The 57,380-nt window shown below is 61.9% G+C and carries 51 protein-coding genes (2 of these 51 cut by a window edge); 17 read left to right on the plus strand and 34 right to left on the minus strand.

Features of this window, described 5'->3' with window-relative positions; translation table 11 throughout:
- The 3 genes from J3P79_RS03085 to J3P79_RS03095 form a co-directional block, all read left to right on the plus strand.
- A protein-coding gene (locus J3P79_RS03085; protein WP_434608070.1) for an ABC transporter ATP-binding protein crosses the window boundary here: on the plus strand, positions 1-811 show its 3' portion. Its footprint begins 62 nt before the window's first position; the window shows 811 of its 873 coding nt (coding positions 63-873); its start codon lies beyond the left edge, outside the window; its stop codon occupies positions 809-811.
- A complete protein-coding gene (locus tag J3P79_RS03090; RefSeq protein WP_186638545.1) occupies positions 808-1,524 on the plus strand; it encodes an ABC transporter ATP-binding protein in 717 nt (238 codons plus the stop codon). Before J3P79_RS03085 ends, J3P79_RS03090 begins: the two co-directional genes overlap by 4 nt.
- A gap of 772 nt (positions 1,525-2,296) precedes the next feature.
- Complete coding sequence (locus tag J3P79_RS03095) at positions 2,297-3,061, plus strand: SDR family oxidoreductase (RefSeq protein ID WP_434608072.1); 765 nt, start codon at positions 2,297-2,299, stop codon at positions 3,059-3,061.
- A gap of 67 nt (positions 3,062-3,128) precedes the next feature.
- Here the strand turns inward: J3P79_RS03095 and J3P79_RS03100 are convergent, their stop codons facing one another.
- From J3P79_RS03100 to J3P79_RS03130, 7 genes are all read right to left on the minus strand, one after another.
- On the minus strand, positions 3,129-4,262 hold the full coding sequence (locus tag J3P79_RS03100) for an AGE family epimerase/isomerase (protein WP_434608073.1): 1,134 nt from the start codon (positions 4,260-4,262) through the stop codon (positions 3,129-3,131).
- A 133-nt stretch (positions 4,263-4,395) separates the two neighbouring features.
- Positions 4,396-4,968 (minus strand): HupE/UreJ family protein, encoded by a 573-nt coding sequence (locus tag J3P79_RS03105; RefSeq protein ID WP_434608074.1) that lies wholly within the window; start codon positions 4,966-4,968, stop codon positions 4,396-4,398.
- 30 nt (positions 4,969-4,998) lie between these two features.
- Positions 4,999-5,613 (minus strand): urease accessory protein UreG, encoded by a 615-nt coding sequence (gene ureG, locus J3P79_RS03110; protein WP_434608076.1) that lies wholly within the window; start codon positions 5,611-5,613, stop codon positions 4,999-5,001.
- Positions 5,614-5,622: 9 nt separating this feature from the next.
- Positions 5,623-6,297 (minus strand): urease accessory protein UreF, encoded by a 675-nt coding sequence (locus J3P79_RS03115; RefSeq protein WP_434608078.1) that lies wholly within the window; start codon positions 6,295-6,297, stop codon positions 5,623-5,625.
- Positions 6,294-6,794 (minus strand): urease accessory protein UreE, encoded by a 501-nt coding sequence (ureE, locus tag J3P79_RS03120; protein ID WP_434608080.1) that lies wholly within the window; start codon positions 6,792-6,794, stop codon positions 6,294-6,296. The genes J3P79_RS03115 and ureE overlap by 4 nt, the downstream gene beginning before the upstream one ends.
- A gap of 176 nt (positions 6,795-6,970) precedes the next feature.
- A complete protein-coding gene (locus J3P79_RS03125) occupies positions 6,971-7,603 on the minus strand; it encodes a TetR family transcriptional regulator (RefSeq protein ID WP_039592574.1) in 633 nt (210 codons plus the stop codon).
- Positions 7,604-7,757: 154 nt separating this feature from the next.
- Positions 7,758-8,138: a hypothetical protein gene (locus J3P79_RS03130; RefSeq protein ID WP_434608081.1), complete on the minus strand. Its 381-nt coding sequence runs from the start codon at positions 8,136-8,138 to the stop codon at positions 7,758-7,760.
- Positions 8,139-8,527: 389 nt separating this feature from the next.
- Between J3P79_RS03130 and J3P79_RS03135 the strand changes: the two genes are divergently transcribed.
- On the plus strand, positions 8,528-10,603 hold the full coding sequence (locus J3P79_RS03135; protein WP_434608082.1) for an AsmA family protein: 2,076 nt from the start codon (positions 8,528-8,530) through the stop codon (positions 10,601-10,603).
- Between the two features lie 130 nt (positions 10,604-10,733).
- Here the strand turns inward: J3P79_RS03135 and J3P79_RS03140 are convergent, their stop codons facing one another.
- Positions 10,734-11,264 carry a ferritin-like domain-containing protein gene (locus J3P79_RS03140; protein WP_030140123.1) on the minus strand — a complete coding sequence of 177 codons (531 nt, stop codon included), beginning with the start codon at positions 11,262-11,264 and terminating at the stop codon, positions 10,734-10,736.
- A 56-nt stretch (positions 11,265-11,320) separates the two neighbouring features.
- Positions 11,321-12,262 (minus strand): LysR substrate-binding domain-containing protein, encoded by a 942-nt coding sequence (locus J3P79_RS03145; RefSeq protein ID WP_434608086.1) that lies wholly within the window; start codon positions 12,260-12,262, stop codon positions 11,321-11,323.
- Between the two features lie 127 nt (positions 12,263-12,389).
- Between J3P79_RS03145 and J3P79_RS03150 the strand changes: the two genes are divergently transcribed.
- The 5 genes from J3P79_RS03150 (at position 12,390) to J3P79_RS03170 (ending at position 16,015) form a co-directional block, all read left to right on the plus strand.
- On the plus strand, positions 12,390-13,028 hold the full coding sequence (locus tag J3P79_RS03150) for an FMN-dependent NADH-azoreductase (RefSeq protein WP_434608088.1): 639 nt from the start codon (positions 12,390-12,392) through the stop codon (positions 13,026-13,028).
- Between the two features lie 101 nt (positions 13,029-13,129).
- Positions 13,130-14,020, plus strand: a complete 891-nt coding sequence (locus J3P79_RS03155) for an alpha/beta fold hydrolase (RefSeq protein WP_434608090.1) — start codon at positions 13,130-13,132, stop codon at positions 14,018-14,020.
- A 133-nt stretch (positions 14,021-14,153) separates the two neighbouring features.
- Entirely contained in the window at positions 14,154-14,426 is a 273-nt protein-coding gene (locus J3P79_RS03160; RefSeq protein WP_434608091.1) for a PsiF family protein, read from the plus strand.
- 111 nt (positions 14,427-14,537) lie between these two features.
- Positions 14,538-15,551, plus strand: a complete 1,014-nt coding sequence (locus tag J3P79_RS03165; RefSeq protein WP_434608093.1) for an AI-2E family transporter — start codon at positions 14,538-14,540, stop codon at positions 15,549-15,551.
- 107 nt (positions 15,552-15,658) lie between these two features.
- Complete coding sequence (locus J3P79_RS03170) at positions 15,659-16,015, plus strand: hypothetical protein (protein WP_434608094.1); 357 nt, start codon at positions 15,659-15,661, stop codon at positions 16,013-16,015.
- Between the two features lie 62 nt (positions 16,016-16,077).
- Here J3P79_RS03170 and J3P79_RS03175 read toward each other — a convergent pair whose 3' ends face one another.
- Positions 16,078-17,352 carry an Hsp70 family protein gene (locus tag J3P79_RS03175; RefSeq protein WP_434608096.1) on the minus strand — a complete coding sequence of 425 codons (1,275 nt, stop codon included), beginning with the start codon at positions 17,350-17,352 and terminating at the stop codon, positions 16,078-16,080.
- A gap of 297 nt (positions 17,353-17,649) precedes the next feature.
- Here J3P79_RS03175 and J3P79_RS03180 point away from each other — a divergent pair, with 297 nt between their 5' ends.
- The 3 genes from J3P79_RS03180 to J3P79_RS03190 all read left to right on the plus strand — a co-directional run bounded on the left by J3P79_RS03180 (position 17,650) and on the right by J3P79_RS03190 (position 24,165).
- Positions 17,650-18,588 (plus strand): DnaJ C-terminal domain-containing protein, encoded by a 939-nt coding sequence (locus J3P79_RS03180; protein ID WP_434608097.1) that lies wholly within the window; start codon positions 17,650-17,652, stop codon positions 18,586-18,588.
- A gap of 125 nt (positions 18,589-18,713) precedes the next feature.
- Positions 18,714-19,013 carry a chaperone modulator CbpM gene (locus J3P79_RS03185; protein ID WP_434608099.1) on the plus strand — a complete coding sequence of 100 codons (300 nt, stop codon included), beginning with the start codon at positions 18,714-18,716 and terminating at the stop codon, positions 19,011-19,013.
- 112 nt (positions 19,014-19,125) lie between these two features.
- Positions 19,126-24,165 carry an NEL-type E3 ubiquitin ligase domain-containing protein gene (locus tag J3P79_RS03190; protein WP_434608102.1) on the plus strand — a complete coding sequence of 1,680 codons (5,040 nt, stop codon included), beginning with the start codon at positions 19,126-19,128 and terminating at the stop codon, positions 24,163-24,165.
- Positions 24,166-24,247: 82 nt separating this feature from the next.
- On the opposite strand, the gene ureC is transcribed toward J3P79_RS03190, so the two are convergent.
- From ureC to cbiE, 24 genes are all read right to left on the minus strand, one after another.
- Entirely contained in the window at positions 24,248-25,948 is a 1,701-nt protein-coding gene (ureC, locus tag J3P79_RS03195) for an urease subunit alpha (protein WP_434608105.1), read from the minus strand.
- 124 nt (positions 25,949-26,072) lie between these two features.
- Positions 26,073-26,381: an urease subunit beta gene (locus J3P79_RS03200; protein WP_434608108.1), complete on the minus strand. Its 309-nt coding sequence runs from the start codon at positions 26,379-26,381 to the stop codon at positions 26,073-26,075.
- A complete protein-coding gene (locus tag J3P79_RS03205) occupies positions 26,378-26,911 on the minus strand; it encodes a GNAT family N-acetyltransferase (protein ID WP_039593491.1) in 534 nt (177 codons plus the stop codon). Before J3P79_RS03205 ends, J3P79_RS03200 begins: the two co-directional genes overlap by 4 nt.
- A gap of 5 nt (positions 26,912-26,916) precedes the next feature.
- Positions 26,917-27,450 (minus strand): GNAT family N-acetyltransferase, encoded by a 534-nt coding sequence (locus J3P79_RS03210; protein ID WP_434608110.1) that lies wholly within the window; start codon positions 27,448-27,450, stop codon positions 26,917-26,919.
- Between the two features lie 9 nt (positions 27,451-27,459).
- Positions 27,460-27,762 carry an urease subunit gamma gene (locus J3P79_RS03215; RefSeq protein ID WP_434608112.1) on the minus strand — a complete coding sequence of 101 codons (303 nt, stop codon included), beginning with the start codon at positions 27,760-27,762 and terminating at the stop codon, positions 27,460-27,462.
- A 154-nt stretch (positions 27,763-27,916) separates the two neighbouring features.
- Positions 27,917-28,759 carry an urease accessory protein UreD gene (locus J3P79_RS03220; protein WP_434608114.1) on the minus strand — a complete coding sequence of 281 codons (843 nt, stop codon included), beginning with the start codon at positions 28,757-28,759 and terminating at the stop codon, positions 27,917-27,919.
- A gap of 30 nt (positions 28,760-28,789) precedes the next feature.
- Positions 28,790-29,488 (minus strand): urea ABC transporter ATP-binding subunit UrtE, encoded by a 699-nt coding sequence (gene urtE, locus J3P79_RS03225; RefSeq protein ID WP_434608115.1) that lies wholly within the window; start codon positions 29,486-29,488, stop codon positions 28,790-28,792.
- A 135-nt stretch (positions 29,489-29,623) separates the two neighbouring features.
- A complete protein-coding gene (urtD, locus tag J3P79_RS03230) occupies positions 29,624-30,484 on the minus strand; it encodes an urea ABC transporter ATP-binding protein UrtD (RefSeq protein ID WP_434608118.1) in 861 nt (286 codons plus the stop codon).
- On the minus strand, positions 30,481-31,560 hold the full coding sequence (urtC, locus tag J3P79_RS03235) for an urea ABC transporter permease subunit UrtC (RefSeq protein ID WP_434608121.1): 1,080 nt from the start codon (positions 31,558-31,560) through the stop codon (positions 30,481-30,483). The genes urtD and urtC overlap by 4 nt, the downstream gene beginning before the upstream one ends.
- Entirely contained in the window at positions 31,560-33,062 is a 1,503-nt protein-coding gene (gene urtB, locus J3P79_RS03240; RefSeq protein ID WP_434608123.1) for an urea ABC transporter permease subunit UrtB, read from the minus strand. Before urtB ends, urtC begins: the two co-directional genes overlap by 1 nt.
- Positions 33,063-33,223: 161 nt before the next feature.
- Positions 33,224-34,489, minus strand: a complete 1,266-nt coding sequence (gene urtA / locus J3P79_RS03245) for an urea ABC transporter substrate-binding protein (RefSeq protein ID WP_039593498.1) — start codon at positions 34,487-34,489, stop codon at positions 33,224-33,226.
- 382 nt (positions 34,490-34,871) lie between these two features.
- The gene (locus J3P79_RS03250) at positions 34,872-35,882 is read right to left on the minus strand and encodes a FecCD family ABC transporter permease (protein WP_434608127.1); all 1,011 of its coding nucleotides are present in this window, start codon (positions 35,880-35,882) and stop codon (positions 34,872-34,874) included.
- Entirely contained in the window at positions 35,879-36,826 is a 948-nt protein-coding gene (locus J3P79_RS03255; protein ID WP_434608129.1) for an ABC transporter substrate-binding protein, read from the minus strand. Before J3P79_RS03255 ends, J3P79_RS03250 begins: the two co-directional genes overlap by 4 nt.
- Positions 36,823-37,611, minus strand: coding sequence for an ABC transporter ATP-binding protein (locus J3P79_RS03260; RefSeq protein WP_434608131.1), 789 nt, complete (start codon positions 37,609-37,611; stop codon positions 36,823-36,825). Before J3P79_RS03260 ends, J3P79_RS03255 begins: the two co-directional genes overlap by 4 nt.
- Positions 37,612-37,809: 198 nt before the next feature.
- Positions 37,810-39,189 (minus strand): PepSY-associated TM helix domain-containing protein, encoded by a 1,380-nt coding sequence (locus J3P79_RS03265; protein ID WP_434608133.1) that lies wholly within the window; start codon positions 39,187-39,189, stop codon positions 37,810-37,812.
- Positions 39,190-39,281: 92 nt separating this feature from the next.
- Positions 39,282-41,408, minus strand: a complete 2,127-nt coding sequence (locus J3P79_RS03270) for a TonB-dependent copper receptor (protein WP_434608135.1) — start codon at positions 41,406-41,408, stop codon at positions 39,282-39,284.
- Positions 41,409-41,490: 82 nt separating this feature from the next.
- The gene (locus J3P79_RS03275) at positions 41,491-41,919 is read right to left on the minus strand and encodes a DUF2946 domain-containing protein (RefSeq protein WP_434608136.1); all 429 of its coding nucleotides are present in this window, start codon (positions 41,917-41,919) and stop codon (positions 41,491-41,493) included.
- Positions 41,920-41,933: 14 nt separating this feature from the next.
- Positions 41,934-42,413: a copper chaperone PCu(A)C gene (locus tag J3P79_RS03280; protein ID WP_434608138.1), complete on the minus strand. Its 480-nt coding sequence runs from the start codon at positions 42,411-42,413 to the stop codon at positions 41,934-41,936.
- 45 nt (positions 42,414-42,458) lie between these two features.
- Positions 42,459-42,857: a DUF2946 domain-containing protein gene (locus J3P79_RS03285; RefSeq protein WP_434608139.1), complete on the minus strand. Its 399-nt coding sequence runs from the start codon at positions 42,855-42,857 to the stop codon at positions 42,459-42,461.
- A gap of 293 nt (positions 42,858-43,150) precedes the next feature.
- Positions 43,151-43,426, minus strand: a complete 276-nt coding sequence (locus J3P79_RS03290; protein WP_434608141.1) for a DNA-binding protein — start codon at positions 43,424-43,426, stop codon at positions 43,151-43,153.
- Positions 43,427-43,513: 87 nt separating this feature from the next.
- Positions 43,514-43,873 (minus strand): DUF6124 family protein, encoded by a 360-nt coding sequence (locus J3P79_RS03295; RefSeq protein ID WP_434608144.1) that lies wholly within the window; start codon positions 43,871-43,873, stop codon positions 43,514-43,516.
- A 359-nt stretch (positions 43,874-44,232) separates the two neighbouring features.
- Positions 44,233-44,955 (minus strand): cobalt-precorrin-6A reductase, encoded by a 723-nt coding sequence (locus J3P79_RS03300; protein ID WP_434608145.1) that lies wholly within the window; start codon positions 44,953-44,955, stop codon positions 44,233-44,235.
- Entirely contained in the window at positions 44,952-46,049 is a 1,098-nt protein-coding gene (locus J3P79_RS03305; RefSeq protein WP_434608147.1) for a cobalt-precorrin-5B (C(1))-methyltransferase, read from the minus strand. The genes J3P79_RS03300 and J3P79_RS03305 overlap by 4 nt, the downstream gene beginning before the upstream one ends.
- Entirely contained in the window at positions 46,042-47,253 is a 1,212-nt protein-coding gene (cbiE, locus tag J3P79_RS03310) for a precorrin-6y C5,15-methyltransferase (decarboxylating) subunit CbiE (protein ID WP_434608149.1), read from the minus strand. The genes J3P79_RS03305 and cbiE overlap by 8 nt, the downstream gene beginning before the upstream one ends.
- Positions 47,254-47,592: 339 nt before the next feature.
- On the opposite strand from cbiE, the gene cobG reads away from it, so the two are divergent.
- From cobG to J3P79_RS03335, 5 genes are all read left to right on the plus strand, one after another.
- Positions 47,593-48,912, plus strand: coding sequence for a precorrin-3B synthase (gene cobG, locus J3P79_RS03315; RefSeq protein ID WP_434608151.1), 1,320 nt, complete (start codon positions 47,593-47,595; stop codon positions 48,910-48,912).
- On the plus strand, positions 48,905-49,531 hold the full coding sequence (locus J3P79_RS03320) for a precorrin-8X methylmutase (protein WP_039593510.1): 627 nt from the start codon (positions 48,905-48,907) through the stop codon (positions 49,529-49,531). Before cobG ends, J3P79_RS03320 begins: the two co-directional genes overlap by 8 nt.
- Positions 49,531-50,262 carry a precorrin-2 C(20)-methyltransferase gene (locus J3P79_RS03325; protein WP_434611332.1) on the plus strand — a complete coding sequence of 244 codons (732 nt, stop codon included), beginning with the start codon at positions 49,531-49,533 and terminating at the stop codon, positions 50,260-50,262. The genes J3P79_RS03320 and J3P79_RS03325 overlap by 1 nt, the downstream gene beginning before the upstream one ends.
- A complete protein-coding gene (cobJ, locus tag J3P79_RS03330; protein WP_434608153.1) occupies positions 50,259-51,959 on the plus strand; it encodes a precorrin-3B C(17)-methyltransferase in 1,701 nt (566 codons plus the stop codon). The genes J3P79_RS03325 and cobJ overlap by 4 nt, the downstream gene beginning before the upstream one ends.
- Before the next feature lie 384 nt (positions 51,960-52,343).
- Positions 52,344-57,380, plus strand: partial view of a TcdA/TcdB pore-forming domain-containing protein gene (locus J3P79_RS03335; protein ID WP_434608155.1) — the 5' portion only. The gene runs 1,992 nt beyond the window's last position; 5,037 of the gene's 7,029 nt are visible here — the first part of the coding sequence; its start codon is at positions 52,344-52,346; its stop codon lies off the right edge, out of view.

A 57,380-nucleotide genomic window follows, 5' to 3' on the forward strand; every position in this document is an offset into this window, starting at 1 on the left:
CAGCGATGTCAGCCTGGAGGTCAAGCGCAACTCGATTTTCGCGTTGATCGGCCCCAACGGTGCGGGCAAGACCACGGTGTTCAACTGCCTGACCGGTTTCTACAAGGCATCGGGCGGCAAGATCGAACTCAACGTGCGTGGCGAGCAGACCAATGTCATCAAGTTGTTGGGCGAAGCATTCCGCCCGACTGATTTTGTCTCGCCGAAATCCTTCGCCAGCCGGCTGTACTACAAGATGTTCGGCGGCACCCACCTGGTGAACCGAGCCGGTCTGGCGCGTACCTTCCAGAACATTCGCCTGTTCAAGGAAATGTCGGTGCTGGAAAACCTGCTGGTGGCCCAGCACATGTGGGTCAACCGCAGCCTGGTGGCCGGCATCCTGAACACCAAGGGCTACCGCAAGGCTGAAAGCGACGCCCTCGACCACGCTTTCTACTGGCTTGAAGTGGTGGACCTGGTGGATTGCGCCAACCGCTTGGCCGGCGAGCTTTCCTACGGCCAGCAACGACGCCTGGAAATCGCCCGGGCCATGTGCACGCGCCCGCAGATCATCTGCCTCGACGAACCGGCCGCCGGCCTCAACCCCCAGGAAACCGAAGCGCTGAGCGCGATGATCCGGCTGCTGCGCGACGAGCATGATCTGACCGTGGTGCTGATCGAACACGACATGGGCATGGTAATGAGCATTTCCGACCACATCGTGGTGCTGGACCACGGCAACGTGATCGCCGAGGGCGGCCCCGAGGCGATTCGCAACGATCCGAAGGTGATCGCGGCTTACCTGGGTGCCGATGAAGAGGAATTGGTATGAGTGGACCTATCCTCGAACTGAAGGAATTGGACGTGTTCTACGGACCGATCCAGGCCCTGAAAAAAGTCTCGATGCACATTGGCGAGGGCGAGACGGTGAGCCTGATCGGTTCCAACGGCGCCGGCAAGTCCACGCTGCTGATGTCGATTTTCGGCCAGCCGCGGGCGGCGGGCGGGCAGATCATCTACCAGGGCGTGGACATCACCCAAAAGTCGTCGCACTACATTGCTTCCAACGGCATCGCGCAATCGCCGGAAGGGCGGCGGGTATTCCCCGACATGACCGTCGAGGAAAACCTGTTGATGGGCACTATTCCCATCGGTGACAAGTACGCCAGCGAAGACATGCAGCGCATGTTCGAGCTGTTTCCACGGCTCAAGGAGCGCCGCAACCAGCGAGCCATGACCATGTCCGGCGGCGAGCAGCAAATGCTCGCCATTGCCCGGGCATTGATGAGCCGGCCCAAGTTGTTGCTGCTCGATGAACCAAGCCTGGGGCTGGCGCCGATCGTGGTGAAGCAGATCTTTGCGACCCTGCGTGAGCTGGCCTCCACCGGGATGACGATCTTCCTGGTGGAACAGAACGCCAACCATGCCCTGAAGTTGTCGGACCGGGCCTATGTGATGGTCAACGGCGAAATTCGCCTGACCGGCACGGGCAAGGAACTGCTCGCCAACGAAGAGGTGCGCAACGCGTATCTGGGCGGGCATTGAGGCCGGCTACGTAACGAAAAAAACCGGCGAAAATGATCGCCGGTTTTTTTATCTCCTGGATACACCTCAAGCCCGCTTTCACATGGGGATTCGTGTTGTCGTCGCAATTGTGGAAAACAATCCTGAGCCCCTGCGAAACCGCGACATAAAGTCGCCGCAAACAGTTGTTTTGTCACGGTTTTGACTTGTCCCCGTTTGCTGTGGAACCGGCTGTGGGTAACGTGGGAGTAGCTGGCTGAAAGCCTTTGAATACGTGGCCTGCAGGGCTGTGATCGTTTTTTGATCAGTCATTTATGGTCAAGGGAGAGCGGCTATTGTCAACAGTTTTATGAACACGGAAATGGGCTCGAAAGTCTGTGGGCAAACCTGTGGATAAGTCTGTGACTAAACTCTGGAAAGACTGCGCTGAGCGGCGTAATTGCTGGCTTGGAGCCATCGCATCGTCAAGCTCTGGCTTATAGCAGATAAGTTGATCTGCACAACCCGACTTGCGAGGTCAAGCGAAAAAAATTTCCAAAACTCTCGCGAAGCCTTATGCACAAAGGCTTTCAGGTTCTTTACTTGCCCCCGATTACTGTGGACGCGCCTGTGGATAAGGTGCGGGCAACCCGCTGCGGCCCTTGCTGGGCAAGGCCTGGCTCTGGTTGATCGTTTTTTGAACAGCGCGGCGCTGAGAGTGATTGATCAGCCTTGCCCCTGGCGGGCCAGGCCGGGCATGCTGTTGGCCAATTCCCATTCAATGGCTGTTTGAAGCCTAAGCAAGGAGAACACGATGTCTGACACCCTGTTTATCACTGGCGCGACGTCCGGTTTTGGCGAAGCCTGTGCCCGTCGTTTTGCCGAAGCCGGTTGGAAACTGGTGCTGACCGGTCGTCGTGAAGAACGCCTCAATGCCCTTTGTGCCGAGCTGTCCAAGCAGACCGAGGTCCACGGCCTGGTATTGGACGTGCGTGATCGCAAGGCCATGGAAGAAGCCATCGCCAACCTGCCGCCGTCCTTCACCAAGTTGCGTGGGCTGATCAACAACGCCGGCCTGGCTCTGGGCGTCGATCCAGCACCCAAGTGCGATCTCGATGACTGGGACACGATGGTCGATACCAACGTGAAAGGCCTGATCTACAGCACCCGCCTGCTGCTGCCTCGCCTGATCGCCCATGGTCGTGGCGCCGGGATCGTCAATTTGGGCTCCATCGCCGGCAACTACCCGTATCCGGGTAGCCATGTGTATGGCGCGAGCAAGGCCTTCGTCAAACAGTTCTCCCTGAACCTGCGTTGCGACCTGCAAGGCACGGGCGTGCGGGTGAGCAATATCGAGCCAGGCCTGTGCGAAAGCGAGTTCTCACTGGTGCGCTTTGGTGGCGACCAGGAGCGCTACAACGCGACCTACGCCGGTGCCGAGCCGATTCAGCCGCAGGACATCGCCGATACGATTTTCTGGGTGCTCAACACGCCGGCGCACATCAACATCAACAGCCTGGAGCTGATGCCGGTGAGCCAGACCTGGGCTGGGTTTGCCATCGAGCGCAACAAGGCCTGACCGCTGACGTACTTGAGCTGGAAATGGTGTTGTGGCGAGGGGGCAAGCTCCCTCGCCACGCAAAGTGTTACGCCAGGTAGTCGGCCAGACCGCGGTAGCAGGTCAGAAGATGGTAAGGGGTGGTCGAAGGCATGTCCCGGCGACTCACATTGCCATCGGCATCAAGGCATTCGTTCCAACCCTGGGCGTGCAGAAAGTGCTGCTGAAGAGCCCGCAGTTGACGCAGCAGGACTGTTTCGCTTCCCGGTCGCAAAGTCAGTGCCCGCAGGTATTCCGCTTGAGCCCAGATGCGTTGTGTCGCGTCACGCGAGGATGCTTGCGGCCCCAGGCTCAGCATCGCGCAAACTGCGCCGCAATCCGGATCGACGCCTTGTTGTTCCGTGAGGCCGAAGCTGTGCTCCAGGGCCGTGTGCAGTTTGCCGCCGCGCAACAACGAGGATGAAGCCAGCAGGAAATACCATTCGAACTGATGGCCTGGCTCGAACCAGTTATCCACAGCCTTGAGCGGTTTCTCCATCATGACTCTTTGCTCAGGATCCACGAAGCACCGGAACATCCCGTCGCATAGGCCCAGCAACGCCTGGCGCACGTTGGCGTCGTCGCGAACCGAAAGAGCCGCCAGGAACGCTTCGGCCAGGTGCATCAGCGGATTCTGTAGCGGGCCGGATTGGCGGGTTGACCAGTCACGTCCCAAGCTGGCTTCGTAGAGACCATCGCCAGTGGCGAAACGTCGCATGATCACTTCCAGCGCCGCATTCAACGTTGATTCCACCAGCGGCTCGCGAACCTTGCCCCAGTAATGAGCGCAAGCGAACAGGATGAACGCGTGGGTGTAGAGGTCTTTGCTGGAATCCAGCGGCGCGCCCTGCGGATCGATGCTGTAGAACCAGCCGCCATGCTCGGCGTCGTGGAAATGCCGTTGCAGCGAGCGGAACAGCGCAGCGGCGCGCTCTTCGGCCAGGGGTACTTCGCCGATCAGGCTGGCAAACACATACAGTTGCCGCGCACAGGCCATCGCCCGGTAGCGCTGGGGCGGCAGCGGCTGGTGCTGGCTGTCGAGGGATTCATAGGGCAACGCCAATTCGCCATTCCAACCCGGGCCCTGCCACATAGGCACGATCACATCGTGAAAATGCTGGCGCACCGTGGCGAACAGGGCGGTCAGTTCAGGCAAAAGGGCGGAGCGGGAAGCATCGGGCATTGGCGGATGTCGTCACGGCGGGGGGATCGATTGCGCGACATGGTAGCAGAGTGGCCGTCCTGGGGAGATGGGGTGGCTGTCAGGCCGCCTTCGTCGGCGATCCGACGAAGGGGCCTTTCAAGGCGCTGGAGAATCAACCCGCCAGCAACCAAACCCCAGCCGCCGCCGAAGCCGCCCCGGCCAACCGCACCAATGGCGCTGCCGCTCGCGGCAACACCCGCACCAGCGCAAAGCCCGCGCCATGCAGCGCCGCTGTCGCTGCGACAAAGCCTGCGGCGTAAGCCCAAGGGCTGGACATGTCCGGCAGCTCCAAGCCATGGGCCACACCATGGAACAGCGCAAACATCGCCGTCGCAGCAACGGCCATGCCCAGCGGCGGACGCACGGCCAACGCCACGGCCAGGCCCAGGGCAAATACGGAGGCGGCGATCCCGCTTTCCAGCGCTGGCAGCTCCAGGCCTTCAAAACCCAACAAGCCGCCAAGCAGCATCGTGCCGACGAAGGTGCACGGCAGCGCCCAGCGTGCAGCGCCTTGCTGTTGCGCCGCCCACAAACCGACCGCAAGCATCGCCAGCAAATGATCGAGCCCACCGATGGGGTGGCCGAGTCCGGCGATCAGGCCGTTATCGCCATGGCCTGGGTGGGCGAAGGCCAGCGCCGGGGTCAATAGCAGGGCGAGGGCGCCGCAGATACGTTTGAATGACATGGATAAGCTTCCTTGTTGGAATGGGAAAAATCACGCAGCCGTCAACAGGCCCTGGCGTTCGATGAAGGCAATGATGTCGTCCAGGCCCTGGCCGGTCTTCTGGTTGCTGAACACGAACGGCTTGCCGTTGCGCATCCGCTGGGTGTCGCTGTTCATCATTTCCAGGGAGGCGCCCACCAATGGCGCCAAGTCGATCTTGTTGATCACCAGCAAATCGGATTTGCAGATACCCGGCCCGCCCTTGCGCGGCAGTTTGTCGCCCGCCGAGACGTCGATGACATAAATGGTCAGGTCCGACAGCTCGGGGCTGAACGTTGCCGACAAGTTGTCGCCGCCGGACTCCACCAGGATCAGGTCCAAGTCTGGGAAGCGCCGGTTCAACTGATCGACCGCTTCCAGATTGATCGAGGCGTCTTCGCGGATCGCGGTGTGCGGGCAGCCGCCGGTCTCCACGCCGATGATCCGTTCCGGCGCCAGGGCTTCGTTGCGCACCAAGAAATCGGCGTCCTCGCGGGTATAGATGTCGTTAGTGACCACCGCCAGGTTGTAGCGCTCGCGCAAGGCCAGACACAGGGCGAGCGTCAGGGCGGTCTTGCCGGAGCCCACCGGGCCGCCGATACCCACGCGCAGAGGTTGTGTATTCATGTGTGTCTCCTAGGAACGGAACAGGCGGCTGTACTGGCGCTCATGGGCCATGCACGCCAGGGACAGGCCAAACGCGGCGCTGCCGTAATGGTCGGGATCGATGTTCGAGGCGTCTTGCTGGGCCTGTTGCAACAGCGGCAGCAGTTCGCTGGTCAGGCGTTGGGCGGCTTGCTGGCCCAGGGGCAGGGTTTTCATCAGCACCGCCAGTTGGTTTTCCAGCCAGCTCCACAACCAGGCGGCGAGGGCGTCCTGGGGGCCGATGTTCCAGGCGCGGGCCGCCAGGGCCCAGCCCAGCGCCAGGTGGGTTTCGCCGCGCTGTTGGAGAAAGTCGCGGGCCGCGCTGTCGAGTTCCGGCAGGCCGGCGAGCAACTGTTGCAACGAATAGCCCATCTGCCGGCTTTCCTGGTGCAGCTCGCGGGTTTCCCGGCTGGCACGGTGTTGTTCACAAAGTCGTTGCAGCGCGTTCCAATCGCTAGCCGCGGCGGCTGTGCAATGGGCGAGCAGCAGGGGCGCTTCGAAACGTGCGAGGTTCAGCAGCAGTTGATCGCCGATCCAGCGACGTGCGTCATCTGGCGTCTTGACCCGACCGTTATCCACCGCCATTTCCAATCCTTGGGAATAGCTGTAGCCGCCAATCGGCAGTTGTGGGCTGGCCAGACGCAGCAGCGCCCAGGCCGGGTTCATGTACGCACGCCAAACTGATGCAGGCGCGGCGCGTAATTGAAATCTTCGTCGCCGTGCCGGGAATGATGATGGCCACCACCATAGGCGCCATGTTCCGGCTGGAAGGGGGCTTCGATGGCTTCGGCCGTGGCGCCCAGTTGTTCGAGCATTGCCTTGAGCACGTAATCGTCCAGCAAGCGCAGCCAGCCATCGCCCACTTGCAGGGCCACGTGTCGATTACCCAAGTGGTAGGCCGCGCGGGTCAGTTCGAACGCATTGGCACAGGTGACATGCAGCAATTGCTCAGGACGCGCGCAGACCCGCACGATGCGACCGTCCTCGGCCTGTAGGCATTCGCCGTCATACAACGGCGGCTGGCCTCGCTCGAGGAACAGCCCAACGTCTTCACCTTCAGCACTGAAACAGCGCAGGCGGCTTTTACTGCGTGCATCGAAGGTCAAGTGCAACTCGGCGTGCCAGCCAGGCTGAGTGTCGATTCTGCGGTGAATCACCAGCATCGGAGTGCTTCCAGCAATGAACAATGCTGTGTTTAGAGCAAGGGGCTTGCCAAAGGAAGGGGATGTAGGAAATGGCGCGGGATGGCGTCGCGGGGCGGGGCAGATTGCGTTCCATGTTGGTGCGCGGCGTGATTTTGCGCACCATTTTGCGACGAGCCCGACAGCGCCTGTGGGCGTTACTCGGTGCTACCCAATCCGCGCCAATGCTTGAGGCCAATGAAGATGAATCGCAACTGCTGGGTAATCTTTGCCTGGGGCGTGAGGTGTTCGGGCAGGGCTTCGGCGGGTGGATCGATTATGTCCGGCAGGGTGGCGAACACGCTCTTGACGATGAGGTCGGCCATCACGTTCAGCCCGGCAAGGTCCAGGTGCTGGAGTTTCGGCATCAGCGCCAGGTCGGCGGCCAGGTCCGAGCTGATGTCTTCTCGCAGCCTTGCGATGGCTTGACGGACCGGTTGCGAACCGCCGTATTGCTCGCGGGCCAGGAACAGGAACTGCGATCGATTGGCGTGGACCACGTCGAGAAAGATCCGCACCGACGCATCGATAATGCCGCCCATGACGAATTCGTTGTGACGCACCAGTCGAATGGTTTCGCGAAAGGTCTGGCCGACTTCGCTGACGAGCGCCAGGCCCAATTGGTCCATGTCCTGGAAATGCCGGTAGAACCCGGTGGGAACTATGCCTGCCGTCTTGGCAACTTCGCGCAGGCTCAGGCTGCCGAACCCCCTGCCGCATTCCATCAAATGGCGGGCTGCGTCCATCAGGGCATTTCGGGTCTGTTGTTTCTGTTCGGCGCGGGGCAGCATCGCAGGACTGACTTCCGAGTCATGGGAGCGACGCACTCTAGCAAATCGGCTTTGCCGTCGTCGAACGGTAGGAGCTCATCGAGGGGAAACGAGGGGCTGGAAAAATCAAAAGCCCGATTCGAGGAATCGGGCTTTTCTATTGAACGCCATGGGCTCAGCTCACTGTGCTGTTGCGTTCGATTACACGGTCACCACCGCCTTCGGCCAGGGTTTGACCTTGTGGAGTGCGGTCGGAGCCGTCAGCGGCCAGGGTTTGACCTTGTGGAGTGCGGTCGGAGCCGTCAGCGGCCAGGGTTTGACCCGGAGTGCGATCGGAGCCGTCAGCAGCAAAGGTCTGGCCTTGAGGGGTGCGGTCGGAACCGTCTTCGACCAGGCCTTTTTGCTCCAGGCGGTCACGACCACCTTCGGCTACGGTTTGGCTGTAGACAGACTGGCTGTCCTTGACCTGCGGTGTGGCTTGTTCGGAAGCTGGCAGGGCAAAAGCGGTCGAGGCCAGGAGTGAAAGGGAAAGGCTCATCAGTATTTGGCGTTTCATGATCGTTGCTCCTTGGGAGGGCTGAAAAGTGGGTACGAGGGCAATGCTACTCTCGATAAGTCGATATAAAAGTTCATAAACACAATGGTAATAATCAACGGAATTGATTGTTCGGCGAAAAGGCTCTAGGACGCGGCTTTCAGAGGAGCGTTTTTGCCCCGGAGTGGGTAGTTTGTACTCACTTGCGCCCCGCAAATGTGCGGCGGCGGTAACAGGTAGCTGTCGAACCGGTCAGCTTCTTGTGCGTTTTTTAGTGCCGTTCGTCCCCCTTGGTGGTAAACCTGTCGGCCGTTTTGCCTGTCCAACGATCATCGACAACGAGCCGGCTACAGGTTCGGTTGCCCCAGGCGTCGTAGTCCGGACGCCCATTTGCCTCAGGAGCCTTGTGCATGACGCGCACCTCAAAAATCTTCGCCTGGGGCTTTGCCTGCCTCATTGTCCTGCTGGCCGTGCTGGTGCTGGTTATCGCGTTTTTCGATTGGAACCGAATCAAGCCGACGCTCAATACCAAGGTCTCCGAGGAGTTGCATCGCTCGTTCGCCATCAATGGCAACCTGGCGGTGATCTGGCGCCGCGAACTCGACGAAGGTGGCTGGCGGGCATGGTTGCCATGGCCGCACGTGGTGGCCGAGGACCTGACCCTGGGAAACCCGGAATGGTCGAAGACCCCACAGATGGTCACGCTCAAGCGCGTTGAATTGCGCATTTCGCCCTTGGCATTACTGGCCCGGCGGGTGGCCATCCCGCGTATCGACCTGACAGGGCCCGACGCCAGCCTGCAGCGCCTGGCTGATGGTCGCGCCAACTGGACCTTCCAGTTCGACCCGAAGGACCCGGACGCCGAGCCGTCCAGCTGGGTCGTGGACATCGGCGCCATCGGTTTTGACAAGGGGCACGTCACGCTGGATGACCAGACGCTCAAGACCCGGCTCGACGTGCTGGTCGACCCGTTGGGCAAGCCGATTCCCTTCAGCGATATTGTCGGTGAAAAAACCGCGGCCAAAGCCCGGGAGCAGGGCGCTTCGCCACAGGACTATGCCTTTGCCTTCAAGGTCGACGGGCAATATCACGGGCAGAGTCTGAGCGGATCCGGCAAGGTCGGCGGTCTGCTGGCCTTGCAGGACGCGGCGCAACCCTTTCCATTGCAGGCCCAGGCGAAAATCGCCGATACCCGCGTCGAACTGGCGGGCACCTTGACCGACCCGAAAAACCTCGGCGCCCTGGATCTGCGTTTGAAACTGGCCGGCAACAGCCTGGCCAATCTTTACCCGCTGACGGGTGTGACCTTGCCGGATTCGCCTCCTTATTCCACGGATGGTCGATTGATCGCCAAGCTCCACGAGCCGGACGGCGCCCAGTTTCGCTATGAGGCGTTCAACGGCAAGATCGGCGACAGCGACATTCACGGCAACCTGGCCTATGTCGCCAGCCAGCCCCGGCCGAAACTCAGCGGTGCGCTGGTCTCCGATCAGTTGTTGTTCAGCGATTTGGCGCCGCTGATCGGCGCAGACTCCAACGCAGAACAAAAAGCCCGTGGGGGCGCCAGTAAACAACCGTCCGGCAAGGTGTTGCCGGTTGAAGAGTTCCGCACTGAACGCTGGGGCGTGATGGACGCCGACGTGGAGTTCACGGGCAAGCGTATCGTCCACAGCGAGCAGCTGCCGTTTACCGATCTCTACACGCACCTGGTGCTCAACGATGGTCAACTGAGCCTGGAACCCCTGCGCTTTGGCGTGGCCGGTGGGCGGCTCGATGCGCAGATCCGCCTCAACGGCCACACCCAGCCTCTCGAAGGCCAGGCTAAATTGACCGCGCGCGGCTTCAAGCTCAAGCAGCTGTTCCCGGGGTTCGAGCCGATGAAGACCAGTTTCGGTGAGCTTAATGGCGACGCGGATATTTCCGGCCGCGGCAACTCGGTGGCGGCGTTGCTGGGAACGTCCAATGGCACCCTGAAGATGCTCATCAACGACGGCGCCATCAGCCGCGAGCTGATGGAGCTGGCGGGTCTCAACGTCGGCAACTACGTGGTGGGGAAAATCTTTGGCGACAAGGAAGTGAAGATCAACTGCGCAGCAGCTGATTTCGATATCAAGACTGGCCTGGCAACCACGCGCCTGTTCGTCTTCGACACCGAGAACGCGATTATCTATATCGACGGCACGGCGAACATGGCCACCGAACAACTGGACCTGACCGTCACGCCCGAGTCCAAGGGCTGGCGGTTGATTTCCCTGCGCTCGCCGTTATACGTGCGCGGCACGTTCGCCAAGCCTGCCGCCGGCGTCAAGGCCGTGCCGCTGATGCTGCGCGGTGCCGGCATGGTTGCCCTGGGTGTCATCGCCGCGCCGGCGGCGGGGCTGTTGGCCCTGGTGGCGCCCAGCGGTGGCGAGCCGAACCAGTGCGCGCCGTTGCTGGAGCAGATGAAGGCGGGTAAGGCGCCGGTGACGGTCAAACCTACCCGGTAGCTCAATGTCGCGGTGAGGCGACTGGCCTCATCGCGAGCAAGCTCGCTCCCGCAGGGGACCGCATTCTGTCCGAAGGAATGCGGTCAAAATGTGGGAGCGAGCTTGCTCGCGATGGGGCCCCTTAGGACTCTTACAGATCGGCCAGGATATCGGCCATGTCATCGGCGTGCTCTTCCTCTTGGGCCAGGATGTCCTCGAAAATGCGCCGCGTGGTCGGGTCTTTTTCGCCAATGTACTGCACGATTTCCCGGTAGCTGTCGATGGCTATGCGTTCGGCCACCAGATCTTCGAACACCATTTCCTTGAGCGTATTGCCCGCCACGTACTGGGCATGGGAATGCCGGGTCAGCAGATCGGGGTTGAATTCCGGTTCGCCGCCCAGTTGCACGATGCGTTCGGCGAGCCGGTCGGCGTGCTCGGATTCCTGGTTGGCGTGTTCGAGGAACTCGCTCGCCGCGACGCTGGCCTTCAGACCGGTGGCCATGAAGTAGTGCCGCTTGTAGCGCAGCGTGCAGACGAGCTCGGTGGCCAGTGCTTCGTTGAGCAGTCGGATGATTTCCTGGCGGTCGGCGTTGTAGCCTTCGGTGACCGCGCCGTTCTGGACGTTCTGGCGCGCACGTTCGCGCAGGGTCGTGACGTCGGATAAGTGCATGTCGCTCATCTCGTTCTCCTGGAGGCTGATCCGGTTTGGCGTCACGCTCTGCTGGCGCGATCGCTCTAGGTCTGAGCGACGCTGTCCTGGAAAAGTTTTACCGGATTTTTCAGCGCGTGCCCGGACTGGCGTGCTTCTTCCTCCACCCATTGGAAAAATGCCCGCACGGGCGGATGCCGCTCACGTCCCGGTACGCAAAGCGCGCTGTAGCCCGCGCCGTTGACCTGGACATGCGGGCGATAACCCACGAGCAGGCCGCTGGCGACGCTTTGCGAAGCGAGGATGTTGCTCGCCAATACCAGGCCTTGGCCGGCAATGGCGGCTTGCAAGGCGTAGTGCTCTTCGTCGTATTCACGCATGCAAGGCTGCCGGCTCATCCAACTTTCCCCTCCCTGGATGCACCAGGCATCCCAGCCATGGGCGTACAACTTGGAATTGTGCCAGCGCACGCTGATCAGCGTCGGCAACTGCCGGGTCGCCAGCGCGACTTGTTCAGGCGAGCCATACACGCCGAAGCTCTCTTCAAACAGGCACAGGCCATAGAGGTTCGCGTAGCCGTCCAGGCTGTAGCGCACCACCAGGTCGACGCTGGCGTCCTGATGCAGGTCGATGACTTCGCAATGAGTGTCCAGGCGCACTTTGATGTTCGGATGACGCGCGTAAAAACGTCCCAGGCGCGGCACCAGCCAAAGGGCGGCAAACGCCGCGGTGGTGGAAATCGTCAAATGAGTGGTGCTGCGCAACGGGCGGAGGCTGTCGACGCTTTGGGCAACCTCCAACAATGCCCCGTGCAGGCTGTGGAACAGGCGTTGCCCGGCGTCGGTGAGACGCACCCGGCGCGGCAGGCGTTCGAACAACTGCGCCCCCAGCCAGGTTTCCAGCGAGCGGATCTGGTGGGAAATCGCTGTTGGCGTGACCGACAGCTCTTCAGCCGCCGCCTTGAAGCTGAGCAGGCGGGCGGCGGACTCGAAGGCTCGCAAGGCGTTCAGGGGCAGGCTGGCAAACATTCCAAATCTCCGTACGGATGAAAACAACTCATCTCGATGAACTAACGCTCATTTGAGAACAAGCGCTGGCGGGCCGCAAGCTGAAGCTACAAACAGTTCAATTGTAGTCGCAATGGAGGAGTTCCAGATGAGCAGCATTCTTGTCGTGCAAGGCAGCCCGCGTGGCGAGCGTTCCCATTCCCGACGTTTGGCGCAGACGTTCATGACCGCTTGGCAGGCCGCCAACCCGCTGTCCGTGCCAACTCGCCGCGAGGTCGGCCGCACCGTCATCCCAGCGGTCAACGAAGCCTTCATCGCCGCGGCGTTTTACCCGGAGCCGCAGGCGCGACCATTGACCATGCAGGCCGATCTGGCGCTGAGCGATGCGCTGGTGGCCGAACTGCAAGCACACGACCGCTTGGTCATCTCCGCACCCATGCACAATTTTGGTGTGCCCAGCGGTGTGAAGGCCTGGATCGACCAGATCGTACGTATCGGCGTGACGTTCAACCACAGTCTGGATAACGGGATCTCCCAATACGAGCCGCTGGTGCTGGGCAAGAAGGCGTTGATCGTGACCAGTCGCGGCGATTTCGGCTTTGGCCCCGGCGGTCAACTGGAGGCCATGAACCATGCCGACACCTGGCTTCGGGCGGTCCTGGGCTTCATCGGCATCAACGACGTGACGGTCGTGGCGGCCGAAGGCGAGGAGTCGGCCGAGCACAGCTTCGCGCGTTCCTATGCCGAGGCCGAGCAGCGATTGCTGGCACTGGCGCGGACGTTCTGATGGCCTGGGCCCTGCTGTGATCGGCTGAAATGACTTGGGTGTCATAGACTGGTCATCATCGGTACTGATGCTGACCCACTCTTGATCGCAAGGATGTCGCCATGTCGCAACGCTGTGCCACTCGTTACCCGCTGGTGCTGGTCCCAGGCATGCTCGGTTTCATTCGCCTGGTGTTGTATCCGTACTGGTACGGCATCGTGGAGGCTCTGCGCCGGGGTGGGGCCGTGGCGATCCCGGTGAAGGTGTCGCCCTTGCACTCATCCGAGGTTCGCGGCGAGCAGTTGTTGGCGCGGATCGAGGAAATCCTGAAGCAAACCGGTGCGCAAAAAGTCAACTTGATCGGCCACAGCCAGGGCGCCCTCAGTGCCCGCTACGCCGCGGCCAAGCGCCCGGACCTGGTGGCGTCGGTCACTTCGGTGGCCGGCACCAACCACGGTTCCGAACTGGCCGATTACCTGCAAACCCATTATCCGGCCGACAGCGCCAAGGGCCGGGTGCTCAGTGCCTTGCTGCGGCTGATCAACGCCATCATGAGTCGCTTGGACACCGGCTATCGCGGGCCACGCCTGCCGGCCGACCTGCAGGCCTCCCATGCCTCGCTGACGACCGCGGGGGTGGCGCTGTTCAACGAGCGTTTCCCACAGGGCTTGCCGCAAGCCTGGGGTGGGCACGGCCCGGAAGAGGTCAATGGCGTGCGTTATTACTCCTGGTCGGGGACGTTGCAGCCGGGCAAGACCGACAGAGGCCGCAACCTGTTCGACGGCACCAACCGCACTTGCCGTTTATTTGCCCGCACCTTCGTCAGGGAAGCGGGACAATGCGACGGCATGGTCGGGCGCTACAGTTCGCACCTGGGGACCGTCATCCGGGATGATTATCCGCTGGACCACTTCGACATCGTCAATCAGTCGCTAGGGCTGGTGGGCAAGGGCGCAGAGCCGATCCGGCTATTTGTCGAGCATGCCGAGCGGTTGAAGGCGGCCGGGGTGTAGCCAGCTTGCTCCGGGCGGCGATCCGACGATGGCGGCAGCTCAGGCACTAAAGGTCAAAAGAGGAAGGTGTAACAGGCCTTGTCTACACTGCACCCCATCGCCGTGCCCTCGTGCGGCAACCAGGAGAAACACCATGAAGATGCTTCGTGTGCCTTTGTTGATGCTCGGTTTGTTGCTGTGCTCCCAGGGCTACGCCGAGACGGCGCAGCAGAACAAGATGACCACCTGCAACGCAGACGCCAGCGCCAAGGCCCTCAAGGGTGACGAGCGCAAGGCCTTCATGAGCAACTGCCTCAAGGCTACACCGCAGGAGCGCATGAAGTCCTGCAACGCCACCGCCACCGAGCAGGCCCTGAAGGGTGACGCTCGCAAGGCGTTCATGAGTGAATGCCTGAAGAAGAAATAAGCGCCGCAATCTTCTGAACCCTGGCACAAATCGGCCGATACAATCCCTAGTGCTGCCAGCGGATCGCTGGCAGACTGCCGATCCTTTCACGCCGTTTTGTCCTGGGGCTGTATGCCAACGTTTTCTCAGCGTCATGTGTTGTTGGTGATCAGTTGGGTGATCATTTTTGGCGGGTTGTTGCTGGTGCTGCCGCTGCGCCTGTTGCCGAGCCTGTTGGCCGGGTTGCTGGTGTTCGAGCTGGTCAACATGCTCACGCCGCAGTTGCAACGCCTGATCGAAGGCCGCCGCGCCCGCTGGCTGGCGGTGGCGTTGCTGGGCACGCTGGTCGTGAGCGTACTGTCGCTGATCTTCGCCGGGGCTTTCAGTTTCCTGCTGCACGAAGCGGAAAATCCAGGCGCTTCCCTGGACAAATTCATGGCCGTTGTCGATCGCGCCCGTGGGCAACTGCCGCCCTTTATCGACGCCTACTTGCCCGCCAGCGCGGCCGAGTTCCGGGTGGCGATCGGCGATTGGGTGAGCAAGCACTTGAGCGACTTGCAGCTCGTGGGCAAGGACGCCGCCCACATGTTCGTGACGCTGCTGATTGGTATGGTGTTGGGCGCGATCATCGCCCTGCAGCGCATCCCCGACCTGACCAAACGCAAGCCCCTGGCCGCGGCGCTGTTCGATCGCCTGAACCTGCTGGTCAAGGCGTTTCGCAACATCGTTTTTGCCCAGATCAAGATTTCCCTGCTCAATACCTTCTTCACGGGGATCTTCCTGGCGGTGGTGTTGCCGCTGTTCGGCATTCATCTGCCGTTGACCAAGACCCTGATCGTGATGACGTTCCTGCTGGGGCTGTTGCCGGTGATCGGCAACCTGATGTCCAACACGCTGATCACCGTCGTTGCCCTGTCATTGTCGATCTGGGTGGCGGTGGCCGCGCTGGGTTACCTGATCGTGATCCACAAGCTCGAATACTTCCTCAACGCCCGTATCGTCGGCGGGCAGATCAGCGCCAAGTCCTGGGAACTGCTCATGGCAATGCTGGTGTTCGAAGCCGCGTTCGGCCTGCCGGGAGTGGTGGCAGGGCCGATTTATTATGCGTATCTCAAGAGTGAGTTGAAGCAGGTGGGGATGGTGTAGCGCTATCGCGCACCTGTTATATCTGACAGTAGACGGCGTTTTTGGAAGGTTGTTAGCTTGGTCAAGGGTTCGTATCTCCCGCAAACCCGGCTATCAGGAGCGTATCCATGAGCGTAATCACAGTTAATAAAGACACGTTCACCAAGGACGTGGCTCTATCAAACATTCCGGTGTTCTTGGCATTCACGAATCAGAGCAAAGCCGGCCTCGCGATGGAGGCGGTCCTGGATGAGTTGGCCAGCGACGCCGAGCTTGTCGGTAAAATCAAAGTGGCGCGAAAGGAATTCATAGCGGGGGAAGCGCTCGAAAAACTCCTTGACGTCCAATCCGCCCCGACGACCCTTATTATCCAGATGGAAACAGTCGTAGGGCGATATCCCTCCGGGTGGTTCAAGGACAAGATTAAAAATTCCTTAAGAGCTTTCGCTCCCGATCCTACGACAAGTCAACCAACGGAAAACTAGTTCAACAAATGCCCTCCCGATCTACCCTGACCGGGGCAGGCTCGGGTAGCTCGGGGAGGCGTTCAAATTTGGGTTCCGTAACGCTTCATCGCCTCGATCGCCAACCCACTGCCGATACTGCCAAAGATATTGCCTTCCACATGCCGTGCCTGGGGCAGCATGGCCGAGACGCTGTTGCGCAGCGCCGGGATGCCGCTGGAGCCTCCGGTGAAGAACACCGTGTCGACCTGATCAACCCGCACGTTGGCATCGTTGAGCAGTTGCGTGACGCTGTTGCGCACGCGCTCCAGCAGGCCGTCGATCGCTGACTCGAACAGGGCGCGGCTCAAGTCCACGCTCAGGCCCGGCTCGATCCGGTCCAGGGCCACGTGCCGCTGCTCGGCGTGGGTCAGCTGGATCTTGGTTTCTTCCACTTCCATCGCCAGCCAGTGTCCGGCGCGCTGTTCGATCAGCTTGAACAGCCGGTCGATGCCCGCCGTGTCTTCGATGTCGTAGCGCATGCTGCCCAGGGCCAGGGTGGATTTCTGCGAATACACCGAGTTGATGGTGTGCCAGGTCGCCAGGTTCATGTGGTGGCTGGTGGGCATGTAGGCACCGCTTTTCATCCGGCTGCCGTAGCCGAACAGCGGCATCAGGCCTTGCAGGCTGAGCTGCTTGTCGAAGTCGGTGCCGCCGATGTGCACGCCGCCGGTTGCCAGGATGTCGGCGTGACGGTTGTCATGCATGCGCCGCTCGGGCGACAGGCGCACCAGGGAAAAGTCCGAGGTACCGCCGCCAATGTCGACGATCAGTACCAGCTCTTCTTTTTCAATGGTCGATTCATAATCGAACGCCGCGGCGATGGGCTCGTACTGGAACGAGACTTCCTTGAAACCGATGGCGCGGGCCACGTCCACCAAGGTGTTCTCCGCTTCCTGGTCGGCCAGTTCATCGTCGTCGACGAAGAACACCGGGCGCCCCAACACCACTTCTTCGAATTCCCGACCGGCGGTGGCTTCGGCGCGTTTCTTCAACTGGCCGATGAACAACCCCAGCAAGTCCTTGAATGGCATGGCCGTGCCCAACACGCTGGTGTCGTGCTTGATCAACTTGGAGCCCAGCAGGCTTTTGAGCGAGCGCATCAGCCGGCCTTCGTAGCCCTCCAGGTATTCATGCAGGGCCAGGCGGCCATACACCGGACGGCGTTCCTCGAGATTGAAAAAGACCACCGAGGGCAGGGTGATCTTGTCATCCTCCAGCGCGATCAACGTTTCCATGCCGGGGCGCAGCCAGCCGACGGTGGAGTTGGACGTGCCGAAGTCGATGCCGCAGGCACGGGCCGGGGATGCGTTTTTCATGTCTTTCAGGTTCCGGTCGAAAAAACGGCCGCGCAGTGTATGCCAGTGCGGCGCGGATTCGAAGGCCGGTTATCTGCTAATTCACTAACACAGGCCTTGAAAGACACCCCGACCCCCCCAAACTTGCTGGCATGAGCCAAGTGGCCACAGGGCGGGCACAAGAACCGCCACCGGCTGCCGATAAACTTCTGAAGCGCCGCCCGGTCACAAACCTTGAGATTGGTCAAACTCCGGGGTTTGTACCACGAGCATGCTGTGCATGGCGGTGCGATATCGATAACGGATGGTGATCCTGCAATGGACTTCAAAGACTACTACAAGATCCTGGGTGTCGAGCCGACGGCAGACGACGCCACGATCAAGGCCGCCTATCGCAAGCTGGCGCGCAAGTACCACCCGGACGTGAGCAAGGAAAAGGACGCCGAGACCAAGTTCAAGGACGTCTCCGAAGCCTATGAAGCGCTCAAAAGCGCCGACAAACGCGCCGAATATGACGACCTGCGCCGGTATGGCCAGCACGGCCAACCGTTCCAGGGCCCGCCGGGCTGGCAGAGCCGTGGCGGTTTTGGCGGTCAGGATACCGGGGATTTCTCGGACTTCTTCAGTTCGATCTTTGGCAATCGCGGGCCGGGTTTCGGTGGCGGACAATCGGGTCGCAGCGCCGGCCGACGGGGACAAGACGTGGAAATGGAATTACCGATATTCCTTGAAGAGACCCTGTCGAACGAATCGAAGAAGGTCAGCTTCCAGGTGCCGCAGTACAACGCGGCCGGCCAGCATGTGAGCAACACCAGCAAAAGCCTGAACGTGAAGATTCCGCTGGGCGTGACCGACGGCGAGCGCATCCGCCTCAAGGGCCAGGGCGCGCCGGGCGTCGGCGGCGGTGCCAATGGCGACCTGTACCTGACCATTCGATTCGCGCCGCACCCCAAGTTCGACGTCGAAGGCCAGGACCTGATCATCACGTTGCCCCTGGCGCCATGGGAATTGGCATTGGGCACGGAGGTCGCGGTGCCGACCCTCACCGGCAAGATCAACCTCAAGGTGCCGGCCGGCAGCCAGAACGGCCAACGCATGCGCGCCAAGGGCCACGGCCTGCGCAACAAGGCCGGCGAGCGCGGCTACCTGTTCGTGCAACTCAAGGCCGTGATGCCCAAGGCCAGCGACGAATCGGTCAAGGCATTGTGGGCGGAGCTGGCGAAGAAAGCCGCGTTCGATCCGCGGGAGAATTTCTGATCTGTAATGAGCTGCCTGTGGACACAACCCTGTGGCGAGGGAGCTTGCTCCCGCTGGGCTGCGAAGCAGCCCCAAACCATTCTCATGGCTAGACTCGACAGTTGAAGCATTGGGAGAAGCAGACCATGAACAACCCGATCATTGAACTGAACCTGCTGGAATTCTGTGAAGCCGCCGCCTTGGCCGATGTCCATGTGATCGAAATCGTCGAGCATGGCATCCTTGAACCCCACGGCTCGGCCCCGACGGATTGGCGTTTCACCGATTACGAACTGGTCCTGGCCAAGCGTGCCGCGAAGCTGCGGCATGATCTCGAGCTGGAATGGGAAGGTGTCGCCCTGGCGCTGGACCTGCTGGAAGAAGTCCAGCAACTGCGAGCCGAGAACCGTCGGCTGCGCCAGCAGTTGGGACGTTGGGTGGGCTGAACCGCGCAGGCACAGCGTGCGTCATGCCCTGCCCAAGACAATAAATAGTTACCGCATCTGTAGGCGAGGCACTGGTTAGGCTCGGGTTTCCAAATATCAAGGATGACCCGATATGCCAGAACCCATTCTTCGCCCGGTAGTGCCTGTCGCCCGCGACCTGCACCTGGACTTGCTCAAGGCCCGTATTCCGGGTTGGTACAGCGCAGCCATCGTGCAGCGCCAGCAGGAGCTGAGCGACCATGCGCTTGAACTGCCTGACTGGTACAGGCAGGCCCCCTACGAAACCAGGGCCAGCCTCAAGAGCAGTCACTCCCGCTACCGCGAAATCTTGAATCAGGTCGACAACGTCCTGGGCGATATCCAGGACATCCGCGCTTTTGCCGAGCCGCTGCTGGAGCAGGCGATCAAGGCTGAATTCAAGCAGACGCTCGACGTCAACCAGGTTTATTTGGTCCGCAAGTACGGACGGCAAGTTCGCGGTGATTTCTTTGGCGCGCTCGTGTTGGATAAGGGCGATAGCCAGTTCAACCAGTACGAATACCACGGCTCTTCATTGCTGGAGGCCGCGCTGGCCAATTTCGAACCCGACGAAGAGAACCGGCCCGGTTGTGCCGATTGCACACTGCTCACCACCCAGCGTCCGTTCTACGGTGGGGAGGTCATGCCGTCCACCAGCGCCTTCCAGGCGGGGGCGTTGCCGATTGCGCCGCAAGCCTTCGCCAAGCTATGCCGCACATTGGATCTGGGGCGCCTCTATCAAGAACACATCAACTCGATCGCGCGACCGGCAAACGAGGCATCACGCAACCTGTTGGATCGCCAACTGCGTGATCATCACCGGCAAGGTTTGGCGCTGACCATGGAGATCGCCCGGGCCAAGGGGAATATCAGTCAGGCGGCTTATCGAATGTTGCAACAGGTCGTCGGCGATCAGGATGCGATCACTTTGGACGACCGCGCGGTGACCTTCACCTCACTGAAAATCTTCGATATCGAACTGGTTGGCCCGTTGCTGATCGGACCGGAGCGTGAAAACAGCCGGCGAGTCGAGCGGCTCGTGGCCTACCTTCCCGGTGATCCAGAGCAGCCGCTGAAGGAATTTGCTTCCAGCGCCGACTTCATGGCGCAAACGCGGCGGCGCCTGCATGGCATCGGCTATCGGCGCTTTTTCAGCCGTTTTGTACCGCTGCGTAAGCAAGGCGTATTTTTCGAGCAGTTCAACCGCCTCTACCAACCTACCGAGCAGGAAAATAGCCTGGTCGACTACCCGCTCAAGTCGAACCTGCGACGGCTGCCCATGGACACTTCGCCCATTCCCGCCCCGTTGTGGGAGTCGTTGCGTCTAAGGCAGGTCCAGAAGATCCAGCTCGACGCCCGCGCGATAGCGGTGCCTACCGGTGATGAAGACAAGAAAGCCCGCCTGGCGCGCCAGGAGAGTTATCTGAACGCGGTCATCGACGTGCTCAACCTGGGGGCATTTGTCGTGCCAGGGTTGGGGCCGCTGATGTTGACGGTTGGGGCCGTGCAGATGTTCAACGAGGCCTTTGAAGGCATCGCAGCGTTCGAGCGCGGGGAGACCCGGGAAATGTGGGCGCATTTTTCCAGTGTCGCCCTCAACACCGCGTTCGTGGCCACGGGCGCCGCAGTGCTGCCGCATATCCAATGGTCCAACACCGTGAAGCAGTTGGAACCGCTCCGATTGGACAACGGTGAGTCACGGCTCTGGCGTCCGGACCTGGCCCCCTACCGGAGCGATCTCGTCCCACCCGCCGGCGCAGTGCCGGACGCGCGAGGACTGTATCGGGTCAACGGACGCCAGGTCCTGGCGCTGGATGGCCAGCACTATGAAGTGCAGTTGGAACCGGCAACGCAGCGGTATCGCATTCGCCATCCCTCCCGGCCGGATGCCTACCAGCCCAAGCTGACGGACAATGGCAGCGGCGCGTGGCGCCATGAACTGGAGCATCCCCATGGCTGGGCGGGTGCTAAGTTGATGAAGCGGCTCGGGCATCGGGTCGAGCATTTCAGCGCGGCGGAGCTGGAGCAGATCCGCATCGCCAGCGGCACCGGTGAGGACGTGCTGCGGCGTATGCACATAGAGGGCGCACCGATGCCGGCGTTGCTGGCCGATACGATCACGCGTTTCGACATTTGTCGACAAATCGAGACGTTGACCGCGCAACTGCAAAGTGAGGAGGCGCTGGACTACGACAACGCCGAGCCGATGACCCAGATGCACTTGCTCACGCGCTATGGTCCGTGGCCAAACGGCTTGCAACTGGAGGTGGTCGATCACTCGGGCCAGCGTCTATGGCAATACGCACCGGGTCCGCAAGCTGGCGCCGCGGTTCGAGGTGTCAGCCTCGCCGAAGCGAACGTGCGCACGCCTTCGGTGTTGAAAAACCTGATCGAGGCGGTGGATGCCGCCGGCGGCGACCTGCTGGCCGATGCGAGCCCGGCCATCGCGAAAACCGATATGCCGGCTCGAGTCCGTCAGTTGCGCAAGCAGCTCGCCGAGATCGTGGTGCGCGAAAAAGTGAGTCTGCTCAATGATTACTATGCCAAGCAGGACCTCTCGACCGACCCGCGCGCGACGCTGATCAAATCCCGTTTCCCTTCGGTCCCCGCTGCGGCAATCGACCAGATGCTGGCCCAGGCCACATCGGCTGAAACACAGCAGATGGCCGCCTGGGATTTCGCCGATGCCACCCAGACCAAACCCATCCCGCTGCGTATCGCCGAAGAGCTGCGTCATTTCCAGCGCACGGTACGGATGAACCGCGCCTACGAGGGGCTGTACCAAGAGCCGCTGGCCACTGCCGATACGCCTCGACTGGCCCTGGCGACGGTGAAGACCTTGTCGGGATGGAGTGACACGGTGCGCATCGAGTTGCGCGCAAATGACCTCACGGGCGACTTGATCGGCGCGATCGGCCCGCAGGGCGCGGAGCAGACCAAACACGTGATCAAGGATGACGGTGCCTACAAGTCCTTCGACGACCAAGGCAACGATCTGAGCCACTGGGGCAGCCTCTACGATGCGTTGCAGCGTGCCCTGCCGGATGCCGAGCGCCAAGCCATGGGTCGTCCTTCGATTCATCAGGGGGACCTGTTGAAACAGGCCATTGGTGCAGCGCCGGCAAGCCGAGATTTTCTGGCAAGCCTGTTGAAGCTGCCGCCAGTCAAGCCGTCGTATAAATCGCCGATGCGTCTGGCCTCGGGCCAGGTCGGCTACCCGCTAGGCGGCTTGCGCGAACGATTGGGGTTGAGCCGGTCGCCGCAAAGTCGGGTTCTTGAGCTGTACCCGGACTACACCGAGCAAGAAGTCCAGGCCTTGCTGGAGGCATTGGGCGAAGGCGCCGTCGGTGAACTGAAGCGACGCAAGGTCGAGTTGCAGATGCTCGACCGCGACCTGGACCTCTGGGCCAACACACCGGGCTGGCGCGAGGTGGGTCGCCAGCGTCATCAACTGGTGGATCCGCAGGCCAGGCGCGCGGTGGCTGAGCGGATCAAGCGTTGTTGGAGGCGCCAGGTCCCGGTGGTAACGGCAGTGGACGGCAGCAGGGTGGGTTATGAACTGGTCTTGAGCCAACAATATGTCGGGGAGCTTCCCGACCTGACCGCCAATTTCAGCCATGTGGCGTCGCTGAAGCTGAACGACATGGGACTTACGCAAGAGGGCAGCGAAAGTTTCCTGGCCGGTTTTTCTTCCCTTCGCTGGTTGGACATGACCCTCAACAGGCTGACCGATGTGCCCGCCGCCCTGGGGGCAATGAATGGCCTGACCAGGCTCCAATTGGGGTCCAATCAGATCCGCTTGACCAGTCGCAGCGTCGGGACGCTGCAAGACCTGACCCAGCTCAAGATCCTCAATCTGGAAAACAACCCGCTGGATCGGTTGCCGGATTTCAGCCACTTGCCCGCCTTGCGCGGCCTGTTTTTGAAAAGCACCGATATAAGCGTTTGGCCCCGCGGCCTCGGTGAGCTGCCCCTGGAACGCGTTGACTTACGCGACAATCGGTTGACCGAAGTCCCTGAAGACCTGATTGATCCGCCGCCAGCGCGCGCGCTTGCCACGGCACGCCTCAATGGCGTGACCCTGTTGCAGGGAAATCCATTGAGCGAACTGACTCAGCAGCGCTTGGGTGAGTACTGGGCGAACCTCTCCCTGTCGCATCCGCAATGGATGGCTCTGCGCTCGCCCGGAGCGTTTGGTCATGCCCTGCCTGGCAGGCCTTCGAACGTGCAGCAGTGGTTGCGTGATTTGCCAAGCACCGAGCTGGAGGCAAGAAAGGCCTTGTGGCGAAGCCTGGCGCGGGAGCCGCAGTCCAAGGAGCTGTTCAGGTTATTGAATCGCTTGGCGGGTTCTTATCAGGGCGAAGAAAACTACCCGGACCTCCAGGCGCGCGTCTGGCAGATGCTTGAGGCGGCCAGGGATTCCACGCAGTTGCGTCGTGAATTGTTTGAGCTGGCCGGCGCCCCGGCGTGCGAAGACCGCGCGGCGCTGTCGTTCAGCTACCTGGAAATCAGGTTGATGATCCACAACGCCCGGGCCCTGGCAGGGGGAACGGATGAGGCAGCGGTGTTGGTCCGCCTGGCGAAGGGGTTGTTTCGCCTCGATGAGGTGGAACGTATTGCGCTCAAAGATATTCAGCAGCGTCGAGATGCGATCAATGCGCGTCGTGATCTTACGGCAGCGCAGAAGGCCCAGCACTTACAGCAGATAGAAGAGGTCGAGGTTCGCCTGGCTTATCGTGTTGGGCTGAAGGCGCGACTGGAACTGCCCAAACAGCCCGCAGGCGGACGCTTCCTGATGCTGGCAGGTGTCACCCAAGAGGCGCTCGATGCGGCTGCCGAGCAGGTCCTGGCCCTGGACGATTCGCCTGAGCAGTTCCAATCGCTGGTGGGGCGGGATTTCTGGATCGACTACCTGAAGGAACACCATCCGACGTCCTTCCAGGCACTGACGGATACGCTCATCGCCAACCAGATTGAACTGGATGAGGCAAAGGCCGCAGGAACCCTGGAGGGAGCCGACTATGCCTCTCAGTCCGAGGCGCTTGCCTTGCAGTTCAAGATCAAGGAGGCGGAGCTGATTCAGTCGTTGACTCAATCAGAGCTGGACGCGTTGAAGGAAAGTACTGATCTATAGGGTTAAGCCGGCCCGTCTGTTTCTTGACCCAATGAAACTTGTGGCGAGGGAGCTTGCCCCCTCGCCACAGGCAACTGTTGGTTCAGAACAGGAAATAACGCTGCGCCATCGGCAAGACATCGGCTGGTTCACACCACAACAACACGCCATCGGCCTTGACCTGATAGGTCTGTGGGTCGACGTCGATGCTCGGCAGGTAGTCGTTGTGGACCAGGTCGGTTTTCTGCACATCGCGGCAGCCTTTGACCACGGCGATTTTCTTCTTCAACCCAAGCTGTTCCGGCAACCCGGCCTCGGCAGCGGCCTGGCTGATGAACGTCAGGCTGGTGGCATGCCGCGAACCGCCGTAGCTGGCGAACATGGGTCGGTAGTGCACCGGTTGCGGCGTCGGGATCGAGGCGTTGGCGTCGCCCATCAGGCTGGCGGCAATCGCCCCGCCTTTGAGAATCAGCGTCGGCTTGACGCCGAAAAATGCCGGGCGCCACAGCACCAGGTCGGCCCACTTGCCCACTTCGATTGAACCCACTTCATGGCTGATGCCGTGGGTGATCGCCGGGTTGATGGTGTACTTGGCGATGTAGCGCTTGATGCGGAAGTTGTCGTTGCCTTCGCCGTCGCCGGGGAGGGCGCCACGTTGCTTCTTCATCTTGTCGGCGGTCTGCCAGGTGCGCGTGATGACTTCGCCGACACGGCCCATGGCCTGGCTGTCGGAGCTGATCATCGAGAAGGCACCCAGGTCATGAAGGATGTCTTCGGCGGCAATGGTCTCCCGGCGGATGCGGCTTTCGGCGAAGGCCACGTCCTCGGCAATGCTCGGGTCCAAATGATGGCAGACCATCAACATGTCCAGGTGTTCGTCGATGGTGTTGCGGGTGAACGGCCGGGTCGGGTTGGTGGAGCTGGGCAGCACGTTGGGGAAACCGCAAGCCTTGATGATGTCCGGCGCATGCCCGCCACCGGCACCTTCGGTGTGGTAGGTATGGATGGTGCGGCCCTTGAACGCGGCCAGGGTGGTTTCGACGAAGCCGGACTCGTTGAGGGTGTCGGTGTGAATCGCGACCTGCACGTCGTATTGGTCGGCCACGCTCAGGCAGTTGTCGATGGCCGCCGGGGTGGTGCCCCAGTCTTCATGCAACTTCAGGCCGATGGCCCCGGCCTTGACCTGTTCGACCAGCGGCTCCGGCAGGCTGGCGTTGCCCTTGCCGGTGAAACCCATGTTCATCGGGAAGGCATCGGCGGCCTGGAGCATGCGCGCCAGGTGCCACGGCCCGGACGTGCAAGTGGTGGCGTTGGTCCCGGTGGCCGGGCCCGTGCCGCCGCCGATCATGGTGGTGACGCCGCTCATCAGCGCTTCTTCGATCTGCTGCGGGCAGATGAAGTGGATGTGGGTGTCGATACCGCCGGCGGTGAGGATCATGCCTTCGCCGGCAATCACTTCGGTGCTGGCGCCGATGGCGATGGTGACGTCGGGCTGGATGTCCGGGTTACCGGCCTTGCCAATCGCTGCGATGCGCCCGTCCTTGAGGCCGACATCGGCCTTGACGATGCCCCAGTGGTCGATGATCAGCGCGTTGGTGATCAGCGTGTCGACGACCTCGGCGGCCAGCAGTTGGCTCTGGCCCATGCCGTCGCGAATCACCTTGCCGCCGCCGAATTTCACTTCTTCGCCGTAGGTGGTGAAGTCCTTTTCCACTTCGATCCACAACTCGGTGTCGGCCAGGCGGACCTTGTCGCCGACGGTGGGGCCGAACATGTCGGCATATGCCTGACGGGTGATTTTCATGTGCTTGCCTTGGGATTCAATTGGATGTTGGACCGCTCGCATTACTCGCTATCGCAGCCTTCGGCAGCTCCTACAGGGGCGCGTACATCTGTAGGAGCTGCCGAAGGCTGCGATCTTTTGATCTTTAATCCAGGTCGCCCATGATTCGTCCGGCGAACCCATAAACCCGCCGATGCCCGGCCAGTTCGACAAGCTCGACTTCCCGGCTCTGGCCCGGTTCGAAGCGCACCGCGGTGCCGGCCGGGATGTTCAGGCGCATGCCACGGCTTGCGGCGCGGTCGAAGGCCAGGGCGTCGTTGGTTTCGAAGAAGTGATAGTGCGAACCGACCTGGATCGGCCGGTCGCCGCTATTGGCGACGCTCAGCGTGAGGGTACGGCGGCCGACGTTGAGTTCGATGTCGCCCGGCTGGACCTGGTATTGGCCTGGAATCATTGCGGTTGCCCCAAAATCTTGTAGTAGATGGCGGTGGGTGTGTAGGTCCCGTCCGGGCTCTGGCAGTAGTCGGGCAGTTCACCGACGCGGGTATAACCCATGGCGCGGTAGAACGCCTCGGCCTCGGAACCGGCCTCGGTGTCGAGGTAGAGCAGGCCACGCTTGTGCTGGCGGGCGCCGAGCTCCAGGGCGCTCATCAATTGCTGGCCCAGGCCCCGGCGACGAGCTTCGCCGCGCACCAACAGCTTTTGCACCTCGGCGCGGTTGCGGCCGTTGGGCTTTTGGCACAAGGCGAGCTGGACGCTGGCCTGCACCTGCTCATCCTTGACCACCACCCACAGCAGCAGGTGACCCTGGTTGAGGCTGGTCTGGACCTCGTCGAAATAGGCCCGGGCCTGGACGGCGTCGAGATCGGCCATGAACCCCACGCTGGCGCCATACCCGACGGCGTCGAGCAACAGATCGATCAGGCCCTGGCGATAATGCGCAAAGCTTTCAGCGTGGACTCGACGCAACTGGGCGGCGTTCATCGGTATCACTCCTTGTCGACGGCGGGCGGTGGCGCCCCGGGATTGAGGACCAACTGCATGAAAGTCAGGTCCAGCCAGCGGCCGAACTTGGTGCCCACCTGCGGCATCTGCCCGGTGGTGACGAAACCGGCCCGCTCATGCAGGCGAATCGACGCCGCGTTGCCGCTCTCGATGGCGGCAACCATGACGTGTTTGCCGCAGACCCTGGCGCGCTCGATCAGGTCGGCCATCAGCAACGGGCCGAGGCCATGGCCGCGCTGGTCGGTGCGCACGTACACCGAATGCTCGACGGTGTGACGGAAGCCGTCGAACGGCCGCCAGTCGCCGAAGGAAGCGTAGCCGAGTACGTTGTCCTCGGCGTCGATGATCACCCGCACCGGGTAGCCCTGGTGTTGCCGGGCACTGAACCAGGCCTGGCGATTACCCAGGTCCACGGCGTGTTCGTTCCAGATCGCCGTGGTGTTGAGGACGGCGTCGTTGTAGATGTCGCGGATCGCCGGCAGGTCGGAGGGCTGGGCATCACGAATCTGAAAAGTCATTTCGCGGCCTCAGGCGATGGGCTGGTGGACGGTGACCAGTTTGGTGCCGTCGGGAAACGTCGCTTCGACCTGGATCTCCGGGATCATCTCCGAAATGCCTTCCATCACCTGTTCGCGGCTCAGCAACGTGGTGCCGAAATGCATCAGCTCGGCTACGGTCTGGCCGTCACGGGCGCCTTCGAGCAGCGCGGCGGAGATATAGGCCATGGCCTCCGGGTAGTTGAGTCTCAAGCCCCGGGCCAACCGCCGTTCGGCGACGAGGCCGGCGGTGAAGATCAGCAGCTTGTCTTTTTCGCGTGGGGTCAGGTCCATGTGCAATCCATAAGGGGGCAGATAATTTTTCCGCGGTAAACACCGATCCCTTGTGGGAGCGAGCTTGCTCGCGATGGCAATCGAACATTCAGCATAATGGTTGGCTGATACACCGCTACCGCGAGCAAGCTCGCTCCCACAGGTAAAAGCGAATTCAGGTACTCCAGATTCTCGGTGGCATGGCTTCTCTTCCAAGCAGAGCCGGGCGCAGGAGCCGCCACAACTCGATCAACCACCCCCGCGCCAGCAACGCCTCGTTCGCCAGGCAACGGGCCACGAGCAAACCGGGCAATTGGGTCAGGTCGCCGCGCACGGCATGGCCCAGGGATCGGCAGCGCTCCAGCAGCTCGCTGTCGATCTCGCCGGTCACCAGTAACGTGGCAAACACCGGATCACCGCCCAGCCCGATGGGCGAGTCCAGCAGTCCGTCGTTGCCAACGATGCGCTGGCGCTCATGCCACAGCAACTGGCCGTCGCGGCGAATGTCCAGCCGCGATTGAAAGTGCCCCAGGTCGAACCGCTCGCCGCTGGCCGGTCGGCCGAGGGCGACCATGTCCCAGTAGAACAACCGGGCATCGCCCTGCAGGTCGATGGTCGTGCTGAGTTCGGCCTGGGCAGCGCTGAAAACGATGGTTTCCTGGGGCAGCCATTCCAGAGTCGCGCCGGGGGCCACGCTCAGGGTCAGTTGTTGATACGCCGGGCCGGCGGCGCGGTACCACTTGGCCGCGCCGGGGCTGGTCAATTGTGCCCAGGCATCGGGGCCGACGTGGGCCGAAATGTCCAGCCGATCCCCGCCGGCAATCCCGCCGGGCGGGTGGACGATGATGTGTTGGCACACCTCGGGGCCTTCGGCATACAAGTGCTTTTGCACCCGCAACGGGCCTTTGTGCCGGCGTTGTACCGGGCGCGTGCAATCGCCGAAGCGGGCGTAGCCCAAGTCCAGCTCGGCGTGCCAGCTGGGGGTGAAAAGGGCGGATGGCGAAACAGGTAGATTCATGATTTTCTGATGATTGTCGGGACGCTAAGACTAGATCGTAACCAGGCCGCGCACACCCTCGGCTTCCATGTTTTCTCCGCGGCCCTGCTGCACGATTTCGCCCCGGGACATCACCAGGTACTGATCGGCCAGTTCGGCGGCGAAGTCGTAGAACTGCTCCACCAGCAAAATCGCCATGTCGCCGCGGGCGGCGAGTTTCTTGATCACCACGCCGATCTCCTTGATTACCGAAGGTTGGATGCCCTCGGTGGGCTCGTCGAGGATCAGCAGGCGCGGCCGACTGGCCAGGGCCCGGCCAATGGCGAGCTGCTGTTGCTGGCCGCCGGACAGGTCGCCGCCCCGGCGTTGTTTCATCTGCAGCAGCACCGGGAACAATTCGTAGATGAATGCCGGCACTTCCTTGGCTTCGGCGCCGGGGAAACGCGACAGGCCCATCAGCAGGTTTTCTTCCACCGTCAGCCGGCCGAAAATCTCCCGGCCCTGGGGCACATAGGCAATGCCGGCGTGCACCCGTTGGTGCGGCTTGAACGTGGTAATGGCCTTGCCTTCCCAATTCACCACGCCTTCCTTGGCCGGCAACAGGCCCATCAGGCATTTGAGCAGGGTGGTCTTGCCCACCCCGTTGCGACCCAGCAGGCACGTCACCTCGCCGACCTTCACGTCGAACGACAGGCCGCGCAGGATGTGGCTACCGCCGTAGTATTGGTGCAGCTTGTCGACTTGCAGCATGTTCCAGATTCTCCTCAAGTCCCTCGTGGGAGCGAGCTTGCTCGCGATAGCGGTGGGTCAGTTACATTGCATTCCAGCTGATCCACCGCTATCGCGAGCAAGCTCGCTCCCACATAAAAGCCAATTGCTTTCGCCTCAGCGACCGAGGTACACCTCGATCACCCGTTCATCGGCCTGCACCTGTTCCAGTGACCCTTCGGCCAGCACGCTGCCCTGATGCAGCACGGTGACGTGGTCGGCAATCGCGCCGACGAAGCCCATGTCGTGTTCCACCACCATCAGCGAATGTTTGCCTGCCAGGGATTTGAACAGCTCGGCGGTAAAGTCGGTCTCGGCGTCGGTCATGCCCGCCACCGGCTCGTCGAGCAGCAGCAGTTGCGGGTCCTGCACCAGCAGCATGCCGATCTCCAGGAACTGCTTCTGCCCGTGGGACAACAACCCGGCGGCGCGGTTGACCGAGGTGGTGAGACGGATCGTCTCGAGCACTTCGCTGATGCGGTCGTGTTGCTCGCCAGTGAGTTTCGCCCGCAGGCTGGCCCACACCGATTTGTCGGTCTTGAGCGCCAGCTCCAGGTTCTCGAACACGCTCAGGGCTTCGAACACTGTCGGCTTCTGGAACTTGCGCCCGATGCCGGCCTGGGCGATCTGCACTTCGCTCATGGTCGTCAGGTCGAGGGTCTCGCCGAACCAGGCCTTGCCGTGACTGGGGCGGGTCTTGCCGGTAATGACATCCATCAGCGTGGTCTTGCCCGCGCCGTTGGGGCCGATGATGCAGCGCAATTCGCCGACGCCGATGTACAGGTTCAGATCGTTCAAGGCCTTGAAGCCATCGAAACTGACGCTGATGTCCTCGAGGGTCAGTATCGTGCCGTGGCGGGTGTTCAGGCCAACGCCGGCGGCCTGGCCGAGGCCGATGGCGTCGCGGCTACTGCCTTCATCCTTATTGGGTTCAATGATCGGTTCGAGCATGAAATCCGCCGTCGGTGTGATTCTCATTGTTCGCCCCTTCTCTTCAGCAGCCCGATCACGCCCTTGGGCAGATACAGCGTCACGATGATGAACAACGCGCCGAGGAAAAACAGCCAATACTCAGGAAACGCCACGGTGAACCAGCTCTTCATGCCGTTCACCACACCCGCGCCCAGCAACGGCCCGATCAACGTGCCGCGCCCGCCCAGGGCCACCCACACGGCGGCCTCGATGGAGTTGGTCGGCGACATTTCGCTGGGGTTGATGATGCCCACCAGCGGCACGTACAACGCCCCGGCCAGGCCGCACAACATCGCGCTCAACACCCAGACGAACAGCTTGAAACCACGGGGATCGTAACCGCAGAACATCAGGCGGTTTTCCGCGTCGCGCAGGGCGGTCAGCACCCGGCCGAATTTACTGCGGGCCAGGCGCCAGCCGATGAACAGGCTCGCCACCAGCAGCAACACTGTGGCGAAAAACAACACCGCCCGGGTCCCCGGCTCGGTGATGCCAAAGCCCAGGATCGAACGGAAATTGGTGAAGCCGTTGTTGCCGCCAAACCCGGTCTCGTTGCGGAAAAACAGCAGCATCCCGGCGAAGGTCAGGGCTTGGGTCATGATCGAGAAATACACGCCCTTGATCCGCGAGCGGAAGGCGAAGAAACCGAACACCAAGGCCAGCAAACCCGGCGCCAGCACCACCAGGCACATCGCCCAGAGGAAACTGTCGGTGCCGGCCCAATACCAGGGCAGCTCGGTCCACGACAGGAACGTCATGAATGCCGGCAAGCCATCGCCGGCGGCCTGGCGCATCAGGTACATGCCCATGGCGTAGCCGCCCAAGGCGAAGAACAGGCCATGGCCCAGGGAAAGCAAACCGGCGTAGCCCCAGACCAGATCCAGCGCCAGGGCGACGATGGCGTAGCAGAGAATCTTGCCCACCAGGGTCAGGGTGTAGGCCGAAACGTGGAGCGGATTGTCCACCGCCAACAACGACAGCAACGGCAGGCTCAGCAGCACGACGAGGATCACCGCGCCGACGGCGAGGGTGACTTTGGGGCCGGCCTTTTGCGTGGCCGTGAGCATCAGGGGCTGGTTCATCAGTCGATTACCCGTCCTTTGAGCGCGAAGAGGCCTTGCGGACGCTTCTGGATGAACAGAATGATCAGCGCGAGGATCAGGATCTTGCCGAGCACGGCGCCGATCTGCGGTTCGAGGATCTTGTTGGCGATGCCCAGGCCGAACGCGGCGAACACGCTACCGGCCAACTGGCCGACGCCGCCGAGCACCACCACCAGGAACGAGTCGATGATGTAGCTCTGGCCCAGGTCCGGGCCGACGTTGCCGATCTGGCTCAGGGCCACGCCCCCGAGCCCGGCGATGCCCGAGCCGAGGCCGAAAGCGAGCATGTCCACGCGCCCGGTGGGCACGCCGCAGCAGGCGGCCATGTTGCGGTTCTGCGTTACGGCACGCACGTTCAGGCCCAGGCGCGTCTTGTTCAGCAGCAGCCAGGTCAACACCACCACGAACAGGGCGAAGGCGATGATCACGATGCGGTTGTATGGCAGCACCAGGTTTGGTAGCACTTGGATGCCGCCTGACAGCCAGGCCGGGTTGGCGACTTCGACGTTCTGCGCGCCGAACACCAGGCGCACCAGTTGGATCAGCATCAGGCTGATGCCCCAGGTGGCGAGCAGGGTTTCCAGCGGGCGTCCGTAGAGGTGGCGGATGACTGTGCGCTCCAAGGCCATGCCGATGGCGGCGGTGATGAAAAACGCCACTGGCAAAGCGATCAACGGATAGAACTCGATGGCGTTCGGGGCGAAGCGCTGGAACAGCATCTGCACCACGTAGGTGGAATAGGCGCCCAACATGAGCATCTCGCCGTGAGCCATGTTGATCACCCCCAGCAAGCCGAAGGTGATCGCCAGGCCGAGGGCGGCGAGCAGCAGGATCGAGCCCAGGGACATGCCGCTGAACGCCTGGCCCAGCAGCTCGCCCACCAGGAGTTTGCGCTTGACCTGGCCGAGGCTGGTTTCGGCGGCGGTGCGCACGGCGGCATCGGTTTCGACGCCGGGTTCGAGTAAACCTTCGAGGCGGGTGCGGGCCAGTGGATCGCCGGTTTCCCCCAGCAGCCGGACGGCGGCCAGGCGCACGCTCGGGTTGGCGTCCACCAGTTGCAGGTTCGCCAGGGCCAGGCTCAGGGCGGCGTGTACGTCTTCGTCCTGCTCGCCGGCCAATTGTCGATCGAGGAACGCCAGTTGCGCCAGGCGGGCGCTTTTTTGCAATTGCTGTGCGGCGGCCAAGCGTACGCGGGCGTCGACAGCGAGTAATTGGTGACTGGCGAGCGCGGTTTCGATCAGCCCTCGCAAGCGGTTGTTCAGGCGCAGGGTCTTGGGTTGGCCATCGACGGTCAACTGGCCTTGTTGCAAGGCGTTGATCAGTTCGACGCGCCCAGGCTCTGGCTGCGCGGCCCAGGCTTCCAAAAGCTTGGCCTGCTGGGTCGGGTTGGCGGCGACGAAGTCTTCGGCGTCGCCGGCGTGGGCCTCCAGTGGCAACAGCAGCACCAGGGCGAGGATGAGGCGGTAAAGGGCGGTGGGCATAGAGAGTCGCCTTGCGCGGACAATGTGGGAGCGAGCTTGCTCGCGATAGCGGTGGGTCAGTCACGTCAGTGGTGAATGTGAGTCCGCTATCGCGAGCAAGCTCGCTCCCACAGGGATTTGTGTCGCACCCAAGCGTCATGCTCGGGCCGACACCCATGGGCTCAGTTGCTCTTCACCGCATAGTCAGGCTTCTTGTCGTTGCCTTCGATGAACGGGCTCCACGGTTGCGCGCGAATCGGCCCTTCGGTCTGCCAGACCACGTTGAACTGCCCGTCGGCCTGGATCTCGCCGATCATCACTGGCTTGTGCAGGTGATGGTTGGTCTTGTCCATGGTCAGGGTGTAGCCCGACGGTGCGGCGAAGGTCTGGCCGGCCAGGGCTTCGCGGACTTTGTCGACGTCGGTGGACTTGGCTTTCTCCACCGCTTGCGCCCACATGTGGATGCCGACGTAAGTGGCTTCCATCGGATCGTTGGTCACCGCTTTGTCGGCGCCTGGCAGGTTCTTGGCCTTGGCGTAGGCTTTCCAGGAATCGACGAATTTCTTGTTCGCCGGGTTATCCACGGACTCGAAGTAGTTCCACGCTGCCAAGTTGCCCACCAGGGGTTTGGTGTCGATGCCGCGCAGTTCTTCTTCGCCCACCGAGAACGCCACGACCGGTACGTCGGTGGCCTTCAGGCCCTGGTTCGCCAGTTCTTTGTAGAACGGCACGTTGGAGTCGCCGTTGACGGTGGAGATGACGGCGGTCTTGCCGCCAGCCGAGAATTTCTTGATGTTGGCCACGATGGTCTGGTAATCGCTGTGGCCGAACGGGGTGTAGACCTCTTCGATGTCCTTGTCCGCCACGCCTTTGGAGTGCAGGAACGAACGCAGGATCTTGTTGGTGGTGCGCGGGTAGACGTAGTCGGTGCCCAGCAGGAAATAACGCTTGGCGCTGCCGCCTTCTTCGCTCATCAGGTATTCCACCGCCGGAATCGCTTGCTGGTTTGGCGCCGCGCCGGTGTAGAACACGTTCGGCGACATCTCTTCGCCTTCGTATTGCACCGGATAGAACAGCAGACCGTTGAGTTCTTCGAACACTGGCAACACGGATTTACGCGACACCGACGTCCAGCAGCCGAACACCACGGCGACCTTGTCCTGGGTCAGCAACTGCCGGCCCTTTTCGGCGAACAGCGGCCAGTTCGACGCCGGATCCACGACCACCGCTTCAAGCTTCTTGCCGTTCACACCGCCCTTGGCGTTGATCTCGTCGATGGTCATCAACGCCATGTCCTTGAGGGACGTCTCGGAAATCGCCATGGTGCCGGACAGCGAATGCAGGATGCCGACCTTGATGGTCTCGGCGGCCTGGACGGTCCAGGCCATGCCCATCGCGGCAATGCTTGCCGAGAGTGTAAAAGCCTTGATCAAGCTACGACGCTTCATTGTGCGATCTCCATGGACTTATGAGTTTTTTGGGTGGCAGATGCAAACGCTGAAGGCGCTTTTGCAAGGGGTGTGCCCGGTCGGGGGAAGGCGTTGAAATGCGGGGTTGGCGTGGGACGCCTGGGAGCGGATGCACCATGAGCGAACGCGTTGCGGGGGCTGGTGCGAGGAGGTGCGCCACATTGGGGCGCGAGATTGAAGATAATCCGTTGGAGTCAGATTTAACTGTGGCGAGGGGATTTATCCCCGTTGGGCTGCGCAGCAGCCCCAAGAGCGGAGCATGCAGTTCTCAAGCAATTGCAGCGTCAGGTTTTAGGACTGCTTCGCAGTCCAGCGGGGATAAATCCCCTCGCCACAGGGGGAATCTGGTAATTGATCAATATCAGCGACGGCGCATCAGGCCAATGAAAAACAGTCCGCCGATGGCGGCTGTCGCAACCCCAATCGGCAAGTCCTCCGGAGCGATCAGCGTCCGGGCCGCCACGTCCACCCATACCAGGAACAGGCTGCCGAGCAGCACGCAGGCCGGCAGCAACCGACGATGCTCGGCGCCCACCAGGCGCCGGGCAATGTGCGGCACCATCAGCCCGACAAAACCAATCGAGCCGCTGATGGACACCAGCACGCCGGTCATCAAGGACGCGATGAGGAAAATCCACAACCGCACCTTCGCCGCGTTAAGGCCCAGGGTCACGGCGGTCTGCTCGCCCGCCATCAGCGCGTTCAGCGGCCGGGCCATGCCCAGCAGCAACACCAGCCCCATCCCCACACTGGCGGCCGGCACGGCCAGCAGTTCCCAGCGCGCCAGGCCCAGGCCGCCGAGCATCCAGAACATCACCGCCGAACTGGCGCGATGATCGCCTAGGAACAACAACAGGTTGGCCGCCGCCATCATCACGAAGGACACCGCCACGCCGCACAACAACAGCCGATCGCTCTCCAGTCGGCCTTGGCGGGCGGCAATGGCCAATACCAGCAACATGCTCAGCAATGCGCCGATGAAGGCAGCGAGGGGTAGCGTCAAGAGCCCAATGACTTCACCGACATGCAACACCACGATGACCGCCCCCAGGGTCGCGCCGGAGGTGACGCCCAGCAGGTGCGGGTCGGCCAGCGGGTTGCGCGTGACCGCTTGCAGCACCGCGCCGATCAACGCCAGCCCTGCGCCAACCAGGGCGCCGAGCAACAGTCGCGGGACGCGGATCAGCCAGATGATATGTTCCTGGCCGGGCGTCCAATGCACCTCGCCGACACCGAAGGCCTTGTTCAGCAGCAGGTCCCAGACCACGGCCACCGGTACCCGCGCCGGCCCGAAGCCCAGTGACACCACGCATGACACCAGCAGCAGCGCGCCGAGGAACATCAGCAGGATGGCGTAGCGACGGTCGTTCATTGGCCGTGGAAACCCCGCGCCAGGGTTTGCACCGCCAACACGTTATCGATGCCCGGGGTGGCTTGCACGTAGGGGATCACGATGAAACGCCGCTGCTTGATCGCGTCGACTGACTGCAGGGCCGGGTTGTCCAGCAAGAATTGCTGCTTCTGCTCGGCGCTGACTTCACCGTAATCGACGATCACGATCACCTGCGGGTTGCGCTCGACCACGTTCTCCCAGTTCACCCGGGTCCAACTGGTTTCCACATCATCGAGAATGTTCCGTCCACCAGCCGCGTCGATCAAGGCCTGGGGCATGCCCAGGCGGCCGGAGGTCATGGCCCGGTCTTCGCCGCTGTCATACAGGAACACACGGGGTCGCTCGGTTGGCAGTTGCTTGCGTACATCGGCCACTTGGGCCTGCATCGTGGCGATCAGTGCATTGGCGCGATCCTGTACGTCGAAGATTTTTCCAAGGTTGCGCAGGTCGTTGTAGGTGTCCTCCAGCGAAGCCGCCGGACGCTTCATCACGAACGCGCAGGACTCGGTCAACTCGTAGACATTGATGCCCAGCGGTTGCAGGGTCTGCGGCGTCAGGTCGCCGCCCACCCGCATGCCGTAGTCCCAGCCGGCGAAGAAGAAATCGACGTTGGCATCGAGCAGGGTTTCCACCGAAGGGTATTTGGCGGCCAGTTCCGGCAGTCCGTCGAGAATCTTCGCCATCTCGGGTGTCACCGATTTCCAGCCGCTGATGCCGCTGTAGCCGACCATACGCGGCTTGAGACCCAGGGCGAGCATCATCTGCGTCATGTTGATGTCATGGCTGACCGCATGGCGAGGGGCCTCGTTGAACACCACCGAACGGTTGCAGCTCTGGATCGTCAATGGGTAGTGGGTGGCATCCGCCAGGGCATGGGCGCTGCCCAGCAGCAGGGGCAGCAACAGCAGGAGACGCAAGGTCATGGTTGGGTTATCCAGGTGATTCGTGGGTAGCCGGACAGCGGATGCTCGTCCACCACAGCTTCGACGCCGAAGACCTCGCGCAACAGTTCGGCGGTGAGGACATCCCTGGGCGTGCCGCTGGCGACAATGCGCCCGTGTTCGATCACGTACAGGCGGTCGCAGAAGGCGGCGGCCAGGTTCAGGTCGTGGAGGCTGGCGAGGGTGCCGATGCCCAGGCCCTTGATCAGTTGCAGCAGTTGCAATTGATAGCGCGGGTCGAGGTGGTTGGTCGGTTCGTCGAGGATCAGCAACTGCGGCTGCTGGGCCAGGGCCCGGGCGAGGATCACCCGTTGTTTTTCTCCACCCGACAGCGTGGCGAAGGCGTGATCGCCAAAGCCATCGAGTCCTGCCGATGCCAATGCCTGTAGTACCAGTCGGCGGTCTTCATGATTGTCGCTGTCGAACAGCCCCTTGTGGGGTGTTCGACCCATGGCGACCACCTCTTCCACCGTCAGGCCGAAGGCGTCGGGAAATTCTTGCAGCACCACCGCGATGCGCTGGGCGCACCAACGCGAGGACTGTTTCCAGAGGTTGTAATGTTCGAGTTTTACCTCGCCCTGTTCCGGTCGGCTGAAGCGATAGGCGCAGCGCAGCAGGCTGGTCTTGCCGCTGCCGTTGGGCCCGATCAAGCCGACAAACTCCCCGGCTGCCACCTGCAACGAAGCATCACGCAGTTGGAACTGGTGATGACAATGGCCATGGCCCAGGGGCGTCCAGGCGAGATGGGAGAGGGTTAGCGAGGTCATGCGTTTACTCGATTCATGGTGGCGCGCGCATCCCCTGTGGGAGCGAGCTTGCTCGCGATAGCGGTGGTTCAGCCTGCATCGTTGTTGAACGTACTGCCGCCATCGCGAGCAAGCTCGCTCCCACAGGGGCTGTATTCACAATTGGAAGGCGGGCGCGATTGTAGAGGTTTCGCGCCGCTTTCCGTTAACGCACTGTCTTCAGCTTGAAGATGAAGCGGCTTCAGGCTGGCGATTCAAGCGGGTAACAAGCCGATCCAGCGCCCACACCACCACCAGCGAAGCCCCCACCAGCGGGAACACCACCGCCAGGGCCAGCATGATCAACACGCCAGTCTTCCACGTCGGCAGGTCGTGACGCAGCGGCGGCACGCCGAACTTGCCCTGGGGACGGCGCTTCCACCAGATCACCAAACCACTCATTGCACTGAGCAGGATCATCAGGCAAACCAGCAGCACGAGGATCTGGTTCACTGGGCCGAACATCTTGCCTTCGTGCAGCATCACGCCGGTTTCGGTGGCGCGGGCCACAACGCTGTAGTGCTCCCAGCGCACATCGGCCAGGACCTTGCCGGTGTACTGATCCACATGCAGGGTCGCGTCGTTGCGCGGGTCATCGGCGAACACGGCGATGGTGAACACACCCGAGGCGGTCGTTGGGAACGTGATGCTGTAACCGGGCTCGACCTGGCGCTCGGTGGCGATATCCTGTACCGCTTGCAAGCTGACGGTCGGGGCGGCGGGACCTTCATGCATGCCGCCGTGGGCCATGTGCTCGGCATGATCGCCGGACATCGGCATAGGCGTATTTTCCATGGCCCACGGTACGGTCTGGCGGTGGGCGTTGTTGAGGCTGCCGGCCTCGACGTCGGACTTGGGCACGTCGTTCCACATCGCCGCCGGGAAGCGGTTCCAGAGGTCCGCGTATTGCTTGCCCCAGAAGCCGGTCCAGGTCATGCCACTGAGCAGCATTACCAGCAGGAACGCCGCGCCCCAGAAACCGACGACGACGTGCAGGTCGCGCCAGAACACCCGACCGCGCGCGCTCCAGCGCGGCCACAGCACGCCGGCCGACGATTGCCCGCGCGGCCACCACAGGTACAGGCCGGAGACCACCAGCACCACGCCCCAGCCGGCGGCCATTTCCACCAGTCGGTCGCCCACCGTGCCGATCATTAACTCGCCATGGATCGCCCGGGCCATGGCTTGCAGGTTGTCTTTCGCATCCTGTTCGCCGAGGACGTCGCCGTGGTACGGGTCGATGAACACGTTCAGTTCCCGGCCCTTGTCGATCACCACGAATTGCGCGCTGCGCTCGGCGTTGATCGGTGGCAGATACTGTTTGACCTGGCCTTCGGGATAGGCTTGGCGAACCTGCTTGAGCAGGTCGTCCGCCGCCAGGGCGTGATGACTGGGCGGCACGTTCAGTAAGTCGCCGTACATCAGTGGATCGAGTTGCGGCTTGAACAGGTAAATGATGCCGGTCAGGGCCAGCATCACCATGAACGGCGCCACGAACAGCCCGGCATAAAAATGCCAGCGCCAGGCCAGGTTGTAGAAATTGGGTTTCGGTTGGCTCATCAGAAAACGCTCCGCAGGGCAAATTGGCTTGTTATGTTTTGGCGTTTTTGATCGTTCCCACGCAGAGCGTGGGACGATCATCAAGTCAGTTGTCAGAAACTCATATCCACCTTCGTCCAGAGCGTGCGCCCCGGTTCGTTGATGGCTTGTGGGTCGCTTGCCGGATAGCCGAAGCCGGCGTTGCCAGCCAGGTTCAAGTGCTCGGCGTAGGCTTTGCCGAACAGGTTGTCGACGCCGCTGCTGACCTTCCAGTGCTGGTTGATGCGATAGGCACCGTTGAGCGAGAACACCCCGAACCCCGAGCTTTTGCCGTAGTCCTTGCCGACCACGTTGCCCTTGTTTTCATCGACCCGGTGCTGCGCCGCCACCACTCGCCACAAGGCGCCGGCGCTCCAGCGGTCTTCGCTGTAGGTCAGGCCCAGGCGGGCGTCCAGCGGCGGCATCTGGGCCAGGGCGCTGCCGTCGCTGCTGTTCTTGCCCCAGGCGTAGGCCAGGGTCGCATCGGCTTTCCAGCGTTGGGTGAGTTTGTAGGCCGCGCCCAGCTCACCGCCCATGATCCGCGCATCGATGTTCTCGGCCCGGGAGGTGGTGCCCATCATGCCGGGGGTGTAATCGAACAGGATGTAGTCGCGGACTTGCCCGACATAACCCGACGCCCAGGCTTCGAGGGTGTCGGTCTTGTACTGCAGGCCGAAGTCGAGCTGGGTGGTTTTCTCCGGCTTGATCGCGTCGAAGGCATTCAGCGAGCCGCTGGGGCCGGCCTTCGGCGAGAACAGCTCCCAGTAGTCCGGGAAGCGTTGCGCGTGACCGACGCCGGCATAGAGGGTGGTGGGACTGTCGTCCAGATCGTGCTCATAGCGGACGAAACCGCTGGGCAGGGTGTCGGCACGGGTGTCATCGGCGGTGGGGTTGGGGCGGGCCGACATGCCGGAACCGATGCTCTGGCGATAGTCCTTGGCCGAAGCACGGTCGAGCCGGGCGCCGGTGATGACCCTGTCGCGGTCGGCGGCGTACCAGGTCAGTTCGCCGAAAACGCCGTAATTGTGGAAGTCGGCGTCCTTGGTGTACGGCAGGCCCTTATAGGTATCCACGCCCATGCTGCTGCGTTGGCGATGCTCGTTGGTCTGGGCGTCGAGGCCGCTGATCAATTGCACATCGGCCCAGTGCCAGGTGGCCTTGATGCGGGCGCCGAGGGTGCGGCGGTCGACATTGGAGGCCATGGGCCCGGCCATCATCCCGGTGCCGGACGGCGTGCGCAGCGTGTAGTTGTCCATCACGTGGTCGGCGTAGTTGTAGTAGACCTGGGCCTCGACCTTATCCAGCACCTCGCCGATGTTCGAGCGTTCGAAACGCAGCCCGAGGCTTTCGCGCTTGAACTGCGAACCGTCCATGCCGCGCCCGGCATAGCGCGCTTCACCGTCACCCTTGCCGGCCGTCAGCTCCAGCAGGGTATCGGCGTCCGGGGTCCAACCGAGGGTGACGTCGCCATTCCATTTGTCATAGCGCGACGGCACGGTGTCGTTATTGCCGTCGCGGTAGTCGTCCGAATGGGCGGTGTTGCCGATTACTCGCACATAGCCCAAAGGCCCACCGGCGGCGGCATCCAGGACCTTGTCGAAACGGCCGTTGGAGCCGGCCAGCACACTGGCATTAACCCGGGTGCCCAGCTCGCCGAACTGTTCCGGCTCGCGCTCGAACAGCACGGTCCCAGCCGAGGCGCCGGGGCCCCAGAGTACGGTTTGCGGGCCTTTGATGACGGTGAGCTTGTCGTAGGTTTCCGGCGAAATGTAGGACGTCGGAGCGTCCATCCGGCCCGGGCAGGCGCCCAGCAACATGCTGCCGTTGGTGAGGATGTTCAGCCGCGAGCCGAACATGCCGCGCAACACCGGATCGCCATTGGTGCCGCCGTTGCGCACCAGGGCGAAGCCGGGGATGGTCTTGAGATAGTCGCCGCCATCGCTGGCCGGCACCGGTTGGCGTGGGTCCTTGGGATTGGTGACGACGGTCAGGGGTGAGCTGGGAGCGATGGCGGTGATGACCGTCGGGCTCAGTTCTTCGATCTGATGGTCGTGATGCTCGTACTCATCAGCCAGCGTGAGCGGGGTAAGCAGCAGGCCGCACAGTGCGGCGATGGTTTGGCGCGAACGAACCCGTGGCTCGTTCAGGGGGCAGCGAACCTGGGCAGAGCCCAAAGCGATGCCAGCAGAAAACCTGGACATGTTGATTCCATCGAACAGACGTAAACGACACAGTCGGCAGCCTGGGGCTGTCTTTTTGCGACCGGGTGAGTAAGTGTCGGGGCTACGCGACGATGGGCGGTGCGCGGGTGCGGGCACCTGGAAAGAGCGCGGGCCGGGCATGACCCAGGCGTGGGGAAGGGCTGGTGTAGGTGTTGGTATGGGGTGTGTCGAAGGCGGCGAACGTATGGCCGCCCGGTAGCGCGGGGCAATTGAACAACAGGCTGCAATAACCGCACTTTTCCCACAGCGCATGGTGCTCGCTCCGGGGCGGGCAATGTTCGGCTGCCGACGCTTCGTGCGCCGTCATGTCCATGCCCATCTCCATGTTCATGCTCATAGGCATGGACATGCGTTGATCCATCGGCATCGACTGGGAAACCAGCGGACCGATGAAGATCATCAGCATGGCGAACAGGCTGATCCAGCTACCGCGGGTCAGGCTCATGGGCTGACGACGGCGGGTGGGCAGGCTGGCGCGACGAGGTTGCATGGGGCGGCGACGTCTTATTGTTCGTGCTTATGCGTCTGGGTGCCGTCCGGTGCCTTTTTCTGCACCGCGACATCCACCGTGACATCCCCGGCCTTCTCAAAGTGCAGGGTCATGGGGAAACGCTTGCCGTCGCTGAGCAGGCTGCGGTCCTTCAGGTCCAGCAACATGACGTGATACGCCATCGGTGCAAAGGTGACGGTCGCACCGGGGGCGATGGCCACGATGGGCACTGGTTGCATTTTCATCAAGTCGTTTTGCATGACGTGCTCATGGAGCTCGGCCTTGCCGGCGATGGGCGAGTCGACGCTGAGCAGTTTGTCCCCGGCCTTGCCGCTGTTGTGGATCACGAAATACGCGGCCACGGTCGGCGCGTTGGGCGGCAACTCCTGGGACCATGGATGGGCGATCTCAAGCTCGCCCGCTTTGTATTGGTGAGCTTGGGCGACACCGATGGGAAGCAGCAGGACGGCCAGCAGGATAAGTCTGTTCAACATGGCATTTCTCCGGAACGATTCAGGACGCAGGTGTGTGCGGAAGAATCAGGCCAGAGGCGAGGCGCGGGGATTGAGGCTGGGCCATTGCTGGCGCGGGGTGGGGCTGTCGAACTGTGAATGGACGGTATTGCGATGGGCCCGTTGTGCATCCAGATACAACTGCGGGACGTGCCCGGCGAGCGCCACCAACGGCGCCGGACCTGAGCAGCACCAGCAATGCTGCATCGTCGAATGATTGTCCTGTTGCGGCGTGCCCTGTTCGAACTTGCCCAGGGAAATCGCCACCATTTTCGTGCCGCTGGAGGAGCAGAAACTGCCCCACAGCACTTGCTCGGCTGGCGAATTGGCGGTCGCGCCAGCGCTGTTGGAAAGCGGCATGGCAAGCATGTTGAACAGCACTGCGAAGCAGGCGATCCAGGCAAATGCAAGCCGTTGTCGGGACATGGGGCAATCCGCTCGGTTGGGCGATCAGGTGGCGGTATTTAGCCTGATCGGGGGGCAGAAGTAAAAAGGCCACGTGCGGTGTAGGGTCGCAGGGCTGGGGTTAACAGTAGCAACAGATCTTCGAGTGAGTGCTTTTGTGGCGAGGGAGCTTGCTCCCGCTGGGCCGGGCTGGCGCTCCAGCGCGAAGCGGCCCTAAAACCGGACATTGCAGTGTTTCAGGAACATAGCGTTCATTTCCTTGGGGCCGCTGCGCAGCCCAGCGGGAGCAAGCTCCCTCGCCACGGCATTATTGATCATTTGATATCCAGTCGTTCCCGATCTGCGCCGGTATAAGCCTGTGCTATATCGTTTGCCCGGGCGATATCGTTGAGGGCCGCTCGAATCAAGACGCCGTCACCCTTATCTTCTTCCAGGCAAGCATTCAGATAAGCCAACTTTTCCTCTGCCGTTTGGAGATAGCTGGCAGCATCGAAACCTGTGAAGGCTTCATCCCGCAGAATTCGGGCGAACGCTGGATCGCTTTTGGCGCGTTCCGCAATCGTATGTTTGTAGTTTCGTGTAAGGGCCATTTATTCACCTGTGGGACCAGAGAACATGCGTGGTTTTTGTGGCGAGGGTTTGATCAATCGCTTTGATCAAACCCAAGGCCCTGTCGCTTATCTCGGATCGACCACATCCAGCGCCCGATTTGCCAACAACTGGCTCAACTCAATCATCTGCTGGACCCCTTGCGCGATATGTCGCCGCGAGCCCTCCAGATCGAATGCGAGGTCACTGACCATGGCATTGGCCGAGGCCAGGGTTTCGCTGAGGTTGGCGAGCAGGCATTCGGCGTCGATGTTAGGTGCGATGACGAAAAGGGTATCTAGCCTGTCGGATGGTTCTTTGTCGGCTGACGGCTTGAGGTAATAGTCCAAGTCGCGGGTGGCCGCATCGTCGAGTTTTTTGGCGTTGGCCGACTGGCAACGGGATGTGTGGTCGTCTGGGGTTGGGGGATTCGGTGTGTTCTTGAACATTGCTGGAAACTCCATGTTATGGAGCCGCAACCGTTTCGCGACTAAACGAAGGGCGGCGGCTGTGCGCAGGTTAGTCGACCGGGGAGTCCAGCATTACCGGCGCGCCCGAAGGCGCCCTGCGCACAACCACCATCAAGTGCAGGGATGAAATACCTGACTGACGAAGCTTGTGAACCCGCTGAAAACCTCGGGCGACTAAACCCGATCACTGAAGGGCAGTGACGGGAATCAAGTTACCGAGGGCCTCCAAGGCGCACAAGCCGGCGGATTCTGGCGTAGTTGTAGGCAGTGACGCAAGGTGATGTAGCCTGCTGACGTAGTTCCGACAGGACAGGCTTGTAGGACGGTGCAGATTTCTGTCAGACCAACTGCCGCAGCCCCTGCAACACCTCATCCACCGTACCCAACTCCCGATCTACCCCCGCCAGCACCGGCCGCTTCAACACCAACACCGGCACCCCGCGCTCCCGCGCCACCTCCAGCTTCGGCTCAGTCGCCGTGCTGCCGCTGTTTTTGCTCACCAGCACATCGATCCGCCGCCGTTCGAACAGCTCACGCTCGCCCTCGATGTGAAACGGCCCACGGACGCCAATCACTTCGCAGCGCTCATTGCCGGGATAAGCGTCCAGGGCTCGCAAGGTCCAGAATTGCTCTGGCGGAATTTCATCCAGATGTTGCAGCGGCTCGCGCCCGAGGGTGAACAGGGGGCGGTGGAAGGGTTGCAGGGCCTGGATCAGCTCGCTCCAGTCGGCCACTTCGCGCCAGTCATCGCCGGCCCGGGGCTGCCATGCCGGACGGCGCAGCGCCCAGCAGGGGATGCCACAGGCGCGGGCCGCGTGGGCGGCGTTGTGGCTGATTTGCGCGGCGTAGGGGTGGGTCGCGTCCAGCAGCAGGCCGATGCCCTCGGCGCGGATGAAGTGCGCCAGTCCTTCGGCACCACCGTAGCCGCCGACGCGTACCTGGCAGGTCAGGTCGGTGGGGATGCGGCCGATGCCGGCCAGGCTGTAGATGTGCTGAGGACCGAGCGTGCGAGCGATGGCCAGGGCTTCGGTGATGCCACCGAGCAGCAGGATGCGTTTCATTTGAAAACTCCGGCGTGGCCGACGATACCGCCCTGGCGGTCGATGGCGAAGACTTCGACCTGGACCTGGGCCGGCACTACGCTGCGGGCGAAGGCCAGCGCGTGTTCGCACACCGCGTCACCGAGGGCGATGCCGGCGGCGCTGGCCATCGCCAGGGCTTGCTGGCTGGTGTTGGCTTCTCGGATGCCTTGCTGCAAAAACTCATCGGCACCGATGGCGGCTGCCCATTCGGCCAGTTGCGGCAGGTCGATGCTTGAGTGGCGGCTGTGCAGGTCCATGTGGCCGGCGGCGAGTTTGCTGATCTTGCCGAAGCCGCCGCAAAGGCTGAGTTTTTCCACCGGCACCTTGCGCACATGCTTGAGTACGGCGCCGACGAAGTCGCCCATTTCGATCAGGGCGATTTCCGGCAGGTTGTACACGCGGCGCATGGTGTCTTCGCTGGCATTGCCGGTGCAGGCGGCGATGTGCAGGTAGCCGTTGGTCTTCGCCACGTCGATGCCTTGGTGGATCGAGGCAATGTAGGCCGCGCAGGAAAACGGCCGGACGATGCCGCTGGTGCCGAGGATCGACAGGCCGCCGAGGATGCCCAGTCGCGGGTTCATCGTCTTCAGCGCCAGGGCTTCGCCGCCCTCGACGTTCACCGTGACTTCAAAACCGCCGGCGTAACCGCTTTCCTCGGCCAACCGGGCGAGGTGATCGTTGATCATCTGGCGTGGCACCGGGTTGATCGCCGGCTCACCGACACCAACAAGCCAGCCCGGTCGCGTCACCGTACCCACGCCCCGGCCAGCGACGAAGCGCACGCCGGGCGCGGTGATCAAGCGCACCTGGGAAAACAGCAGGGCGCCGTGGGTTACGTCCGGGTCATCGCCGGCGTCCTTGATCGTTCCGGCCTCGGCGCCTTGGTCGGTCAGGCGGCAGAACTCCAGGCGCATCTGCACCTGCTTGCCCTTGGGCAGGATGATTTCCACGGCGTCGGCTTCGGTGCCGCGCAGCAGCAGGCGGGCAGCCGCCAGGCTGGTGGCGGTGGCGCAACTGCCGGTGGTCAGGCCGCTGCGCAGGGGCGCGGGTTGTTCGGCGGTTTCGTCACGCATCGAGAGGCTTCGTCAGGTCCAGCAAGGTAATCGGCAAGGCCTGGCGCCAAGTGTCGAATTCGCCCAGCGGTTGGGCCTGGGCAATGTGGATGCGGGTCAGCTCACCGCCGTGACGTTCGCGCCAGTGCATGAGCGTCATTTCGCTTTGCAGGGTCACGGCGTTGGCGACCAATCGGCCGCCGGGTTTGAGTTGGGCCCAGCACGTGTCGAGCACGCCTTCACGAGTGACGCCGCCACCGATGAACACTGCGTCCGGCCGTTCGAGGTTTTCCAACGCCTGCGGGGCGCTGCCGCGAACCAATTGCAGGCCCGGCACGCCGAGGATGTCGCGGTTGCGTTCGATCAAGCCTTGGCGGCCTTCGTCGGCTTCGATCGCCAGCGCCCGGCAACTGGGGTGGGCGCGCATCCATTCGATGCCGATGGAGCCGCTGCCGGCGCCCACATCCCACAACAATTCGCCGGGTGTCGGGGCGAGGCGGGCGAGGGTGATGGCGCGTACGTCGCGTTTGGTCAACTGACCGTCATGCTCGAACGCGGTATCGGGCAAGCCGGCCAGGCGTGACAGGAGGCGTGTCGACGGTTCGCCCCGGCACTCGATGGCGATCAGGTTCAGGTCGGCGATCGTTTCATCGGACCATAGTGTCGCCGTGCTTTCGATCCTTCGTTCCGCCGCACCGCCCAGATGCTCCAGGACGGTCATGAGGCTGGGGCCGAAGCCGCGCTCGCGCAGCAATGTCGCCACGGCGGCAGGGCTGTGGCGATCATTGCTCAGCAACAACAGCCTGACGCCTGTGGATAAATGCACATTGAGCGCCGCCAGGGGGCGCGCCACCAGCGACAGCGTGACCACGTCCTGCAAGGGCCAGCCCATGCGCGCGGCGGCCAGGGAACAGGATGATGGTGCCGGGATGACCAGCATTTGATCGCCGGGTATTTGCCTGGCCAGGCTCGCGCCGACGCCATAGAACATCGGATCGCCGCTGGCCAGTACACAGACCGGTTCGTCTTGCCGGGCCAGCAGCGGCTCCAGGGAGAATGGGCTGGGCCACAGCTCCCGCTCTGCACGGATGCACAGGGGCAACAGCTCCAACTGGCGAGTGCTGCCCAAAATCCGTGACGCCCGCAGCAAGGCATGGCGAGCCGTTCGGCCCAGGCCCTTGAAGCCGTCTTCACCGATGCCCACTACGGTCAGCCAGGGGGTCATCTCTGTTCCTCGAATGGATGGGGTTGATCGGCGCACAGCTTGCGTCCGCGAACCGGGTCGCCATCATACCGCGCCCCGGCGGATCAGACAGACCGCTGTCGCGAGCAATCTCCCACAGCGACTTGGGGTTGGGCGCAGAACGTGTGAACACTCCGCTCAAAACTGGGGGAGCAAGCCTGCTCGCGATGGCGGCGATACAGACAACATCATTGGATCAGGCAGCCCGTGTTCTTGAGCAATCTCACCTCAATCCGACCAGCAAGCTTTTCATGACCCCCGGCAAAGCAGGCATAATGACGGCCCTCGCCGTCGTGGCGTTTCTCATCTGCCGGTTCTGCCTTGAACGAACATCCATCCTCCAACGTCATCCGCCCCTCCGGTTGCCCGGGTTTGCTGCGTGTCGTCCAGGCGCTGGACGGGGGGATCTGTCGGATCAAGCTCGATGGCGGTTCCATCCAGGCGGACCAGGCCGAAGCCGTGGCCTTCGTGGCCGAGCGGTTCGCCGGCGGGGTTATCGAGGCGACCAACCGGGCCAACCTGCAGATCCGAGGGATCGGTCCCGGCCACGAGGCCCTGATCGGGCCCTTGCTGGCCGCCGGGCTTGGCCCGCGCAACCCGGCCGGGGATGACGTGCGCAACCTGATGCTCAGCCCCACGGCCGGGATCGACCGGCAGATGCTGTTCGACACGCGCCCGTTGGCCGAGCAGGTCCTTGTCACCCTGCAAACCCACGCGCGTTTCCATGAGCTATCGGCCAAGTTCGCCGTGCAACTGGACGGTGGAGAGGCGCTGGCCATGCTCGAACATCATCATGACCTGTGGCTGTCGGCCCTGGTCTGTGACGGCAAGCCTTGGCTCGCCTTCGGCTTGACCGGCGTCCCTCTGGATAAGCCGGCGGGCAAGGTGCCCCTGGCCCAAGGACATGCCTTGGTGGTGGCGGTGCTGGAACTGTTCCTCGACCTGGCCCGCCCGGATCAGATCCGCATGCGTGATTTGCTGGCTGAAATCCCCGCGGATGAATTCATTACCCGCCTGGCTCGCCGCGTCCCCCTGCAACCTTGCCTGGATTGGCAGCGAGAAGGGCGCATCGATGGACTGCACCTTGGCGTCCATCCCCAACACAATGACCGCGTCTTCGTCGGTGCGGCGGCTCCTCTTGGCCGGCTCGATGCCGGAATGCTAAGGGACGCTGCGCAGTTGGCACGGGAGAAGGGCGACGGCAGCCTCCGTTTCACGCCCTGGCAAAGCCTGTTGCTGCCCAACGTGCGCCGCGAATATGCCGATGAAGTGCTGGCGCGGCTTGAGGCACTGGGGTTTTTAGGTTCGAGCGATCAGCCCCTGGCGCAACTCATCGCTTGCACCGGCTCCAGTGGCTGCGCCAAGGCCATGGCCGATACCAAGGCCGACGCCCGCCGGTTGGCCGAGCGCCTGCAACGCCGAGGCCAGGCGCTAGAGATCCATTTTTCCGGTTGCCCGCGATCCTGCGCGGCGGCCCATATCGCGCCTGCCACCTTGCTGGCGGTCGCCCCCGGTCGTTATGACCTTTATTTTCGCGATGCCACGCTGCCGGGTTTCGGCGCGTTGCAGGCACACAATCTGACTATCGAAGCGCTCGACCACTGGCTCGACGCTCACCCCCGGAGCCCCCTTGATGCTTGATTACATCCGCGACGGTCAGGAGATCTATCGCAACTCCTTCGCGATCATCCGCGCCGAGGCCAACCTGGCGCGCATTCCGGCCGATCTGGAAAAACTCGCGGTGCGGGTGATCCACGCCTGCGGTATGGTCGAGGCGGTCGATGGCCTGCAGTTTTCCGAGGGCGCGGGCACGGCCGGGCGCCAGGCGTTGGCCGCCGGCGCACCGATCCTGTGCGACGCGCGGATGGTCTCCGAAGGCGTGACCCGGGCCCGCCTGCCGGCCAACAATCCAGTGATCTGTACCCTGCGCGATGAACGCGTCCCGGCGTTGGCCGAAGAGCTGGGCAACACCCGTTCGGCGGCGGCGCTGGAGCTGTGGCGACCGCATCTGGAGGGCAGCGTCGTGGTCATCGGCAACGCGCCGACCGCGCTGTTCTACCTGCTGGAAATGCTCGATGCCGGCGCGCCGAAACCGGCCCTGATCCTCGGCTTCCCGGTGGGCTTTGTCGGCGCCGCCGAATCCAAGGCAGCACTGGCGGCCAACAGCCGTGGCGTACCGTTCGTGATCATGCAAGGTCGCCTGGGCGGTAGCGCCATGGCCGCCGCGGCCGTCAACGCCCTCGCTACGGAGATTGAATGATGCAGCAGCCTGGACGTCTGATCGGCCTCGGCGTGGGCCCTGGTGACCCGGAACTGATTACGGTCAAGGCCCTGCGCCTGCTGCGCGAATCGCCCGTGGTGGCGTACTTCGTCGCCAAGGGCAAGAAGGGCAACGCCTTCGGCATCATCGAAGCCCATCTGCAGGATGCGCAGACGTTGCTGCCACTGGTCTACCCGGTCACTACCGAAGTGCTGCCGGCGCCATTGTCCTATGAGCAAGTGATCGCCGATTTCTACGACACCGCCGCCGAGCAGTTGGCCGTGCACTTGGACGCAGGGCGCGACGTGGCGGTGATCTGCGAGGGCGATCCGTTCTTCTACGGCTCCTACATGTACCTGCACGACCGCTTGGCCGAGCGTTACATCGCCGAAGTCATCCCTGGCGTGTGCTCGATGCTCGGTGGTGCCTCGGTGCTCGGTGCGCCACTGGTCTATCGCAACCAGAGCTTGTCGGTGCTCTCCGGTGTCTTGCCCCACGACGATCTCAAGCGCCGCCTGGCCGACGCCGACGCCGCCGTCATCATGAAGCTGGGACGCAACTTCCCCAAGGTTCGCCAAGTGCTCCAGGAGCTGGGCATGGACGGGCGAGCGTTGTATGTGGAGCGAGCCACCATGGCCAACCAGAAAATCGTGCCGTTGGATGAAGTCGAGCCGATGTCCTCGCCGTATTTCTCGCTGATCATCGTCCCTGGCGAGCGGTGGCAGGGATGACGTCAAAGGCTCCGGCAATTGTCATCCTCGGTCAGGGCAGCCTGGCGACGGCCCGGCGAATCCAGCAGCGTTATCCCGAGGCTTTGATTTACGGGTTGGCCGTTCGGGTCGAGGGCTGTGATCGTCAATACACCGAGTTCGGCGCAACACTTCGCCAGCTCTACCAGCAAGATTCGCCGATCATCGCCCTGTGCGCGGCCGGCATCGTCATCCGCACCTTGGCGCCGTTGTTGCTGGAGAAGGGCGTCGAGCCGCCGGTGCTCGCGGTGGCAGAGGATGGCAGCGCCGTGGTGCCGTTGCTGGGCGGCCTGGGCGGGGTGAATGTCATGGCGCGGGAGATTGCGACAGCGCTGCAAGTCGCCCCGGCGATCACCACCAGCGGCGAATTGCGTTTCGGCACGTGCCTGCTCAATCCGCCAAGCGGCTACCGCCTCGGTGACCTGGAGCAGGGCAAGCGCTTCGTCTCTGACCTGCTGGCCGGTGAACCGGTGCGCATCGAAGGCACGGCGCCGTGGCTGGACCAGGCGCAGTTGCCAGAGGATGCGCAGGCGCGGTTGGCGATTCGTATCGACAGTGCCGCCGGCGCGCCGGCGGCGGACGAGTTGCGGATCTATCCGCGCAACGTCGTGATTGCAGTGAGTGCCGGTACGACGGATGTCTCCACGGTCATTGCCCAAGCGCTGGCCCAGGCTGATCTCGCGGAGCATTCGCTGGCCTGTCTGTTGGCGGCGGACAGCGACATGGCGCGTGCGCAATTGCAGCAAGCCGCTTCGGCCTTGGGCGTGCCGCTGCGATTCGCGGAACCCGGCGGCAGTGCTGTGCAGTGGTTGGGCGATGCCTTGGGGTCGTCGGCATCGATTCGGACCGTGGGCAGTATTGCCATTGCCGTTGCTGCGCATCCCCTCGATCCGCAACGGATCGGCCGCGCACGTGGGCGTCTGGCGGTAATCGGCCTGGGCCCTGGCGCCGCTGAGCTGATGGTGCCGGCCGTGCGCGCCGAACTTGACCGCGCGAACGACGTGCTGGGGTATGAGACCTATGTGCGCATGGCCGGCCCTTTCCGTGCCGACCAGGTGCAGCACTGCACCGATAATCGTGAAGAGATGCAGCGCGCCCGGCATGCCTTTGAGCTGGCGGCCCAAGGGCGGTCGGTGGTGGTGGTGTCTTCGGGCGATCCTGGCGTTTTCGCCATGGCGGCGGCGGTGCTCGAAGCGCTGCATGAGTCCAGCGATCCGGCCTGGCACCAGGTGGACCTGGAGATCCTGCCGGGCGTATCCGCTTCCCTCGCCACGGCCGCCCAGGCCGGCGCGCCGCTGGGGCATGACTTCTGCGTGATGTCGCTGTCGGACAACCTCAAGCCCTGGTCGATCATCGAGAAGCGCCTGGATCTCGCGGCGCAAGCCGACCTTGCCCTGGCGTTCTACAATCCGATCTCGCGTTCTCGTCCATGGCAGTTGGGGCGGGCGCTGGAGATCGTCGCGCAACATCGCACACCGGACACTCCTGTCGTCCTGGGGCGTGACATTGGCCGGCCCGGCCAGACCTTGCGCGTCACGGCACTGGGGCAATTGACCCCGGATCAGGTGGACATGCGCACATTGGTAATCGTGGGCTCCTCCACGACCTGTGTGTTCCCCCGCGCCGAGGGTGGCAACTGGGTGTACACACCGCGCTGGTATGGTGAAAAACCGCTCTGACAGATTCAGGGGGTATTTTTCTTACCGTTGTTTTCTGAACTAACGCATAAAGCCCCGTTCAATCAATTGAACGGGGCTTTATGCGTTAGTTACGGGTTTTGGTTTGTTGCTTGCCGACGTGGCGAGGCGTTGTTTGTAATATCTAAACTTGTTTTATTTGGAAAATCATTGGGCGCCTTGGTTTTGTTGTGGTGTTTTATCTGGATGAAGTATGTTGGCCTCGATTGATATTGTTCTGATTGCGAATGGGTCAGTTTAAAAGCTCACTTCGTTGAGTGGTTTTTTCCAATTTTTATTTTTGTTTTTAATTGCTGGTGTGTCTGCCGACGCTCATGGTGTCGGTTGTGTGCACTTGCTTGTTTGCAATAAAGGGATGTGTTGTTAATGAGTGAAGCTAAGTTGCCGGAAACGGAAGGTGATGTTGACTTTGTTGGTTTGTTGACCCGTGAGGAACTCAAGCGGGTATTGGAGCCGTACAAGAATAGTGAGCAATACGAAGCGGCGGTTCGATATTACGACGGCTGTGTCGGCTTGATGGGGTCTGCACAACTGCTCGAGCCGCTCAGCCTGCTCAGGCAAACGTTGGAGGGTTTACAGGGCAAGGGACGGCGACGCCGTACGCCTGCGGGGCCTGATAGCACCCGGACCGCTGGCTTGACAAAGGTGGTCGGAGGAGTCGCGGACTATGAGGCGCGACTGCGCAATGGGATCGAGCGCCCGGCCGTCACCGCGGTGCCGAAAAAACTGCATTTTGTCTGGCTCGGTGGGGCGTTGGGCCAGATTCAACTTGATTACATTAATATCTGGAAAAAAGTCATGCCGGACGATTACGTCGTGAATGTCTGGCATGACGAAGATGGTTTACTGGCCCATGAAGCCACCCGGGTTATTGTCGAAGCGGCAAAAGCAGCTACATGGTTGCTCGAAGATCAGGCGCAGCGTTCACCTGATGATCTTGCCGATCGTTATGAAGTAAGAGTCACCGCACTGAAGCGCGAAATGTTCTTGCACATCCGTCGAGCGATTGAACGGGGTGAAAGTGCGGATGAGGCGCGTATCGACTTATTGGTGAAAGGGTATGGGCAAGATAAAAGTCGTCTGCGCGCACTCAAGGAAAGAAATGCCCAGGTCATGCGCGACCTTGCTAATGACGGCCTGCGATTGCGCAACGTTGCCGATCTTTCGACATTCCCTGAGCTGAAGGAGTTCTACCACCGTGAGATGGCTCTGCGCGGAAATCTTGCGGCGGCCTCCGATCTTGTGCGGATGCTGGTGGAGGTTACCGAGGGAGGTATCTACAGCGACGTGGATTTCTTGCCGCCGTTTGTCAATGATATTGCAGGCGTCGACATCAACCAGTTTGCGGCCACTCCGAGGCGGGGGGTGTTGCAGTTGTTGCTCGACAACAATCCAGAATGGATGCCTGGCCGCCAGGCGTGGGGCGAAGGGTTCAAGGATCACACCCCTTTTATTCCTGAAGAGCATCGCGATGCGCTGGAGCGATTCGCAAAAAGCAGACCGCCACTGGAACAAGTATTTGCTCCGTTCAAGCAAACCAGCGTTTCGCTCGACAGTTTGCGCTTGTCGTCTATCGAGGGGGGCGAGTCCAATGCGTTGATTGTCAGTCATCCCGGTTCGGCTCCCTTGTGGACCATCATCCGGCGCTTCGAGACCTACCATCAGGCTTTGCTCGAGGTCGAGCGCCAGGCTCTGAAGAGCAATATCGGATTTCATGAGGCCGACAGCATCTTGGCACTCACGAAAGAAGTGGTTGAGGCTCGAATCGATCGCGCCAAGGACGACGACGGCGTGATGCATCACTGGGCCGAACAATTGGCTATGGGTATCGCCGAATACTTCAGCGATGGTATCCGGCCCAAGACCAGAGGCACGATACACCTGACAGGTCCGGGCGCATTGCGAGCGGGGCTGGAGGAGTATGACCACAAGGCTTTCACGCCAGATGTGGCTGAGATCGTCCGCAAATCCGTTCGGTTAAAAACCGGTTTCAACAACGCAACGGAGGAGGAAGCCGATCATTCATGGGCGGAGAATGTGGCTGATTTGAATGACTGGCTTGAGCGCGAGACAACATCCTGGCGAGAAGGTCGATTCAAGGCCCGTTACGCGGGAAAGATCACGCCGTTGCTCAAAGGCAGCACCCTCGAATTCCACGACGGCTGGCCGGTGATCGAGGGACGCCCGATCTTGTCCACCGACATGTTGCAGCATCTGGCCGCAGAGCTGGGTGAACCTTTCAAGGATGCCATGCAACGCGGTCATGACGGTGCTAAGACCTTTGATTCGCCTATACCGCTGAGCTTTGAAGAACGCCGATACATCAGCAGTCAAGGCGTTGCAGCACCGGCGTTTCTGAGCGATTCGCAAAACAAACAGCGGTCTGTTCGTGAACTCTTGGAGCAGCACGCCAACAGCCCGCTGGATTCCGTTCAGTTGAGCCCGTTGGAGCGCTTGCAGTTAGGGCCCTTGATCGGTGCCAAGGCTTTGGACAATCGCAGTTTTGAAGCGGCTCGACCGCAATTGGATAAGTTGGCCGACAATATCAGCAAGTTTGGGACCGCCTTCGGCTATACGACCATCGAGCGGGTGCTTCTCCAGTCCAAGGCACCCGAATTCATGGCGGCGCTTGCCAGTGCGGAGGATTACCCGCTGGTGCGTGGCAAGACCGCCTTGCAATTGATGTCTGACGCTCTGGAGCAGCCGCTGACGTTACGTGAATGGGGGCGGCAGGTTGCCGAGATCAAGCGGGTCGCTCAACTGGAACACGACGCAACGATTGATCAGGTCGAAAAGGTCCTGGCGGGTTTGGACGATACACGGATGAAGGCTGCACCGCAGGACTTGCTGAGTTCCAGGGAAGGTTCCGTAAAAGGACGTTGTTACCCACTGGCCTTGGTGATGGCGGCCGCTTTGTCGGAAGGCCAGGGGGCGGTCGATGTCCTATTCGAGCGGTTTTATGCGGCGGTGAACGATCATGGTGCAAGCGACTCGGCAACGTTCTTGAATATGCTGGAGTCGGTGGGCGCCGTGCAACTCGACACTGTCCTCGGCGCCCCGGAACGTTCGAATCTGCAGACTGTCGTCGATGTGCTCGAAGCCAAATCAGCGACCGCTCCGTTGATGCTCAACTCGGGTAACCATGCCATGCTCGTGGCCAGGGTCTTCAAGGGCACGGACAGCACCTACCATCTTTATGATCCAAATTTCGGCCTGTTCCACTCCACTGACTCATCGACGTTCAAGAACCTGTTGGAACGGTTTTTCGTTGACCAGAAGATGGCTGCCAGATACGACGCGTATGGCCCAAATCATACAACGTTCGATTTGATCGAATTGGATGGCGCGCGTCTATCAAGCCTCGGATTGCCAGGTGAAATGACCGTTTCGCAATTGATAAGGCCTGAAGCATTGCCTGGGCAATCATCGATCCCGCCCAGACAACGAATGGCCAGTGCACGGGGACAATCGCTCCAGAACAACGTCGAACTGGGCAGCGGCTTGCGAGCACTGGACGGCCATAGGCAAGCGCAACAGATCAGTGAGGCGACCACGCAGTTGCATGAGGCGAACAATCTGTCGCCCTCGTTAGTGCCGGTTTTCGACAGTCTGGAGGCCCTGCCGGAGGGGGAGTACCGCATCACCCTGATTGATCGTGATCAGCCGCAGCGAGTGGCCTACGCCAAAACGAAGGATCCTCGTTTCAAACAGATCAAGCGGTATCTGTCGGAGCATTTTTCGGCCATGGGGGCCAACACCCCCGACATGTTGGAGGACCCTACCCACGTAGGTGGCGTTCACACGTTGAATGCCGGGTTCAGCATCTTGGCGCTGATGCATGCGTTACAGGGCCGCGAAGGGGACGACCGTTCCCTTACGACGGCGGTTCGGTTGCACGCCTATGTGGGTTATGCGCAATTGGCGCAGGGGCACCTGAGCGATATCAACGCAATGGTTCAGTTGGTTCGGGAAGCCTTGAAAGACGAAAAGGTCATTGCCAGTACCGTCGCGCCGGCCATCAAGGCCTCAATAGGAAGCAGCGTGAGCGAGGCGACTGCGGGGCTGCTGCAGTTCGTGAGCGTCGGCCTGGACATCTACCAATTGGCAACCGCACAGAACGACGTTGAGCGCGCCGAGTTCGGCACGCAGTTGGCTTTCGACACGGCAAGCCTGTTGTTGTGGGGAGGGGCTTATGCTGCCGGCGCCACCGCCGGGGCGGTGCTTGGCGGGGCGGCCGTGATAGTGGGCGGGCTGGCTTTCGGGGTGTCGGCAGTGGTCCGGGGCTTCGCCGTGATCGCCGAGCAAGCCAGGCAAGTCGGGCTGTTCTTCGATGATGTCGCAAAGGCTCATCACCATGCCTACACCTTCGATACCACCCACACGCTCTGGAAACCCGACTCGTCCCTGGTCATCAAGACGCTGGATCTGCGTCGCTCCTCCCTTACGGTGGACGGGCCCAAATTGTATCCGCAGCGCGATCATTTGGGCGTGCCGACCATGATCCTCGATTACGAGCGGGCGATCGACATTCGTAAAGAACTTGGCCTGCCTGATCAAGTTGAATTCAAGCCGCTGGCACACCATGCCATCGTCCTGCCCTATATTCCGCATAGCTGCTATCGCTATGAGTACAAGGCGCTGCCGTTTGCCAATAGGTACGATTGGACCGGTTTCGATACGGCGCGGCGCTTGGAGAAATGGCAAGAGAAGGAAGGTCAATGGCTGTTTCAGTTTTCCTTCTATTCGTTTCCCAGCCACCAGATAGTCAATCGTCTCTTCAGCCCCGATTATCGCCCTACGACAATCGATGTGTGGCTCGACGATGTCGATCGGTCGTTGCTCGTGCCCAAGCTGCAGCCGATGTGGATGGACAAAATCGAATATCACATTCGCGGTGCCGGAAAACGGTGCGCCGTGCTGCTCCACCCAGGCGTGAGCCTGATTCTCGAAACGACGGCGCCGCTGAAGTCGGCATGGATGTTGGATGTACCTTGGGCCGAGGAACGCGACGTCCGGCTGGAGGGGCGCGACAAGTTATTCATTGGTGACGTTGCGGTGTCGATTACCGGAACGGGGCAGAACGACATCCTGATACAGATCAACCAAAGCCAGATCCTTAAAATCGACGCCGGCGAACTGTCCCATGTCGTGGTGGGACTAAAACCAGGCATGGATTCGCAAGCCGCGCACAAATATATGAAAACATTGGCCCAGCAGCATCGTCTGGCAGCGCCTTATACGCCCGTCCACGAATACCTGGTCCCGTTCGAGAACCCGGATGAGCCCCGGTACGTCACGGCCTGGTACGACGCCGAGAAGGACCGCTACCTCTACATCCGAGATGAGATACCGGGCGCCGAAGACGCAGGGCTTGGGGCAGTGACCGACGGCTATGCCTGGTTC

It is taken from the genome of Pseudomonas sp. R1-7, from assembly GCF_051132105.1.
Lineage (GTDB): Bacteria > Pseudomonadota > Gammaproteobacteria > Pseudomonadales > Pseudomonadaceae > Aquipseudomonas.

Bases quoted from the DNA above. Each gene is read 5' to 3' on its own strand.
- J3P79_RS03295 (WP_434608144.1), bottom strand. From the start codon at position 43,873: ATGTTCAAGAACACACCGAATCCCCCAACCCCAGACGACCACACATCC.
- J3P79_RS03135 (WP_434608082.1), top strand. From the start codon at position 8,528: ATGACGCGCACCTCAAAAATCTTCGCCTGGGGCTTTGCCTGCCTCATT.
- ureG (WP_434608076.1), bottom strand. From the start codon at position 5,613: ATGAATACACAACCTCTGCGCGTGGGTATCGGCGGCCCGGTGGGCTCC.
- urtD (WP_434608118.1), bottom strand. From the start codon at position 30,484: ATGAGAATCACACCGACGGCGGATTTCATGCTCGAACCGATCATTGAA.
- J3P79_RS03115 (WP_434608078.1), bottom strand. From the start codon at position 6,297: ATGAACCCGGCCTGGGCGCTGCTGCGTCTGGCCAGCCCACAACTGCCG.
- J3P79_RS03305 (WP_434608147.1), bottom strand. From the start codon at position 46,049: ATGCGTGACGAAACCGCCGAACAACCCGCGCCCCTGCGCAGCGGCCTG.
- J3P79_RS03275 (WP_434608136.1), bottom strand. From the start codon at position 41,919: ATGCAACCTCGTCGCGCCAGCCTGCCCACCCGCCGTCGTCAGCCCATG.
- ureE (WP_434608080.1), bottom strand. From the start codon at position 6,794: ATGCTGGTGATTCACCGCAGAATCGACACTCAGCCTGGCTGGCACGCC.
- J3P79_RS03165 (WP_434608093.1), top strand. From the start codon at position 14,538: ATGCCAACGTTTTCTCAGCGTCATGTGTTGTTGGTGATCAGTTGGGTG.
- J3P79_RS03290 (WP_434608141.1), bottom strand. From the start codon at position 43,426: ATGGCCCTTACACGAAACTACAAACATACGATTGCGGAACGCGCCAAA.
- J3P79_RS03090 (WP_186638545.1), top strand. From the start codon at position 808: ATGAGTGGACCTATCCTCGAACTGAAGGAATTGGACGTGTTCTACGGA.
- J3P79_RS03140 (WP_030140123.1), bottom strand. From the start codon at position 11,264: ATGAGCGACATGCACTTATCCGACGTCACGACCCTGCGCGAACGTGCG.
- J3P79_RS03100 (WP_434608073.1), bottom strand. From the start codon at position 4,262: ATGCCCGATGCTTCCCGCTCCGCCCTTTTGCCTGAACTGACCGCCCTG.
- J3P79_RS03125 (WP_039592574.1), bottom strand. From the start codon at position 7,603: ATGCTGCCCCGCGCCGAACAGAAACAACAGACCCGAAATGCCCTGATG.
- J3P79_RS03145 (WP_434608086.1), bottom strand. From the start codon at position 12,262: ATGTTTGCCAGCCTGCCCCTGAACGCCTTGCGAGCCTTCGAGTCCGCC.
- J3P79_RS03300 (WP_434608145.1), bottom strand. From the start codon at position 44,955: ATGAAACGCATCCTGCTGCTCGGTGGCATCACCGAAGCCCTGGCCATC.
- J3P79_RS03095 (WP_434608072.1), top strand. From the start codon at position 2,297: ATGTCTGACACCCTGTTTATCACTGGCGCGACGTCCGGTTTTGGCGAA.
- J3P79_RS03270 (WP_434608135.1), bottom strand. From the start codon at position 41,408: ATGTCCAGGTTTTCTGCTGGCATCGCTTTGGGCTCTGCCCAGGTTCGC.
- J3P79_RS03285 (WP_434608139.1), bottom strand. From the start codon at position 42,857: ATGTCCCGACAACGGCTTGCATTTGCCTGGATCGCCTGCTTCGCAGTG.
- J3P79_RS03200 (WP_434608108.1), bottom strand. From the start codon at position 26,381: ATGATTCCAGGCCAATACCAGGTCCAGCCGGGCGACATCGAACTCAAC.
- J3P79_RS03260 (WP_434608131.1), bottom strand. From the start codon at position 37,611: ATGACCTCGCTAACCCTCTCCCATCTCGCCTGGACGCCCCTGGGCCAT.
- J3P79_RS03215 (WP_434608112.1), bottom strand. From the start codon at position 27,762: ATGGACCTGACCCCACGCGAAAAAGACAAGCTGCTGATCTTCACCGCC.
- J3P79_RS03325 (WP_434611332.1), top strand. From the start codon at position 49,531: ATGCAGCAGCCTGGACGTCTGATCGGCCTCGGCGTGGGCCCTGGTGAC.
- cbiE (WP_434608149.1), bottom strand. From the start codon at position 47,253: ATGACCCCCTGGCTGACCGTAGTGGGCATCGGTGAAGACGGCTTCAAG.
- J3P79_RS03150 (WP_434608088.1), top strand. From the start codon at position 12,390: ATGAGCAGCATTCTTGTCGTGCAAGGCAGCCCGCGTGGCGAGCGTTCC.
- ureC (WP_434608105.1), bottom strand. From the start codon at position 25,948: ATGAAAATCACCCGTCAGGCATATGCCGACATGTTCGGCCCCACCGTC.
- J3P79_RS03190 (WP_434608102.1), top strand. From the start codon at position 19,126: ATGCCAGAACCCATTCTTCGCCCGGTAGTGCCTGTCGCCCGCGACCTG.
- urtC (WP_434608121.1), bottom strand. From the start codon at position 31,560: ATGAACCAGCCCCTGATGCTCACGGCCACGCAAAAGGCCGGCCCCAAA.
- J3P79_RS03105 (WP_434608074.1), bottom strand. From the start codon at position 4,968: ATGTCATTCAAACGTATCTGCGGCGCCCTCGCCCTGCTATTGACCCCG.
- J3P79_RS03210 (WP_434608110.1), bottom strand. From the start codon at position 27,450: ATGACTTTTCAGATTCGTGATGCCCAGCCCTCCGACCTGCCGGCGATC.
- urtB (WP_434608123.1), bottom strand. From the start codon at position 33,062: ATGCCCACCGCCCTTTACCGCCTCATCCTCGCCCTGGTGCTGCTGTTG.
- J3P79_RS03180 (WP_434608097.1), top strand. From the start codon at position 17,650: ATGGACTTCAAAGACTACTACAAGATCCTGGGTGTCGAGCCGACGGCA.
- J3P79_RS03205 (WP_039593491.1), bottom strand. From the start codon at position 26,911: ATGAACGCCGCCCAGTTGCGTCGAGTCCACGCTGAAAGCTTTGCGCAT.
- J3P79_RS03265 (WP_434608133.1), bottom strand. From the start codon at position 39,189: ATGAGCCAACCGAAACCCAATTTCTACAACCTGGCCTGGCGCTGGCAT.
- J3P79_RS03255 (WP_434608129.1), bottom strand. From the start codon at position 36,826: ATGACCTTGCGTCTCCTGCTGTTGCTGCCCCTGCTGCTGGGCAGCGCC.
- J3P79_RS03185 (WP_434608099.1), top strand. From the start codon at position 18,714: ATGAACAACCCGATCATTGAACTGAACCTGCTGGAATTCTGTGAAGCC.
- J3P79_RS03250 (WP_434608127.1), bottom strand. From the start codon at position 35,882: ATGAACGACCGTCGCTACGCCATCCTGCTGATGTTCCTCGGCGCGCTG.
- J3P79_RS03320 (WP_039593510.1), top strand. From the start codon at position 48,905: ATGCTTGATTACATCCGCGACGGTCAGGAGATCTATCGCAACTCCTTC.
- J3P79_RS03220 (WP_434608114.1), bottom strand. From the start codon at position 28,759: ATGAATCTACCTGTTTCGCCATCCGCCCTTTTCACCCCCAGCTGGCAC.
- J3P79_RS03175 (WP_434608096.1), bottom strand. From the start codon at position 17,352: ATGAAAAACGCATCCCCGGCCCGTGCCTGCGGCATCGACTTCGGCACG.
- J3P79_RS03170 (WP_434608094.1), top strand. From the start codon at position 15,659: ATGAGCGTAATCACAGTTAATAAAGACACGTTCACCAAGGACGTGGCT.
- J3P79_RS03130 (WP_434608081.1), bottom strand. From the start codon at position 8,138: ATGAAACGCCAAATACTGATGAGCCTTTCCCTTTCACTCCTGGCCTCG.
- urtA (WP_039593498.1), bottom strand. From the start codon at position 34,489: ATGAAGCGTCGTAGCTTGATCAAGGCTTTTACACTCTCGGCAAGCATT.
- J3P79_RS03280 (WP_434608138.1), bottom strand. From the start codon at position 42,413: ATGTTGAACAGACTTATCCTGCTGGCCGTCCTGCTGCTTCCCATCGGT.
- J3P79_RS03155 (WP_434608090.1), top strand. From the start codon at position 13,130: ATGTCGCAACGCTGTGCCACTCGTTACCCGCTGGTGCTGGTCCCAGGC.
- cobJ (WP_434608153.1), top strand. From the start codon at position 50,259: ATGACGTCAAAGGCTCCGGCAATTGTCATCCTCGGTCAGGGCAGCCTG.
- urtE (WP_434608115.1), bottom strand. From the start codon at position 29,488: ATGCTGCAAGTCGACAAGCTGCACCAATACTACGGCGGTAGCCACATC.
- J3P79_RS03160 (WP_434608091.1), top strand. From the start codon at position 14,154: ATGAAGATGCTTCGTGTGCCTTTGTTGATGCTCGGTTTGTTGCTGTGC.